At 65.2% G+C, this 56494-nt stretch carries 51 protein-coding genes and 1 riboswitch (1 of these 52 cut by a window edge); of the genes, 33 read left to right on the top strand and 18 right to left on the bottom strand.

Translation table 11 applies throughout. The features are described from left to right. Positions 1–43, bottom strand: the 5' end (the start) of a protein-coding gene (locus tag DY468_RS04540) for a DUF1674 domain-containing protein (RefSeq protein ID WP_164602790.1). Its footprint begins 176 nt before the window's first position; only the first 43 of its 219 coding nucleotides appear in the window; its start codon is at positions 41–43; its stop codon lies beyond the left edge, outside the window. Between the two features lie 156 nt (positions 44–199). Between DY468_RS04540 and DY468_RS04535 the strand changes: the two genes are divergently transcribed. From DY468_RS04535 to purH, 3 genes are all read left to right on the top strand, one after another. Further along, the gene (locus DY468_RS04535; RefSeq protein ID WP_164602788.1) at positions 200–1552 is read left to right on the top strand and encodes an RsmB/NOP family class I SAM-dependent RNA methyltransferase; all 1353 of its coding nucleotides are present in this window, start codon (positions 200–202) and stop codon (positions 1550–1552) included. A gap of 338 nt (positions 1553–1890) precedes the next feature. Continuing rightward, positions 1891–3606, top strand: coding sequence for a heparinase II/III family protein (locus tag DY468_RS04530; RefSeq protein WP_164602861.1), 1716 nt, complete (start codon positions 1891–1893; stop codon positions 3604–3606). A 142-nt stretch (positions 3607–3748) separates the two neighbouring features. Beyond that, a riboswitch (ZMP/ZTP riboswitch) is annotated at positions 3749–3830 on the top strand. 25 nt (positions 3831–3855) lie between these two features. Further along, entirely contained in the window at positions 3856–5445 is a 1590-nt protein-coding gene (purH, locus tag DY468_RS04525) for a bifunctional phosphoribosylaminoimidazolecarboxamide formyltransferase/IMP cyclohydrolase (RefSeq protein ID WP_164602786.1), read from the top strand. Between the two features lie 246 nt (positions 5446–5691). On the opposite strand, the gene DY468_RS04520 is transcribed toward purH, so the two are convergent. Beyond that, positions 5692–6780, bottom strand: a complete 1089-nt coding sequence (locus DY468_RS04520) for a 3-deoxy-7-phosphoheptulonate synthase (protein ID WP_164602784.1) — start codon at positions 6778–6780, stop codon at positions 5692–5694. A gap of 215 nt (positions 6781–6995) precedes the next feature. After that, a complete protein-coding gene (locus tag DY468_RS04515; RefSeq protein ID WP_164602782.1) occupies positions 6996–8393 on the bottom strand; it encodes an MFS transporter in 1398 nt (465 codons plus the stop codon). Between the two features lie 104 nt (positions 8394–8497). On the opposite strand from DY468_RS04515, the gene ggt reads away from it, so the two are divergent. Next, on the top strand, positions 8498–10231 hold the full coding sequence (gene ggt, locus DY468_RS04510; RefSeq protein ID WP_164602780.1) for a gamma-glutamyltransferase: 1734 nt from the start codon (positions 8498–8500) through the stop codon (positions 10229–10231). Between the two features lie 305 nt (positions 10232–10536). Then, the gene (locus DY468_RS04505; RefSeq protein ID WP_164602778.1) at positions 10537–11412 is read left to right on the top strand and encodes an SDR family oxidoreductase; all 876 of its coding nucleotides are present in this window, start codon (positions 10537–10539) and stop codon (positions 11410–11412) included. 113 nt (positions 11413–11525) lie between these two features. Here the strand turns inward: DY468_RS04505 and DY468_RS04500 are convergent, their stop codons facing one another. Further along, complete coding sequence (locus tag DY468_RS04500; protein WP_110786729.1) at positions 11526–12194, bottom strand: glutathione S-transferase; 669 nt, start codon at positions 12192–12194, stop codon at positions 11526–11528. A 215-nt stretch (positions 12195–12409) separates the two neighbouring features. Here DY468_RS04500 and DY468_RS04495 point away from each other — a divergent pair, with 215 nt between their 5' ends. The 18 genes from DY468_RS04495 to DY468_RS04410 all read left to right on the top strand — a co-directional run bounded on the left by DY468_RS04495 (position 12410) and on the right by DY468_RS04410 (position 29345). Continuing rightward, positions 12410–13012 (top strand): 2-hydroxychromene-2-carboxylate isomerase, encoded by a 603-nt coding sequence (locus tag DY468_RS04495; RefSeq protein ID WP_164602776.1) that lies wholly within the window; start codon positions 12410–12412, stop codon positions 13010–13012. A gap of 119 nt (positions 13013–13131) precedes the next feature. Beyond that, positions 13132–13869, top strand: a complete 738-nt coding sequence (locus tag DY468_RS04490) for an SDR family oxidoreductase (RefSeq protein ID WP_164602774.1) — start codon at positions 13132–13134, stop codon at positions 13867–13869. Between the two features lie 73 nt (positions 13870–13942). Further along, positions 13943–14875, top strand: coding sequence for a 2-dehydropantoate 2-reductase (gene panE / locus DY468_RS04485; RefSeq protein ID WP_164602772.1), 933 nt, complete (start codon positions 13943–13945; stop codon positions 14873–14875). Between the two features lie 300 nt (positions 14876–15175). Next, a complete protein-coding gene (gene ccoN / locus DY468_RS04480) occupies positions 15176–16822 on the top strand; it encodes a cytochrome-c oxidase, cbb3-type subunit I (protein WP_164602771.1) in 1647 nt (548 codons plus the stop codon). A 12-nt stretch (positions 16823–16834) separates the two neighbouring features. After that, the gene (gene ccoO, locus DY468_RS04475) at positions 16835–17569 is read left to right on the top strand and encodes a cytochrome-c oxidase, cbb3-type subunit II (protein ID WP_164602769.1); all 735 of its coding nucleotides are present in this window, start codon (positions 16835–16837) and stop codon (positions 17567–17569) included. Between the two features lie 9 nt (positions 17570–17578). Beyond that, positions 17579–17743: a cbb3-type cytochrome oxidase subunit 3 gene (locus DY468_RS04470; RefSeq protein ID WP_107353670.1), complete on the top strand. Its 165-nt coding sequence runs from the start codon at positions 17579–17581 to the stop codon at positions 17741–17743. A gap of 7 nt (positions 17744–17750) precedes the next feature. Then, positions 17751–18632, top strand: coding sequence for a cytochrome-c oxidase, cbb3-type subunit III (gene ccoP / locus DY468_RS04465; RefSeq protein ID WP_164602767.1), 882 nt, complete (start codon positions 17751–17753; stop codon positions 18630–18632). Positions 18633–18743: 111 nt separating this feature from the next. Next, positions 18744–20201: a cytochrome c oxidase accessory protein CcoG gene (gene ccoG, locus DY468_RS04460; protein ID WP_164602765.1), complete on the top strand. Its 1458-nt coding sequence runs from the start codon at positions 18744–18746 to the stop codon at positions 20199–20201. Between the two features lie 20 nt (positions 20202–20221). Continuing rightward, complete coding sequence (locus DY468_RS04455; protein WP_164602763.1) at positions 20222–20722, top strand: FixH family protein; 501 nt, start codon at positions 20222–20224, stop codon at positions 20720–20722. Between the two features lie 34 nt (positions 20723–20756). Beyond that, positions 20757–22955 (top strand): heavy metal translocating P-type ATPase, encoded by a 2199-nt coding sequence (locus DY468_RS04450; protein WP_164602761.1) that lies wholly within the window; start codon positions 20757–20759, stop codon positions 22953–22955. Next, entirely contained in the window at positions 22946–23131 is a 186-nt protein-coding gene (gene ccoS / locus DY468_RS04445; RefSeq protein WP_164602759.1) for a cbb3-type cytochrome oxidase assembly protein CcoS, read from the top strand. Before DY468_RS04450 ends, ccoS begins: the two co-directional genes overlap by 10 nt. Position 23132: 1 nt before the next feature. After that, positions 23133–23378 carry a hypothetical protein gene (locus tag DY468_RS04440; RefSeq protein WP_164602757.1) on the top strand — a complete coding sequence of 82 codons (246 nt, stop codon included), beginning with the start codon at positions 23133–23135 and terminating at the stop codon, positions 23376–23378. Positions 23379–23517: 139 nt separating this feature from the next. Next, a complete protein-coding gene (locus DY468_RS04435; protein WP_164602755.1) occupies positions 23518–23727 on the top strand; it encodes a hypothetical protein in 210 nt (69 codons plus the stop codon). Between the two features lie 144 nt (positions 23728–23871). Continuing rightward, a complete protein-coding gene (locus tag DY468_RS04430; protein WP_164602753.1) occupies positions 23872–24381 on the top strand; it encodes an Lrp/AsnC family transcriptional regulator in 510 nt (169 codons plus the stop codon). Between the two features lie 260 nt (positions 24382–24641). Further along, positions 24642–25721 carry a methyl-accepting chemotaxis protein gene (locus DY468_RS04425; protein WP_164602751.1) on the top strand — a complete coding sequence of 360 codons (1080 nt, stop codon included), beginning with the start codon at positions 24642–24644 and terminating at the stop codon, positions 25719–25721. A gap of 188 nt (positions 25722–25909) precedes the next feature. Further along, positions 25910–27601 (top strand): circadian clock protein KaiC, encoded by a 1692-nt coding sequence (kaiC, locus tag DY468_RS04420; RefSeq protein ID WP_164602748.1) that lies wholly within the window; start codon positions 25910–25912, stop codon positions 27599–27601. An 11-nt stretch (positions 27602–27612) separates the two neighbouring features. Further along, the gene (locus DY468_RS04415) at positions 27613–27897 is read left to right on the top strand and encodes a circadian clock KaiB family protein (protein ID WP_114356680.1); all 285 of its coding nucleotides are present in this window, start codon (positions 27613–27615) and stop codon (positions 27895–27897) included. After that, the gene (locus DY468_RS04410; protein WP_164602747.1) at positions 27894–29345 is read left to right on the top strand and encodes a sensor histidine kinase; all 1452 of its coding nucleotides are present in this window, start codon (positions 27894–27896) and stop codon (positions 29343–29345) included. Before DY468_RS04415 ends, DY468_RS04410 begins: the two co-directional genes overlap by 4 nt. A 44-nt stretch (positions 29346–29389) precedes the next feature. Here DY468_RS04410 and DY468_RS04405 read toward each other — a convergent pair whose 3' ends face one another. Beyond that, positions 29390–29869: an Lrp/AsnC family transcriptional regulator gene (locus DY468_RS04405; RefSeq protein ID WP_164602745.1), complete on the bottom strand. Its 480-nt coding sequence runs from the start codon at positions 29867–29869 to the stop codon at positions 29390–29392. 125 nt (positions 29870–29994) lie between these two features. Between DY468_RS04405 and hppD the strand changes: the two genes are divergently transcribed. After that, the gene (gene hppD, locus DY468_RS04400) at positions 29995–31113 is read left to right on the top strand and encodes a 4-hydroxyphenylpyruvate dioxygenase (protein ID WP_164602743.1); all 1119 of its coding nucleotides are present in this window, start codon (positions 29995–29997) and stop codon (positions 31111–31113) included. Between the two features lie 93 nt (positions 31114–31206). On the opposite strand, the gene DY468_RS04395 is transcribed toward hppD, so the two are convergent. From DY468_RS04395 to DY468_RS04385, 3 genes are read right to left on the bottom strand one after another with little or no spacing between them, the layout of a single operon-like run. Beyond that, positions 31207–31899 (bottom strand): TetR/AcrR family transcriptional regulator, encoded by a 693-nt coding sequence (locus DY468_RS04395; RefSeq protein WP_164602741.1) that lies wholly within the window; start codon positions 31897–31899, stop codon positions 31207–31209. Positions 31900–31908: 9 nt separating this feature from the next. Then, positions 31909–33099, bottom strand: a complete 1191-nt coding sequence (locus DY468_RS04390; RefSeq protein WP_164602739.1) for an amidase — start codon at positions 33097–33099, stop codon at positions 31909–31911. A 2-nt stretch (positions 33100–33101) separates the two neighbouring features. After that, complete coding sequence (locus tag DY468_RS04385) at positions 33102–33908, bottom strand: cysteine hydrolase family protein (protein WP_164602737.1); 807 nt, start codon at positions 33906–33908, stop codon at positions 33102–33104. 333 nt (positions 33909–34241) lie between these two features. Between DY468_RS04385 and DY468_RS04380 the strand changes: the two genes are divergently transcribed. Genes DY468_RS04380 through DY468_RS04365 form a run of 4 tightly spaced genes read left to right on the top strand, consistent with a single transcriptional unit; the run spans position 34242 to position 38798 of the window. Then, positions 34242–35210: a BMP family protein gene (locus tag DY468_RS04380; RefSeq protein ID WP_164602736.1), complete on the top strand. Its 969-nt coding sequence runs from the start codon at positions 34242–34244 to the stop codon at positions 35208–35210. A gap of 5 nt (positions 35211–35215) precedes the next feature. Next, on the top strand, positions 35216–36796 hold the full coding sequence (locus DY468_RS04375; RefSeq protein ID WP_164602734.1) for an ABC transporter ATP-binding protein: 1581 nt from the start codon (positions 35216–35218) through the stop codon (positions 36794–36796). After that, positions 36793–37884 carry an ABC transporter permease gene (locus DY468_RS04370; RefSeq protein ID WP_164602733.1) on the top strand — a complete coding sequence of 364 codons (1092 nt, stop codon included), beginning with the start codon at positions 36793–36795 and terminating at the stop codon, positions 37882–37884. The genes DY468_RS04375 and DY468_RS04370 overlap by 4 nt, the downstream gene beginning before the upstream one ends. Then, positions 37881–38798: an ABC transporter permease gene (locus DY468_RS04365; protein WP_164602731.1), complete on the top strand. Its 918-nt coding sequence runs from the start codon at positions 37881–37883 to the stop codon at positions 38796–38798. Before DY468_RS04370 ends, DY468_RS04365 begins: the two co-directional genes overlap by 4 nt. Before the next feature lie 88 nt (positions 38799–38886). On the opposite strand, the gene gyrB is transcribed toward DY468_RS04365, so the two are convergent. The 5 genes from gyrB to rpsT form a co-directional block, all read right to left on the bottom strand. Next, entirely contained in the window at positions 38887–41328 is a 2442-nt protein-coding gene (gyrB, locus tag DY468_RS04360; RefSeq protein WP_164602728.1) for a DNA topoisomerase (ATP-hydrolyzing) subunit B, read from the bottom strand. Positions 41329–41544: 216 nt separating this feature from the next. After that, a complete protein-coding gene (gene recF, locus DY468_RS04355; protein WP_164602726.1) occupies positions 41545–42684 on the bottom strand; it encodes a DNA replication/repair protein RecF in 1140 nt (379 codons plus the stop codon). 197 nt (positions 42685–42881) lie between these two features. Further along, on the bottom strand, positions 42882–44000 hold the full coding sequence (dnaN, locus tag DY468_RS04350) for a DNA polymerase III subunit beta (protein ID WP_164602724.1): 1119 nt from the start codon (positions 43998–44000) through the stop codon (positions 42882–42884). A gap of 242 nt (positions 44001–44242) precedes the next feature. Continuing rightward, the gene (dnaA, locus tag DY468_RS04345; RefSeq protein ID WP_164602722.1) at positions 44243–45661 is read right to left on the bottom strand and encodes a chromosomal replication initiator protein DnaA; all 1419 of its coding nucleotides are present in this window, start codon (positions 45659–45661) and stop codon (positions 44243–44245) included. A 1243-nt stretch (positions 45662–46904) separates the two neighbouring features. Further along, entirely contained in the window at positions 46905–47171 is a 267-nt protein-coding gene (gene rpsT / locus DY468_RS04340) for a 30S ribosomal protein S20 (protein ID WP_164602720.1), read from the bottom strand. 360 nt (positions 47172–47531) lie between these two features. Between rpsT and DY468_RS04335 the strand changes: the two genes are divergently transcribed. The 3 genes from DY468_RS04335 (at position 47532) to DY468_RS04325 (ending at position 49487) form a co-directional block, all read left to right on the top strand. After that, positions 47532–47849 carry a hypothetical protein gene (locus tag DY468_RS04335; protein WP_164602717.1) on the top strand — a complete coding sequence of 106 codons (318 nt, stop codon included), beginning with the start codon at positions 47532–47534 and terminating at the stop codon, positions 47847–47849. 173 nt (positions 47850–48022) lie between these two features. Next, positions 48023–48679 (top strand): peptide-methionine (S)-S-oxide reductase MsrA, encoded by a 657-nt coding sequence (msrA, locus tag DY468_RS04330; RefSeq protein ID WP_164602715.1) that lies wholly within the window; start codon positions 48023–48025, stop codon positions 48677–48679. 163 nt (positions 48680–48842) lie between these two features. After that, positions 48843–49487 (top strand): polysaccharide biosynthesis/export family protein, encoded by a 645-nt coding sequence (locus DY468_RS04325; RefSeq protein WP_164602713.1) that lies wholly within the window; start codon positions 48843–48845, stop codon positions 49485–49487. A 30-nt stretch (positions 49488–49517) separates the two neighbouring features. Here the strand turns inward: DY468_RS04325 and DY468_RS04320 are convergent, their stop codons facing one another. Both DY468_RS04320 and DY468_RS04315 read right to left on the bottom strand, forming a co-directional pair. Then, positions 49518–50189, bottom strand: coding sequence for a dienelactone hydrolase family protein (locus DY468_RS04320; RefSeq protein WP_164602711.1), 672 nt, complete (start codon positions 50187–50189; stop codon positions 49518–49520). A gap of 56 nt (positions 50190–50245) precedes the next feature. Beyond that, positions 50246–50611 (bottom strand): hypothetical protein, encoded by a 366-nt coding sequence (locus DY468_RS04315; protein ID WP_502706209.1) that lies wholly within the window; start codon positions 50609–50611, stop codon positions 50246–50248. Between the two features lie 216 nt (positions 50612–50827). Here DY468_RS04315 and DY468_RS04310 point away from each other — a divergent pair, with 216 nt between their 5' ends. Then, positions 50828–51931, top strand: coding sequence for an HD domain-containing phosphohydrolase (locus tag DY468_RS04310; protein WP_164602709.1), 1104 nt, complete (start codon positions 50828–50830; stop codon positions 51929–51931). A gap of 112 nt (positions 51932–52043) precedes the next feature. Here the strand turns inward: DY468_RS04310 and DY468_RS04305 are convergent, their stop codons facing one another. After that, the gene (locus tag DY468_RS04305) at positions 52044–53630 is read right to left on the bottom strand and encodes an AMP-binding protein (RefSeq protein ID WP_164602707.1); all 1587 of its coding nucleotides are present in this window, start codon (positions 53628–53630) and stop codon (positions 52044–52046) included. Between the two features lie 259 nt (positions 53631–53889). Here DY468_RS04305 and DY468_RS04300 point away from each other — a divergent pair, with 259 nt between their 5' ends. Further along, positions 53890–54168: a DUF3551 domain-containing protein gene (locus tag DY468_RS04300; protein ID WP_164602705.1), complete on the top strand. Its 279-nt coding sequence runs from the start codon at positions 53890–53892 to the stop codon at positions 54166–54168. A gap of 121 nt (positions 54169–54289) precedes the next feature. On the opposite strand, the gene DY468_RS04295 is transcribed toward DY468_RS04300, so the two are convergent. Together DY468_RS04295 and recQ are read right to left on the bottom strand one after the other, a co-directional pair. Further along, positions 54290–54517: an FmdB family zinc ribbon protein gene (locus DY468_RS04295; RefSeq protein ID WP_164602703.1), complete on the bottom strand. Its 228-nt coding sequence runs from the start codon at positions 54515–54517 to the stop codon at positions 54290–54292. Positions 54518–54597: 80 nt separating this feature from the next. After that, complete coding sequence (gene recQ, locus DY468_RS04290; RefSeq protein ID WP_164602701.1) at positions 54598–56454, bottom strand: DNA helicase RecQ; 1857 nt, start codon at positions 56452–56454, stop codon at positions 54598–54600. Between the last annotated feature and the right edge of the window lie 40 nt (positions 56455–56494).

The following is a 56494-nucleotide window of genomic DNA, read 5'->3' as shown; positions in this document are numbered from 1 at the left end:
GGGCGGCCGCCGGTGTCGCGGCATGCGGATCGGATTCGGTCATCGGCAGACGCCTTTCTGTTCACAGGGCAGACACGGATCACCGCTGTCGTGGAACGCGGCGGCGATTCTTACATTTGGCATATTCAACTGCCATTCACGGCAGACCGGCGCGCAGCATCGCGCGGCGCCTCTCCTCGTGCTGTGATACCCTCGATTCATGCCTGCTCCAAGATTCGCCCAAGCTTCCGAGGTGCCCGGCCTCGCCGCGCGCCGTATCGCCGCGGACATTCTGGACGGGGTGCTGCAAAAGCGCCGGATGCTCGACGACCAGCTCGAAGGTCCGGCCGCGCATCCGGGGCTGAAGACGCTGTCGGATCGCGATCGGGCGCTGATGCGCCGGCTGGTCGCGACGATCCTGCGCCGGCTTGGAACGCTGGAAGGACTGCTGGCAAGGCTGCTCGATCGCGGCGTGCCGACCGATGCGCCTCGCGCCAAGAGCGCGCTGTTGATCGGCACCGCGCAGATCCTGTGGATGGAGGTGCCGGACCACGCTGCAGTCGATCTGTCGGTGCGGCTGGTACAATCTGACCGCCGTGCTGCGAAATATGCCGGGCTCGTCAACGCGGTGCTGCGACGTTGCGCGCGCGAGGGTCTGCCGCTGGTCGAAGAACTCGCCGCTGCGACTCCAGATGTGCCGCAGTGGCTGCTGGCGCGCTGGAGCGCGCATTACGGGGAGGAGACGGCCCGCGCGATTGCGGTCGCGATCAGCCATGAGCCGTCGCTCGATCTCACGGTAAAGTCCGACGCGCCGCATTGGGCCGCGCGGCTGCACGGCGAAGTCTTGCCGACCGGCACCGTCCGCACGCTGCTGCAGGGTTCGGTGCGGATGCTGCCAGGCTTCACCGAGGGGCAATGGTGGGTTCAGGATGCGGCGGCGGCATTGCCGGTGCGTCTGTTCGGCGATCTTCAGGGCAAAGCCGTCGCCGATTTGTGTGCGGCGCCGGGCGGGAAGACCGCGCAGCTCGTGTCGGCCGGTGCGCGGGTCAGTGCGATCGATCGTTCGCCTGCGCGTGTGGCTAGGTTGCGTGAAAACCTTGCGCGGCTCTCGCTCGACGCCGAAACCGGCGTGGCCGATGCGGCGGAGTGGCGCAATGGCGCCGCAGCGGATTTCGACGCCGTGCTGATCGATGCGCCGTGCGCGTCGACCGGCACCATTCGTCGCCATCCCGACGTCGCTTGGCTGAAGCAGGAGAGCGACATCGGCGCGCTCGCTGCGGTGCAGGACCGACTGCTGAAGAAGGCGGTGTCTTTGCTGCGGCCCGGCGGCACGCTGGTGTACTGCACCTGCTCGCTCGAACCCGAGGAGGGCGAGCAGGCGATCGCGTCGCTGCTGGATGCGGAGCCGTCGATGCGCCGGGCCCCGGTCGATCCGGCCGAAGTGGCAGGACTCGCCGACATCGTGACCGCGGACGGCGCGCTCCGGACTCTGCCGTGCCATTTGCCGCACAGCGATCCACGGCTCGCCGGATTCGACGGCTTCTACGCGGCGCGACTGGTGAAGTCGCTGTAAAATCAGCCAATTGACCCGCTGCCAGGACGTGGCGCAGCAGCGCCTGTCCACATTCGTCTATCGCCAGGGTGTGTGGGGCGGGTTTCCAGATTAAAAGGATTCGCAACGAATTTTCGTTAATTCGAGGTTGCCTTGTTTCACAACGATCTTTCGTCTCCGCCGCACGCATGTCCGCAGAGCCGTTCCAATCGAAGCTGTACCGGACTGGACGCTTGTCCGACGTCCTGCGTGATCTGACATTCGCCGTCCGCAGAAGGCAGCAACGTGATGCGTATCAACGATTGGGGGCTCTAGCGCAGGTGTCGGTCGCACCCCGCAGACGAATTTCGACGCTGATCATGGGCCGCTTCGCGCGCACCGTGTGGGCGCGCACGTCGAGCGGCTCCGTCGCGGTCACGAGGCTGTGGCCTGGCCGCACCGACCGGCTGATCATCGCCCCGCACGATCTGCGCACTGCGGACGCGACCCGTGCTGCCGAGATCTATGCCGGCCGCTTCGTCTTCGCCGGCAAGATCGTCACCTGTCACGGCCGCTCGATCTTCGATCTCGAACCGCCTTCGGATGATTGGGAAGCCGCGCTGCTCGGCTTCGGCTGGCTGCGCCATCTGCGCGCCGCCGACACCGCGATCACCCGCGCCAATGCCCGCTCGCTGGTCGACGACTGGCTCAGCAACATGTCGCGCACCGGTCCGGTCGGGCGACGGCCGGACGTGCTGGCGCGGCGGGTGATCTCGCTGCTGTCGCAGGCGCCATTGGTGCTGTCCGACACCGACGGCAAGTTCTATCGCCGCTATCTGCGTGCCCTGACCCGCGAAATCCGGGCGCTGCGCTACGCGTTGGTCGATGTTCAGGACGGCGTGCCGCGGCTGCAGGTGACGATCGCGCTGTGCTACGCGTCGCTGTGCCTTGCGAACCAGGCACGCCAGATTCGCGGCGCCACCAAGCGGCTGTCCGACGAATTGCAGCGCCAGATCCTGCCGGATGGCGGCCACATCTCGCGCAATCCGGGCGCGCTGATCGAGCTGTTGATCGACCTGTTGCCGCTGCGGCAGACGTTTGCGGCCCGCAACATCGCGCCGCCGCCGGCGCTTCTCAACGCGATCGACCGGATGATGCCGATGCTGCGGTTCTTCCGCCACGGCGACGGCAATTTCGCGCTGTTCAACGGCATGAGCGCGACGCCGTCCGATCTGCTGGCGACGCTGCTCGCCTATGACGACAGCCAGGGCACGCCGCTCGCCAGCATGCCGCATTCCGGCTACCAGCGGATCGATGCCGGTGCGACGTTGGCGATCGTCGACGCCGGCGCGCCGCCGCCTTCCAATGTCAGCCAGGAAGCCCATGCCGGCTGCCTGTCGTTCGAATTGTCGTCCGGCTCGTGCCGGATCGTGATCAACAGCGGCATGCCGACCACCAACCGCGAGAGCTGGCGCGGCTTTGCCCGCTCGACGGTGGCGCATTCGACCGTCACCTGTCACGACACCTCGTCCTGCAGCTTCGTCGAGCGCTCGGCGATGAAGCGCTTCCTGCACGGCTCGCCGGTGGTTGGCGGACCGCGGCAGGTCGAAAACCGCCGCGAGGAAGTCGCCGGCGGCGTGTTGCTGACGACCGCACACGACGGCTATCGCGACAAGTTCGGCGTGCTGCATCGGCGGGTGCTGATGGTGAAGCACGATGGCAGCCGGATCGACGGCGAAGACAGCCTGACGCCGGTGCAGGGCGGCCGCCACCGTGCCGCCCAGGCCGACTACGCCGTGCGCTTTCACCTTCATCCGTCGGTCAAGGCCAGCCGGCTCCACGATGCCCGCGGAGTGATGCTGGTGCTGCCCAATCGCGAGGTCTGGACCTTCGAGGCGGCCGACGACAAGGTCGATCTCGAAGAGACCGTGTTCCTGGCCGGCAACGACGGGCCACGCCGCTCGACCCAGATCGTGATCCGGCAGAATTCGATCGAGGCGCCGAACGTGCGCTGGAGCTTCATCCGCTCCAATGCGTCGCCGCAGGCTACCAGCGCCCGTCGCGCCGCCCGTCGCGAGCCGGAGCTGCCGCTGTAGGTCGCTCCGATGGCCGAGCGCTCATCTCAGGCAGAACCTCATGGTGAGGAGGCACGAAGCGCCGTCCTCCTCAAGATGAGGACTGGGTGCACTTGAAACCTTGGTCGCCGTTGTCGCGGCCGGCGAAAACTGCTAATCCACGCTCGCCTCGCGCGACTGGCGACCTAGGATGGAGCACCATCGGGAAGCGCGGGACGTATCTGCCGCGCGCCTGGGCATTTGTTTCCTTCCATCAGAGGATCTTGCCCCATGACTGAGCCGCGCCGCGTCACCCGTGCCCTTCTGTCCGTATCCGATAAGACCGGCCTGATCGATTTCGCCAAGGCGCTCGTCGGCCACGGCGTCGAGCTGGTTTCGACCGGCGGCACCGCCAAGGCGATTGCAGCCGCCGGCCTGCCGGTGAAGGACGTCTCCGATCTCACCGGCTTCCCCGAAATGATGGACGGCCGGGTCAAGACCCTGCACCCCAAGGTGCATGGCGGCCTGCTGGCGATCCGCGACAATGCCGAGCACAAGAAGGCGATGGCCGATCACGGCATCGCGCAGATCGACCTGCTCGTCGTCAATCTGTATCCGTTCGAAGCGACCGTCGATAAGGGCGCATCTTACGAAGACTGCATCGAGAACATCGACATCGGCGGCCCGGCGATGATCCGCGCCGCGGCCAAGAACCACGACGATGTCGCCGTGGTGGTCGAGGCCAGCGATTATCAGGCGGTGCTCGACGAACTCGCGGCCAACAACGGCGCGACCACGCTCACCCTGCGCCGCCGCCTCGCCGCCAAGGCCTATGCGCGCACCGCCGCTTACGATGCGGCGATCTCCAACTGGTTCGCGCTGCAGCTCAAGACCGACGCGCCGGACTTCCGCGCGATCGGCGGTCGGCTGATCCAGAGCCTCCGATACGGCGAAAACCCGCACCAGACCGCGGCGTTCTACGCCACCCCGGAGAAGCGCCCAGGCGTCGCCACCGCGCGCCAGGTGCAGGGCAAGGAACTGTCCTACAACAACATCAACGACACCGATGCGGCCTATGAGTGCGTCGGCGAGTTCGACGCCGGGCGCACCGCGGCCTGCGTCATCGTCAAGCACGCCAACCCCTGCGGCGTCGCCGAGGGCGCAAGCCTGCTCGATGCGTATCGCAAGGCGCTGGCCTGCGACTCGGTGTCGGCGTTCGGCGGCATCGTGGCGCTCAACCGCACCCTCGATGCGGAAGCCGCGCGCGCCATCACCGAGATCTTCACCGAAGTGATCATCGCGCCCGACGCCACCGAGGAAGCGATCGCGATCGTCGCGGCGAAGAAGAATCTGCGGCTGCTGCTGGCGGGCGCGCTGCCCGATCCGCGTGCCAACGGCCTGACCTACAAGACTGTCGCCGGCGGCCTCTTGGTGCAGAGCCGCGACAATGCGGTGGTCGACGACATGGCGCTGAAGGTCGTTACCAAGCGGCAGCCGACCGAAGCCGAGCTGCGCGACCTGAAATTCGCGTTCCGCGTCGGCAAGCACGTCAAGTCCAACACCATCATCTACGCCAAGGACCTCGCCACGGTCGGTATCGGTGCCGGTCAGATGAGCCGCGTCGACTCTGCCCGCATCGCCGCCCGCAAGGCGCAGGATGCGGCGGCTGAGCTGAAGCTCGCGGCGCCGATGACCAAGGGCTCGGTGGTCGCGTCGGATGCGTTCTTCCCGTTCGCCGACGGCATGCTGGCCTGCATCGAGGCCGGCGCCACCGCGGTGATCCAGCCCGGCGGTTCGGTCCGCGACGACGAAGTGATCAAGGCCGCCGACGACGCCGGCATCGCCATGGTGTTCACCGGCACCCGGCACTTCCGGCACTAATCTTTGAACCCTCTCCCCTTGTGGGAGAGGGTGGCGAGCGCAGCGAGCCGGGTGAGGGGGACGCAGCCGAGGCTCAATGCCCGCCTCACCCCTCATCCGACGCGGACTGCGTCCACGCCACCTTCTCCCACAAGGGGAGAAGGGAAGAGGCGACGGCCTCAACCGTCATCGCCTTTGCAGCCGGGCGACGACCATTGTTTTGCGAAAAGCGGGGCGGCGACCCGAGGCCGCTGCCCCGCTCAGCGATCAAGCCGCAGCACCTTCTTGCTGAGCGCTACGCCGCGCAGCTCGCCGGTTCTCGACCGCGGCGGCCAGCTCGTGCAGCACCGTCTCGGTCGACTCCCAGTCGATACAGCCGTCGGTGATGCTCTGGCCGTAGCGCAGCGGCTGACCCGGCACGACGTCCTGCCGACCGGCAACTAGGTTGCTTTCGATCATCACGCCGAAGATGCGGCTCTCGCCCGCCGCCAACTGGCGCGCGATATCGGCCGTCACCTTCGGCTGGTTGTCCGGCTGCTTGCTGCTGTTGGCGTGGCTGGCGTCGATCATCAGCCGCGGCGCCAGGCCGATCTTGCCGAGCACCGCTGCGGCGGCTTCGACGCTTGCGGCGTCGTAGTTCGGCGCGACGCCGCCGCGTAGGATGACGTGGCAGTCGCTGTTACCAGTGGTGGCCGCGATCGCATTGCGCCCGCCCTTGGTCACCGCCATGAAATGATGCGGCTGCGCCGCGGATTTCACCGCCTCCGCGGCGATCCGGACGTTACCGTCGGTGCCGTTCTTGAACCCGATCGGGCAGGATAGCCCCGATGCCAGTTCGCGGTGGATCTGGCTCTCGGTGGTTCGCGCGCCGATCGCCCCCCAGGCGACCAGATCCGCGATGTATTGCGGCGTGATCAGATCCAGGAATTCGGTGGCGGCCGGCAGGCCGAGATTGTTCACCGCCGACAGCACGTCACGCGCCAGCCGCAATCCCTTGTCGATCCGGAAGCTGCCGTCGAGATCGGGATCGTTGATCAACCCCTTCCAACCCACCGTGGTCCGCGGCTTTTCGAAATACACCCGCATCACGATCTCGAGCCGGTCGGCCAGGGTCTCGCGCAGCGCCGCCAGACGATTGGCGTAGTCCATGGCCGCGGCCGGATCGTGAATCGAACACGGGCCGACGACGACGAGCAGCCGGTCGTCGGCTCCGGTCAGGATGGCGTGAATCGCGCTACGGCTTGCCGCGACGGTGCGTGTCGCGGTCAGTGTGCGCGGAATCTCGCCCATCACTTCGGCGGGCGTACTCAGTTCGGTGATTTTCTGAAGGCGAAGGTCGTCTGTGGTGGTCAACACGGCAGTTTGCTCCTGTTCAGGAGACCTGCCGGCTCAAACAAAAAAGCCGCCAGGTCTGGCGGCTTGTCGGATCTCTATGCTGCAATCTTCAGATCGCGCGAAATCCTCCCGCCGCCAGCGAGCTGCTAAAATAAAAGTACCAGTACGAGGCGGTCAGGTGGATCATGCCCGCTCATATAGACCAGGTCGGTGCGTTTGTCCACGCACCGGCGCGATCACTCCGCCGAGCGCCGAACCTGGGTCAGCAGCGCCAATCCGGCGACGAAGAACAGCACCAGCACGGCCATGCCGGCTTTCTGGCTGCTGGCCAGCGCCGTGACGGTCGCGATCAGCAGCGGGCCGATGAACGACGTCACTTTGCCGGTGAGGGCGAACAGGCCGAAATACTGAGCGATCCGGTCCCGTGGGGCGATCCTGATCAGCAGCGTGCGGGATGCGGCCTGCAGCGGTCCGCCGGCGATGCCGATCAGGCAGCCGAGCAGCAGATAAGCGCGCTCCGCCGGTGACGCGAACAATGCGCCTCCCGGCTGCGGCGGCGTCACTTCGATCAACAGCACATGGCTGGGATCGATCAGCAGGATGCCGGCGATTGCGACCAGCAGGAGGAGCAGCGAGCCGGCAATCACCCGTTTGGAACCGAACGCATCGTCGAGCCTGCCGCCGACGAACGCACCGATGGTGGCGGCGATCGCCAGGATGATGCCGAAGGTGCCGATCTGGATCGTGCTCCAGCCGAAGGTGCCGGTGGCGTAGATGCCGCCGAACGCGAACAGCGACACCAGCCCGTCGGTGTAGATCATGTTGGCGAGCAGAAAGATCGCGAGCGAACGACGACGCGGCAGATCGCGCAGCGTCTCGCGGAGCTCGCGCAATCCCTCGCGGATTGCGGCGCGCGGCGCCAGCTTGGCCGGGAAGTCCGGCGTCAGCAGAAACATCGGCAGCACGAACACCACGAACCACACCGCTGTGAGCGGGCCGCTGATCCGATCGCCTTCGTGCTGCGCCGGATCGAGTCCGAACCACGGCGCGATGCCGAGCAGCGTCTTGCCGGTGTCCGGGCTGGCGGCGAGGAAGCCGAGCACCAGGACGAGTGACAGGATGCCGCCGACATAGCCGGTCGCCCAGCCGGTGCCGGACAGGCGGCCGATCTTCTCCGGCGGCACCAGGTTGGGCATCATCGCGTTATTGAACACGGTGGCGAATTCGACCCCGATAGTGGCGACCGCGTAGGCGATCAGCAGCGGCAGGATCGTATGTGGCTCGCCCGGTTTGCCGAACCACATCAGCATCGATCCGATCACCAGCATGGCGCCGAACAGCGCGATCCACGGCTTGCGCCGGCCGCTGGCATCCGCGATCGCACCGAGCACCGGCGATGCCAACGCAATGATGAAACCGCTCGCCGCGGTGGCGAACCCCCACAGCGATTGGCCGGTCGCCGGATCCGGCGCCACGTAGGTGGCGAAATAGGGCGCGAAGATAAAGGTGGTGATCAGCGTGAAGTATGGCTGCGCCGCCCAATCGAACAGGATCCAGCCGATGACGGCGCCCTGCGACGGATAGCGGATCGGTTCACGAGGTTGCGCCATGCCTTCCGCGACAGATGACGACATCTTGTTCCTTCCGCGCGTCGGCCCTGTTTTGCCTCGCGGCGTCGATTGCCTATAGGATTCGCCTGCCGCGTGGCAGCCTGCGCCGCATAAATCGGAGCCACTCGATGACGACACTGCGCGTCCCGCAACGCATTTTGATGACGCTGGCCGCGCTGGTGCTGGTGGTGCGCCCGCTTCCCGCGCCGGCGCAGGACATGCGGGGCGGCACGGCGCGCGAGCCGGCCCAAGCCGTGGTCGCCAAACACGGCATGGTAGTGGCGCAGGAACGGCTGGCTGCGGAAATCGGGGCGAGCTTTCTGGCCCGCGGCGGCAACGCGATCGATGCGGCGGTGGCGACCGGCTTTGCCATGGCGGTGACCTATCCGCGCGCCGGCAATCTCGGCGGCGGCGGCTTCATGGTGATTCATTCCGCGACGAAGAATGAGGACGTGGCGATCGATTATCGCGAAACCGCGCCGCAGGCCGCCACACAGGACATGTTTCTGACGGACGGCAAACCCGACCCGGACAAATCGCGCAAATCGGCGCTCGGCATCGGCGTGCCCGGCACCGTGGCCGGGTTGGCGCTGGCGCTGGACAAATACGGCTCCGGCAAGTTCAAGCTCGCGGACGTGATCGCGCCGGCGATCGCGCTGGCACGGGACGGCATCGAAGTTGCCGACGACACCGCCGATACGCTGCCGGATTGGCACCGCTGGCTGTCGCGCTGGCCTTCAACCCGTAAGGTGTTCGCCCGTCCCGACGGATCGCCGCTGCAGGCGGGCGACAGGCTGCTGCAGCCCGATCTGGCCGCGACGCTCGAAGCCATCGCCCAGCAGGGGCCGGATGGATTCTATCGCGGCCCGGTCGCCGAGAAGCTGTCGCGCGGCATTCGCGACGCCGGCGGGCTGATCACCCCCGAGGATCTCGCCGGCTATCGGCCGGTGCTGCGCGCGCCGCTGCGCGGCACCTATCGCGGCTACGACATCGTGGCGATGCCGCAGCCGTCGTCCGGCGGCGTGGTGCTGATCGAAAGCCTGAACATCCTCGAAGGCTACGCGATGCGCGATCTCGGGCAGGGCACGCCGCCGTCGTTGCATTTGCTGATCGAAGCGATGAAGCGCGCCTATGCGGACCGTGCCCGCTATCTCGGCGATCCGGCGTTCAGCTCGGCGCCGGTGGCGAAGCTGCTATCGAAGGACTACGCGGCGAGCCTTCGCGCCGGCATCGATCCGCAGCGGGCGACGCCGGTCGCTGAGCCGCTGCCGCAGCCGCGGGAGGGCCAGAACACCACGCACTTTTCTGTTGCCGATGCCGACGGCAATGCGGTCAGCAACACCTACACGCTCAACTTCTCTTACGGCGTCGGGCTGGTGGCCGACGGCACCGGCGTTTTGCTCAACAACGAGCTCGACGATTTCACCGCCGCGCCCGGCGCATCCAACGCCTACGGACTGGTCGGGTTCGCGGCCAATCTGCCGGCGCCCGGCAAACGCCCGTTGTCGTCGATGTCGCCGACGATTCTGCTCATGGACGGCAAGCCGGTGCTGGTCACAGGTTCGCCCGGCGGCAGCCGCATCATTTCGGCGGTGCTGCAGGTGATCGCCAATGTGATCGATTACCGGATGAACGTCGCCGACGCCGTGGCGGCGCCGCGTCTGCATCACCAATGGATGCCGGACGAGGTCCGGGTCGAGCACGGATTTCCGGACGCGACGCTGGACGCACTCCGCGCCATGGGCCACCGCGTCGTCACTCCGCTCGGCCAGACCTCGGCAAATTCGATCTTCATCGACAGCGCCGGCTTCCATGGCGCGCCGGACCCGCGAACACGGGGGGCGACGGCGGCGGGATATTAGCGATCCAGCTGTTGAGTTTGCCGCAAGCACAGCGCGCTCCCTCTCCCGCTTGCGGGAGAGGGCCGGGGTGAGGGCGCCCCAGGCAGTGAACTAACGACTTGCTCAATCCAGGATCGAGGCGCGCGCTGCGACTCGCGGCTGCCCTCACCCCAACCCTCCCCCGCCAGCGGGGGAGGGAGCTCGCCGCGTGTGCGGCGAAGGCCTCGGCTTGCACGGGTGTTTCAACGTCTCGCCGCAAGCAGATGCAGCGGCGCCCTGCTAATCTGTTCGGCCAATCGATTTGGGCGACCAGGAGGCTGCATCAGATGGCATCACTGCAAGGCAAGACGCTGTTCATCACCGGGGCGAGCCGGGGCATTGGGCTTGCGATCGCGCTGCGGGCGGCGCGGGACGGCGCCAATGTGGCAATCGCCGCCAAAACCACCGAGCCGCACCCGAAGCTGAAGGGGACGATCTACACCGCAGCCGAGGAGATCGTCGCGGCCGGCGGCAAGGCGCTGCCGCTGGTCTGCGACATCCGCGACGAGGCGCAGGTGATCGACGCGATCGGCAAGACGGTGGCGGAGTTCGGCGGCATCGACATCTGCGTCAACAATGCCAGCGCGATCAGCCTGACGAATTCGCAGGCCACCGACATGAAGCGCTACGACCTGATGATGGGGATCAACAGTCGCGGCACCTTCATGGTGTCGAAATATTGCATCCCGCATCTGAAGAAGGCGGCCAATCCGCACATCCTGATGCTGTCGCCGCCGCTCGACATGAAGGCGAAGTGGTTCGCGGCGTCGACCGCCTACACCATGGCGAAGTTCGGCATGAGCATGGTGGCGCTCGGCCTGTCTGGCGAGCTGAAGCACGCCGGCGTTGCGGTGAATGCGCTATGGCCCCGCACCACGATCGCCACGGCGGCGGTCGGCAATCTGCTCGGCGGCGACGCGATGATCCGCGCCAGCCGCACGCCGGAGATCATGGGCGATGCCGCCCACGCGATCCTGACCAAGCCGTCGCGCGACTTCACCGGCCAGTTCTGCATCGACGACAGGGTGTTGTACGAGTCCGGCGTCACCGATTTCGAACGCTACCGCGTCGACCCGACCGCGCAACTGATGTCCGACTTCTTCGTCCCCGACGACGACGTTCCCCCGCCCGGTGTGACCGTCACGCCGCTGCCGATGGGGTGACCGAATAAGACCGGATCGTCATTGCGAGGAGGCGAAGCCGACGGAGCAATCCAGAGCCGAGCACGGGACTGGATTGCTTCGCTTCGCTCGCAATGACGGAGAGAGGTCGCCGTTTACGCCTTGCCGATCTCGTAGGGCCCGCCTTTTTCAAGCGCGCGGTTGTAGGCGGGGCGGGCGTGGATGCGGTCGAGCCAGGCCAGCGCCTTTGGGTAGCGCTGGTCGAGACCGCCGCGTGAGGCGGCGGCTTCCAGCGGGAAACTCATCTGGATGTCGGCGGCGGTGAATTCGTCGCCCGCGAAATACGCGGCCTTGCCGAGTTCGCTCTCCCAATAGTCCATGTGCAGCTTGAGCTGCGGATCGACGAAGCCGGTCAGCGCGCCGGACGCCACCATCTTCACCAGCGGCCGCACCAGCGCCGGGGCGCGCTTCGGCATCATCGAGAACAGCAACTTCAGCAGCAAGGGCGGCATCGCCGAGCCCTCGGCGTAATGCAGCCAATAGGTGTAGCGCAGCCGCTCCGGGGTGTTCGGCGGCGGGATCAGCCGGCCGTCCCCGTAGGTGCCGACGATGTATTCGATGATGGCGCCGGACTCGGCGATGGTGTTGCCGTTGTCGGTAATCACCGGGGATTTGCCGAGCGGATGCACGGCGCGCAGCTCCTTCGGCGCCATCATGTCCGGCTGCCGCTGATAGCGCTTGATCTCGTAAGGGGTGCCGAGCTCCTCCAGGAGCCACAGCACGCGTTGCGAGCGGGAATTGTTGAGGTGATGGACGGTCAGCATGTCGCGAAGATCCCGGATGTCTGTCAGTGATTGAAGCGGCACCAGGCGTGAGAACGCGCTCCGCCTTAGCAAAGTTTCCGCGGCGCGGGACATCACAGTTCCGAAGGTCGCCAGCCTCGCTTCCGACCCGGTTGATCGGTCGCGGCAGACGCGCTACGGTCTTCGTAGAATGACGATAATCATATAAGGCGACCCTGCCGCTGCCGGAGGAAACCATGACCCAGCCCGCCCCGCAATTCCTGTTCGACTTCGGCAGTCCCAACGCCTTCCTGGCCCACGAGGCGATCCCGGCGATCGAGCGGCGGATCGGCGTCAAATTCGACTACGTGCCGGTGCTGCTCGGCGGCATCTTCAAGGCCACCAACAACAAATCCCCGGCGGAGACGCTGGCCGGCATCAAGAACAAGCGCGAATTCCACGCGCTCGAAACCGAGCGCTTCCTGAAGCGCTATGCGGTCAAGCCGTATGTCTGGAATCCGAATTTCCCGGTCAACACCCTCAACCTGATGCGGGCCGCGGTCGCGGCGCAGCTCGACGGCGTCTTCGACAAATACGTCGAGGCCGCGTTTCACCATATGTGGGTCGAGCCCAAGAAGATGGACGATCTCGAAGTCGCCGCCGCGGCGCTGTCGTCGTCCGGCCTCGACGGCAAGGCCCTGCTGACCAGTGCGCAGGAGCCGGAGGTAAAGGCGAAGCTGATCGCCAACACCGAAGACGCCGTCCAGCGCGGCGCGTTCGGCTCGCCGACCTTCTTCGTCGGCAAGGAGATGTTCTTCGGCAAGGAACAGCTTCGCGACGTCGAAGAGATGTACGGCTAGCTTCAATCGATCTCTCCCGTCATTGCGAGGAGCGAAGCGACGACGCAATCCAGTCGCTCCGTGCTGAGAACGTGGATTGCTTCGCTTCGCTCGCAATGACGAGCTTGAGGGAGACGCCCGTGCAGCCACGCAACGCAACCGTCGCGGTGATCGGAGCCGGCGATTACATCGGTGCGGAGATCGCCAAGAAGTTTGCCGCCGAGGGCTTCACCGTGTTCGCCGGCCGTCGCAACGGCGACAAGCTGGCGCCGCTGGTGGCGGAGATCGAGGCCGCCGGCGGCAAGATCGTCGCGCGGTCTCTGGATGCCCGCAAAGAGGACGAGGTGACGGCGTTCCTGAACGACGCCGACGCCCACGCGCCCCTGGAAGTGACGATCTTCAACGTCGGCGCCAACGTCAATTTCCCGATCCTGGACACCACCGATCGGGTGTTCCGCAAGGTCTGGGAAATGGCGTGCTGGGCCGGCTTCGTGTCGGGTCGGGAGTCGGCGCGGCTGATGCTGGCGCGCGGGCAGGGCAAGATCTTCTTCACCGGCGCGACAGCGTCCTTGCGCGGCGGCTCGGGGTTCGCGGCGTTCGCCTCGGCCAAGTTCGGCCTGCGTGCGGTGGCGCAGTCGATGGCGCGCGAACTGATGCCGAAGAACATCCACGTTGCGCATCTGATCATCGACTCCGGGGTCGACACCGCCTGGGTGCGCGAGCGCCGCGAGCAGGTGTTCGGCAAGGATGCGCTCGCCAATCCCGATCTGCTGATGCCGCCCGCAGCCGTGGCCGGGGCCTACTGGCAGCTCTACCAGCAGCCCAAGAGCGCCTGGACCTTCGAGATGGAGATCCGCCCCTACGGCGAGAAGTGGTGAGAGGTATGTCGTTACGCCGCTCGCGGCTGCGGCGCGATCCGGCTAAGACACGCAAAAATGCCATGAGGACGCGATGCGGGTTTTGATCGTTGGTGCCGGCGCGATCGGCGGCTATTTCGGCGGGCGCCTGCTGCAGGCCGGCCGTGATGTCACGTTCCTGGTGCGGCCCGGCCGGGCGGCGGAACTCGCGCGCGACGGGCTGGTAATCCGGAGTCCGCACGGGGATGCGACGATTCCCAATCCGCCCGCCGTGCAGGCTGCGGCGCTGAAGCCCGACTACGACCTTGTGGTGCTGAGCTGCAAGGCGTTCGACCTCGACGACGCGATCACGTCGTTCCGCCCCGGCGTCGGTCCTCGCACCACGATCCTGCCGCTGCTCAACGGCATGAAGCATCTCGACGTGCTGGATGCCGCGTTCGGCCGCGACCGGGTGCTCGGCGGCCAATGCGTCATCGCGGCGACCCTCGATGCAAAGCGCCACGTCGTGCAGCTCGCGCCGATGAGCGCGATCACCTTCGGCGAGCGTGACGGCGCGATGTCGGAGCGGGTGACGCAAATTGCTGCGGCGCTCGGTGGCTGCGATTTCGGCGTCAACGCCTCGCCGGTGATTGTGCAGGAAATGTGGGAAAAATGGGTGTTTCTTGCGACGCTGGCGGGGTCGACATCGCTGATGCGGGGCGCGGTCGGTGACATCCTGGCGGCGCCCGGCGGTGCCGGTTTCATGCTCGGGGTGCTCGACGAGATCGCCAAAATTGCAGCCGCGGCCGGTCACCCGCCGCGCCAGGCCGCCGTCGATCGCACCCGTTCCATGCTGCTCGCGGAAGGCTCCAAGCTGACCGCCTCGATGTTCCGTGACATCCAGGCCGGCGCCAGGATCGAGGCCGATCATGTCGTTGGCGATCTGATTGCGCGCGGTGAGGCCGGCGACGTCCGGACGCCCCTGCTGCGGGTCGTCTACACCCACCTCAAGACCTACGAACGGCAGCGCGAAATCGTGTCCGTGTGAGGGCGTTCAGCCCTGGGTTGCGCGACTGAAAATCATTCGCTGATTTCAGCCTCATTCTTTCGTCGAACGGCTGTCTCGGTCCATCGACCGGGACTCGTAAGCGGCCGAGGACGGGTGCGACAAGTCACGATGGTTCTTGCAATTTCGAGGCATTTCATCGAAAAGCACGAGGTGTCGATCGCACCGCACAAAACGCCCGCCACAGTGGCGCAAATTTGGGCATTTTGATTTCGATCAAATGTGCGGTCCCGAAACCGGGGATGGTGCAGCTACCTGCCCGCCGAAGAAAAGATTGATCAGATGAATCAAGCCCTGAATTCGAAGCGGATCACCCTTGGCGAGGGTGGTCTCACGATCGTGTTCATATTGACCACGATCCTGTCCATCTATGCGGCGATCTACGCCCATGATGCTCCCTTCGCATTTCACGCCTCGCTCGCGGCCGCGTTCAGCGCCTGGGCGGTGTTCGCGATTATCGTCCGGCATCGCAGCCGGTCGGGCCTGCCGCCGCAGGAGATCAACGGCGCTCCGAACTACAATTTGGGGCCGATCAAGTTCATGTCCTTCATGGCCATGTTCTGGGGCATCGCCGGCTTCAGCGCCGGCCTCTATATCGCCCTGGAGCTGGCGTATCCCGGTCTCAATATCGCCCAATGGGTGAATTTTGGCCGTCTGCGACCGCTGCACACCTCCGCGGTGATCTTCGCCTTCGGTGGCAACGTGCTGCTGGCGACGTCGTTCTACGTCGTCCAGAAGACGACGCGGGCGCGCCTCGCCGGTGACCTCGCCCCCTGGTTCGTGGCGATCGGCTACAACTTCTTCATCGTGATCGCAGGCACGGGCTACCTGCTCGGCGTCACCCAGTCGAAGGAATACGCCGAGCCGGAATGGTACGCCGACCTGTGGCTGACCATCGTCTGGGTCACCTACCTGCTGGTGTTCCTGGCGACCCTGATGAAGCGCAAAGAGCCGCACATCTACGTCGCCAACTGGTTCTATCTCGCCTTCATCATCACCATCGCGGTGCTGCATCTCGGCAACAATCCGACGCTGCCGGTCAGCTTCCTCGGTTCCAAGTCCTACATCGTCTGGTCGGGCGTGCAGGACGCGATGTTCCAGTGGTGGTACGGCCACAACGCGGTCGGCTTCTTCCTCACCGCCGGCTTCCTCGGCATCATGTACTACTTCATCCCGAAGCGGGCGGAGCGGCCGGTCTATTCGTATCGGCTGTCGATCATCCACTTCTGGGCGCTGATCTTCCTGTACATCTGGGCCGGTCCGCACCATCTGCACTACACCGCACTGCCTGACTGGACGCAGACGCTCGGCATGACGTTCTCGATCATGCTGTGGATGCCGTCCTGGGGTGGCATGATCAACGGCCTGATGACGCTGTCGGGCGCGTGGGACAAGCTCCGCACCGATCCGGTGCTGCGCATGATGGTGGTGTCGGTCGCCTTCTACGGCATGTCGACCTTCGAAGGTCCGATGATGGCCATCAAGGCGGTCAACTCGCTCAGCCACTACACCGACTGGACCATCGGCCACGTTCACTCCGGCGCGCTCGGCTGGGTCGGCTTCGTGTCCTTCGGCGCGCTGTACTGCCTGGTGCCGTGGGTGTGGGGCCGTAAGCAGCTCTACAGCATCCGCCTGGTCAACTGGCACTTCTGGATCGCGACCCTCGGCATCGTCCTCTACATCTCGGCGATGTGGGTGTCGGGCATCCTGCAGGGTCTGATGTGGCGTGCCTACACCTCGCTCGGCTTCCTCGAATACTCGTTCATCGAGTCGGTCGAAGCGATGCATCCCTTCTATGTCATTCGTGCCGCCGGCGGCGGGTTGTTCCTGATCGGCGCGCTGATCATGGCCTACAATCTCTGGATGACGGTTCGCGTCGGCGAACGGTCCGAGGCGCAGCCTCAAGCTGCCCTGCAGCCCGCCGAGTAAGGAGAGCAACAAATGTCAATCTGGGCTCGGCACAAAATCTTCGAGACCAACTCCGTCATCCTGATCGTCGGCATCTTGATCGTCATCGCGATCGGAGGCCTGGTCGAGATCACGCCGCTGTTCTACCTGAAGAGCACGATCGAAAAGGTGGATGGGATGCGTCCCTACACCCCGCTCGAACTCGCGGGTCGCAACGTCTACATCCGCGAGGGCTGTTATCTCTGCCACTCGCAGATGATCCGTCCGCTGCGCGACGAAATCGAACGCTACGGCCACTACTCGCTGGCCGCGGAGTCGATGTACGACCATCCGTTCCAGTGGGGCTCCAAGCGAACCGGTCCCGACCTCGCGCGGGTCGGCGGCAAGTATTCCGACGATTGGCACGTCGCCCATCTGAAGAATCCGCGTTCGATCGTGCCGCAGTCGGTGATGCCGAACTACGCGTTCCTCGCCGACAACAAGGTCGATCTCGCCAGCCTGTCCGCGCATCTGAAGACCAACCGCGAACTCGGCGTTCCTTACAGCGACGAGGACATCGCCAAGGCTGCGGCCGACGCCAAGGCGCAGGTCGATCCGGACGGCGCCGACGCGGCCGATCTGCTGAAGCGCTATCCCAAGGCGGTGGTGCGCAATTTCGATGGCCAGGGCGGCGATCCGACCGAGCTCGATGCGCTGGTCTCGTACCTGCAGATGCTCGGCACCCTGGTCGACTTCAAACTGTACGACGAAAAAGCGAACCTTCGCTGAGGCGGCGACATGAAAGCGATCATCTACTTCGACAACATCGCGTCCAGTCTCGTCACGACATGGTGGACGCCGCTGTTCATGGCCATTTTCGTCGCCATCGTGGTGTATGCGCTCTGGCCGAAAAACAAACAGGCGTTCGACGAGGCCGCCCAGATGCCGCTTCGAGAGGACTGAGACGACCATGGCTGACCATGCACATCACGGCGAAATCGACAAAGTCACCGGCACGGCCACGACCGGCCACGAGTGGGACGGCATCCAGGAACTGAACACGCCGCTGCCGCGGTGGTGGATCTGGACCTTCTACGCCACCATCATCTGGGCGATCGGCTACTTCATCGTCTACCCGGCCTGGCCGTTGATGAACGGCTACACCCACGGCCTGTTCGGCTACTCGTCGCGTGCCGAACTCGACGTCGATCTCGCCAAGCTCAATCAGATTCGCGGCGAGAAGATGCAGGCGCTGGCGAACGCCTCGCTCGAAGAGATCGAGAAGAATCCGGCGCTGCTCGCGCTGGCTCGCGCCAAGGGCAAGGTGGTGTTCGGCGACAACTGCGCCGCGTGCCACGGCTCCGGTGCGGCCGGCGGCAAGGGCTTCCCGAACCTCAACGACGACGATTGGCTGTGGGGCGGCACCCTGGAGCAGATCGAAAAGACCATCAAGTACGGTGCGCGCTCCGGTAACGACGACGGCCACATGGGCAACATGCTGGCGTTCGGCAAGGACGGCGTGCTGACCAAGGAGCAGATCGTTCAGGTCGCGAACTTCGTTCGTTCGCTGTCGGGTCAATCGACCCGGCCGGGCGTCGATCTGGCGGCCGGCAAGCAGATCTTCGCGGAGAACTGCGTCGCCTGTCACGGTGAAGACGCCAAGGGCAATCCCGAACTTGGTGCGCCCAACCTGACCGATAAGATCTGGCTGTACGGTGGTGACGAAGCCACCATCATCGAGACGATCACCAACGGTCGCGGCGGCGTGATGCCGGCGTGGATCGGTCGCCTCGATCCGACCACCATCAAGGCGATGGCGGTGTACGTCCACTCGCTCGGCGGCGGCAAATAGCCGCCGCTTGCGGGCGCGCAGGATCCGCGTGTTGGGGGACACGCGAGGCTATGATCCGCGCGCCCGGAATTGAACTTGCGTTCGACGTTGGAAGGGAAAAGAACCCCCGCTATGAACAAGCCCCTGCGCGCGACCGAATTGCAGCCGGACGACGACGGCCCGCTGTACCTCGCCCAAAAGAAAATCTATCCGCAAAGCGTCTCCGGTCCGTTCCGGCGCATCAAATGGATCCTGATGGCCGTGTGCCTCGGGATCTATTACTTCTTGCCGTTCGTTCGCTGGAACCGCGGTCTCGGCGCCCCCGATCAGGCGGTGCTGATCGACCTCGCGAATAACCGGTTCTACTTCTTCGCCATCGAGCTGTGGCCGCAGGAAATCTATTATTTCACCGGCCTGTTGATCGTCGCCGCCATCGTGCTGTTCCTGATGAACTCGCTCGGCGGCCGGGTGTGGTGCGGCTATCTGTGCCCGCAGACGGTCTGGACCGATCTGTTCTACGCGGTCGAGCGGTTCGTCGAGGGCGATCGCCGCGAGCGGATGCGCAAGGCCGGCGAAGGCTTCAAGATGCAGCGCGCCGCGGAACTCGCGCTCAAGCATTCGATCTGGCTGATGATCGCGTGGTGGACCGGCGGCGCCTGGGTGCTGTACTTCGCCGACGCTCCGACCCTGATCAAGGAGCTGGTCACCTTCGACGCCCCGATGGTGGCGTACATCTGGATCGGCATTCTCACTTTCACCACCTACACGCTGGCCGGCTTCATGCGCGAGCAGGTCTGCGTCTATATGTGCCCGTGGCCGCGAATTCAGGCGGCGCTGACCGACGAGTGGGCGCTCAACGTCACCTACAAGTACGACCGCGGCGAGAAGCGCTCGTCGCTCAAGAAAGCGGCGCAGCTCCGTGCCATCGGTGAGCCGGTCGGCGACTGCGTCGACTGCAACCAATGCGTGGCTGTCTGTCCGACCGGCATCGACATCCGCAACGGGCCTCAGCTCGACTGCATCCAGTGCGGTCTGTGCATCGATGCCTGCGACAACGTGATGACGAAGATCGGTCGGCCGACCCGGCTGATCGGCTACGACAACGACATCAACATCCATCGCCGGATGGAGGGCAAGCCGGAGATCTTCAAGCCGATCCGGGCCCGAACGGTGATCTACACGCTGATCATCGTCGCGATCGGCGGCGCGATGATCTACAAGCTGGCGAACCGGACCCTGCTCGACATCAACGTGCTGCACGACCGCAACCCGGTCGCGGTGCGCTTGTCCGACGGCTCGGTCCGGAACGGTTACACCATCCGCTTCCTCAACAAGCGCGGCTTCGACCGGGTCGTCGCCGTCGACGTCGATGGGCCGCCGAATGCGGTGATTCATGTGGTCGGTGCGGATTCGATCACGCCGGCCAGGCCGATGATCATTTTGGGGCGCGATACCACCACCGAATTGCGTGTTCTGGTCGACTCCAATTCCAGCGACGACGTGCCGAGCTCGGTGCCGGTGACGTTCCATGTCACCGATATCGGTCTCGGCGAGGTCGCCTCCACCAAGGACGTCTTCGTCACGCCCTGATCCGAACCGGAGCCTGAATCATGAGCCGTTCGAAATCATCGCCGCGTCCGCTCACCGGCAAAGTCGTCCTCGCCATCCTGGTGGCCTTCTTCGGCATCGTGTTCGGAGTCAACGGGCTGATGATGACGCTGGCGATCAAGACTTTGCCGGGCACCGAGGTCGACAGCGCGTATGCGGCAAGTCTTGCTTACGAGCGAGAGATTGCCGCTGCGCGCGATCAGGACCAGCGTGGCTGGAAGGTCGACGCCAAAGTCGAGCGCAAGCCCGACGGAGCTGCAGTGTTGCGGGTCGAAGCCCGCGACAAAGCCGGGCTGCCGATCGAGGGCCTGAACTTCTTCGGTCGGCTCGAGCGTCCTTCGGACAAGCAGTTCGATCGCGAAGTGACGCTGGCGGAAGTTAGCACCGGCGTCTACCGCGGCGGTGCGGACGGGGTGCTGCCCGGCCGCTGGGATCTGGTCCTGGAAGGCGACAAGGGCGGCGTTCGCCTGTTCCTGTCCAGGAACAAACTGATGTTGAACTGAACGCCGAGCCGGCGGGCGTGACGAGGATCGCCGAATGCTGCAGACGCGGGATTTCTCACACTACGTCAAAGACGTCGACGGCCGGGTCGCTCACCTCGACCTCGCCGTCGAAGGCGTCCATTGTGCGAGCTGCATGGCCAAGATCGAACGTGGCCTGCAGTCGATTCCGGATGTGACGCTGGCGCGCGTCAACCTCACCGATCGCCGGCTCGCGGTGGAGTGGACCAAGGACAGCACGCTGGAGCCCGGCCAGTTCATCGATCGGCTCGCCGAGCTGGGCTACAAGGCCTATCCTTACGAGCCGGTGCGGGCCGAAGTCGAAGAGGCCGAGCGCAGCAAGTATCTGCTGCGCTGCCTCGGCGTCGCCGTCTTCGCCACCATGAACGTGATGATGCTGTCGGTGCCGGTGTGGTACGGCGGCGATCTCAGCCCCGAGGCGCGCGACTTCTTCCATTGGCTCTCTGCGCTGGTGGCGCTGCCGTGCGCCGCCTATGCGGGGCAGCCGTTCTTCCAGTCGGCGTTTCGTGCGCTGAAGGCGAAAAGCGTCAATATGGACGTGCCGATCACGATCGGCATCGCGCTGGCGCTCGGCATGTCGCTGGTCGAGACCATCAACCACGCCGAGCACGCCTATTTCGACGCCGCCGTGATGCTGATCGCCTTTCTGCTGGCGGGGCGCTTCCTCGACCAGAAGATGCGGCAGAAGACCCGCGCCGTCGCCGGCAACCTCGCGGCGCTGAAGGCGGAAACCGCGACCAAGTTCGTCGGTCCCGACGAGATCGCCGAGGTGCCGATCGCGGCCGTGCGATCCGGCGACATCGTGCTGTTGCGGCCCGGCGAGCGCTGTGCCGTCGACGGCACCGTGGTGGATGGGCGGTCCGAGATCGACCAGAGCCTGATCACCGGTGAAACGCTGCATGTGCCGGCCGAACGCGGCACGCAGGTCTACGCCGGCACCCTCAATATTTCCGGAACGCTGCGGGTCCGGGTGGCGGCCGCAGCCGAAGGCACGCTGCTGTCCGAGATCACACGGCTGCTCGATCATGCGCTGCAGGCGCGCTCGCACTATGTGCAGCTCGCCGATCGTGCTTCGCGTCTGTATGCGCCGGTGGTCCATGCTGCCGCGCTGCTCACCATCATCGGTTGGGTGTTGGCCGGCGCGAGCTGGCACGATGCCATCGTGATCGGCATCGCGGTGCTGATCATCACCTGCCCCTGTGCGCTCGGTCTGGCGATCCCGGCGGTGCAGACGGTCGCCTCCGGGGCGATGTTCCGGGCTGGCGTTCTGCTCAACGCCGGCGATGCGATCGAGCGGGCCGCGGCTGTCGATACCGTCGTGTTCGACAAAACCGGGACGCTGACGCTTCCCGAGCTCGATGTCGTCAATGCCGGCAGCGTGCCGCCTGATGTGTTCGAACTCGCCGGCCGTCTGGCGCTCGCCAGCCATCATCCGGTCGCTGCGGCGGTGGCCCGTGCGGCGCAGGCCAAATCGCCGCTGCAAGGCGTGGTCGAAGAACCCGGGCGCGGCGTTCGTGCCGAATTCGGCGGCGAAGAACTGCGCCTCGGCAGCCCTGAATTCTGCGGTGCCGATGCCGAAGCCAATCAGATCCTCAGTGAAGATCCCGAAGTCTCCGTCGTTGCGTTCAGCCGCGGCGAGCAGCGGGTCGTGTTCGCGGTTCGGCAGTTGCTGCGGCCGGATGCGGCCAAGACGATCGATGCGCTTCGTAACCGCGGTATCGCCGTGGAATTGTTGTCGGGAGACCGTGAACCCGCGGTCCGCCATGCCGCCGACGCGCTCGGCGTCGGTGTCTGGCGTGCGGCCGTCACGCCTTCGGAGAAAATCGCGCATATCGAGGCGCTCAAGAAGCAGGGGCGCACCGTGATGATGGTCGGTGACGGTATGAACGACGCCCCGTCGCTCGCCGCCGCTCACGTCTCGATGTCGCCGATCAGCGCCACGCATCTCAGCCAGGCCACCGCCGATCTGGTGTTCCTGGGCAAGGAGCTGGCGCCTGTGCTGGCTGCCGTGGATTATTCGCGCAAGGCGATGGCTGTGATGCGCGAGAATCTCGGCCTGGCCGTCGGCTACAACATGCTGGCGGTCCCGATCGCGATCTCCGGCTATGCCACGCCGTTGATCGCAGCTCTTGCAATGTCCGGCTCGTCGCTTCTGGTGATGCTGAACGCGATGCGGGCGCGCCGCGTCCGCCGGGGAGGCGCCCGATGGAAGTGATGGTCATTCTCGTGCCGTTGGCACTCGGGCTCGGCTTGCTCGGGCTGGGCGCGTTTCTGTGGTCGCTGAAGAGCGGTCAATACGAAGATCTTGACGGAGCCGCCTGGCGAGCGATCGCCGACGACGATCCGCCTTTGCCACCGCCGGCCAAGTCGCCGGCAGACCAGCGAGGCTGACATGGCGATGCTCACTTACGACGACCGGCCGCGGATCGCGGCTGCGTTCGAGGCGCCGGCGAAGCCCGCGGCGCCTGCCACCGAGGCCCCCCCCGCGACCGACGAGGCCGGGGCGCCGATCGAGCCCGATGACGACGTGCAGGAGCGCTGGCTGCAAGCCCAGCCCTGGCCGCGCCGCTGGTTCGCGCGGTTCTATCGGGCGCTGCGTAAGCTGCAGCCGGCGTTTCCGCCGATGTCCTGCTGCTGATCGGTCGATGCTCCGTCAGGCTCCGTAGATCGACGTAAGATCAAAGATTTAAGCGCTCTTCATCTGCCTGATACAGTGCGCGGCTATCAGGCCGGCGTGCCGCTCGACCGAGCGAGTCGCCGACCAGAGAAGTGCCGCCATGTCCCATGCCTTCATCATCGAAGTCGATTCACGCGCCGCAGGAATCGTGGTGCGCGACGGCCGCAGCTTCCGCTTCCATTCCGCCTGCGCGGATTTCTCAGGGCTCGAAGGTCAGGGGTTCCGCTCCCCCGGCGACGCGCAGAAGGCGGCGGCACGCCATCTCGAGAGCTGCTCCAGTGGCCGCGGCGCCAAACTGCGGGTCGCCTGAGCCTCCACTGGCGGCGAATCTGCAGCCGCTGGTCGAACGCGGCCCTCCGGCGGGCAGACCGATCGTGCGGAACTTCGGCTTGCGAGAAATTTCATTCCAAGTAAGATGACGTTTAACGTCATTATTGGAAGAAAGTTCTCTGACATGGCCGATATCGAGACCGCAGCCGCCGAGCCCAGCCGGCGGCTCGACGCCATCGACCGAAAGATTCTCACCGTGCTCCAGCAGGATGCTTCGCTGTCGGTCGCCGAGATCGGAGACCGGGTCGGGCTGTCCTCGACGCCGTGCTGGAAGAGGATTCAGCGCCTCGAGGCCGATGGGGTGATCACCAAGCGGGTCGCTCTGGTCGATCAGGACAAGATCGGGCTGGGATTGTCGGTCTTCGTCTCGATCGAGAGCGGCGATCACTCCGATGCGTGGCTGACGACCTTCGCCGATGCGGTCAGCGCGATGCCGGAAGTGATCGAGTTCTATCGGATGGCGGGAGATGTCGACTACATGCTGCGGGTCGTGGTCGCCGACATGCGCGCCTATGACCAATTCTACAAGAAGCTGATCGGCACCGTGCCGTTGAAGAACGTGACCTCACGCTTTGCGATGGAGAAGATCAAGTCGGTGACGGCGCTGCCGGTGCCGGCGATGTCTGTACTCTGATGGAGTAATTTGTTCGCTTGATAAGTATCAGGCGTTCAAGCCGATGACTCGTGCTGAGCGCCGCGGCGGCTGTGAACTTTCGAAGGTTGGTCGTTTCAGTTTGGTGATGCGGTGTTAGTTGCCGGTTGTCGGCGGATTTCCGCGGAATAAGAGTTTTTGCTTTACAAGATGTGTGTCGAACGTCCTCAGATTTAGTAATCATTAGGGCAATTTGATCACCTTTGCTCCCGGCGCTGCGTCGCGCCCGGGGGAGGGGATATATGTGCGCTGCAGCGGTTCGCAGGGTCGATGCCGTCGCTGAGTCCGGTGCGGATGATCGGGTGGATGTCTCCGCGCTCGTTGTCAGGCTGACCTCGGAAGTCGACGAGGTTGCCCGTGGTAAGACCCGGGAAATCCAGAAAATTACCAGTCAGATGAAAATTCTGGCGCTCAATGCGCTGATCGAAAGTGCGCGGGCCGGCAAGCAGGGCGCGGGCTTTGCAGTCGTGGCCCAGGAAGTTCGTGCCGTCGGTGCACAAATCGAGCAGATCGCGCGGGATCTCGAGGTGCAGCTCACCAAACGGACCGGCGAACTGATCGATTCGATCGGCAACATGACCGAGCGTTCGCGGGGCGACCGGCTGGTCGATCTGGCGCTCAATGCCGTCGAACTGATCGATCGGAATCTCTACGAGCGGACCTGCGATGTGCGCTGGTGGGCGACCGATTCGGCTGTGGTCGATTGTGCGTCCGGGTCGTCGCCTCGAGCTGTCGCCCATGCGTCCCAGCGGTTGGGCGTGATCCTGTCTGCCTATACGGTCTATCTCGATCTGTGGCTGTGCGGTCTCGACGGCACCATCCTGGCCAATGGGCGACCGGACCGCTTTACCGTTGCAGGCCAGAACGTCGCCGGTCAGGACTGGTTCAAGCAGGCGCTGCGGCTGCACAGCGGCGACGACTACGTGGCCGGTAACATCAGACGGCAGCCGTTGCTGGCCGATGCTCAGGTGGCGACTTATTGCGCCAGCATTCGCTCCGAAGGGCGCAGCGACGGCGCCCCGCTCGGCGTTCTGGCGATTCACTTCGATTGGGAGCCGCAGGCAAAAGCCATCGTGCAGGGCGTTCGGGTCGATGATCCAAACCGCTCACGTGTGTTGCTGCTCGATGCCGATCGGCGGGTCATCGCCGCCTCGGACGGGCGGGGCTGCCTGGATGAGCGCTTTCCGCTGCAAACCGCCCATCCGCGCAACGGGACCTACCGGGACAGCAGCGGCGCCCTCATAGGCTTCCACCTAACACCCGGCTACGAGACGTATCGCGGCCTCGGCTGGTACGGGGTGATCGTTAGTCGGGGGGACTGAAGCGCCCGAGGCTATGGGGCGCGGAGGCGGGACGATCGTCAAGTGGGTTTGACAGTCGGGGCGAATTAGTCGCGCGGAACGCGGAACGTCGGAATTGGTTCCTGCACCCGGATGAGGGTTTTTCGCGTACCGTCCTCTAGGCAGAGACTTGCCGTTCTCCTACAAATCGCAAAACGATTTGTGGTCCGATGACTGACGGCATTACTAAAGCCCCGACGGGTATTGAAGGCTTCGACGATCTGACCCTCGGCGGTCTGCCCTCCGGGCGTCCGAGTTTGGTCTGCGGCTCGGCGGGCTGCGGCAAGACGCTGTTCGCATCGACCTTCCTGATCAACGGTGCACGGCTCTACGGCGAACCGGGCGTGTTCGTGACGTTCGAAGAGCGTCCGGGCGACATCGTCGATAACGTTGCCTCGCTCGGCTTCGATCTGCAGGGCCTGATCGAGCAGGAACGGATTCTGATCGAGCACATCGCGATCGATCCGACCGAGGTCGCCGAGGTCGGCGATTACGATCTGGAAGCGCTGTTTTTGCGGTTGGAGTTCGCCGTCGATCAGATCGGCGCCAAGCGCATCGTCCTCGACACCATCGAGAGCCTGTTTTCGGCGTTTCAGAACCCCGCCGTGCTGCGCGCCGAGATCCGGCGGCTGTTCGACTGGCTGAAGCAGAAGGGACTGACCGCGGTTATCACCGGCGAGCGCGGCGACGGCACGCTGACCCGGCAGGGCCTCGAAGAATATGTTTCGGACTGCGTGATCCTGCTCGATCATCGCGTCGACAATCAGATTTCCACCCGTCGGCTCCGGATCGTCAAGTATCGCGGTACCGCGCACGGCACGAACGAGTATCCATTCCTGATCGACGAAGACGGCTTCAGCGTGCTGCCGGTGTCGTCGCTCGGGCTGTCGCACAAAGTCTATCAGGATCGGATTTCGACCGGCGTCGACGACCTCGATGCGATGCTGTCCGGGGGCGGCTTCTTTCGCGGCACCAGCGTGCTGATCAGCGGCGTGGCGGGTTCGGGCAAAAGCTCGCTGGCCTGCATGATGGTGGACGCCGCCTGTCGCCGGGGCGGCAAGGCGCTGTATCTGTCGTTCGAGGAATCCGAAGCCCAGACCGTCCGCAACATGCGGTCGGTCGGCACCGATCTGGAGCGTTGGCTGACCAGCAGCCAGCTTCGCTACATCGCGGCCCGGCCGACCTTCTACAGCCTGGAGATGCATCTGGCCGTGATGCTGCGCGAGGTCGCGCGTTTCAAGCCCGACCTCGTTGTTCTCGACCCTATCTCGGCCTTCACCGAAAGCGGTCAGGCCGGCGAAGTGCAATCGATGCTGCTCCGCATCGTCGACTATCTGAAGTCCAACGGCATCACCGGCGTGTTCACGCATCTCTCCCATGGCGTGAGCACCGAGACCGACGGCGGTCTGTCGTCGCTGATGGATGCCTGGATTCTGCTGCTCAATCGCGAGGCGCACGGTGAATTCAACCGCGAGCTTTATTTGTTGAAGGCGCGCGGCATCGCGCACTCCAATCAGGTGCGCGAGTTTGTGATGTCGAACGACGGTATTCATCTGCTGCCGCCGTATCTCGGCGACGGCGGCGCGGTGACCGGATCGGCACGCAGGGCCGAAGAGGCCAAGGCGCGACGTCTCGAGCACGAGCGGCGCACCGAGATGGCGCGGCTGCAGGACCAGATCGAGCAGCGTCGCAAGCGCGCGCTCGCCCAGATCGATGCGTTGCAGGCGGATCTTGCGGTCGATGAAGCCGAGCTGCAGCGTCTGATGCAGGTGGAAGCCAGCTATCGGGCGCAGACCGAACGCGACGCGAACGATATGGCGCGGAGCCGGGGCGTTGCCGGCCCGGCCGTTGGCACGAAGTAAGGACGCGACCAATGGCCGATCCGATCAAGCTGGTACTCTATGTCGCCGGAGAAACCCCAAAGTCGCTGGCGGCGATCCGTAATCTCGAGAAGATCTGTGCGGAGCATTTGGCCGGCAAGTACAGGGTCGAGGTGATCGATCTGAAGAAGTCGCCTCAGCTCGCGCGCGAGCACGGCATCGTGGCGATCCCGACCCTGGTCAAGGAACTGCCGGTGCCGATCCGCAAGATCATCGGCGATCTGTCCGACACCCCGAAAGTCCTGGTGCATCTGGCGGTGGAGGAGTCGTCGTCGTGACGTCGGCGGTCTCGGCGCTGAGCAGGGCGGAGCTGGAAGCCCGGCTGGAGGAGGCCGAAGAGACGCTGCGGGCGATTCGTGAGGGGGAAATCGACGCCCTCGTTGTGCGAGGTGCCGACGCCGAGCAGGTGTTCACGCTCGAAGGCGGCGGACAATCCTATCGCACCTTCATGGAGGCGATGGATGTCGGCGCCGCCGCGTTCGATCACGACGGCCAGCTGCTCTACGCCAATCAGGCGCTGTGCACGCTGCTCGATTGTCCCCATGGCTCGTTGACCGCACCGGCGCTGATCGCCTTGCTCGATCCGGTCAATCAGGCGGCCTTTCAAAGCCTGCTGGCGCAGGCGCAACAGGAACGGCAGTCGGCCGAGATCCATCTGCGGGTCGGCAACGCCGAGCGCAGCATGCTGCTGACCGGGACGCCGCTGGAGTTCGGCATCGTTCAGGGCGCTGCCGTCACCTTCACCGACATCAGCGAGCGCGAGCAGGCCGCGGCGGCCCGCGAGTCCGAGCGGCTCGCGCGTGCCATCCTGGCTTCGGCCAACGAGGCGGTGATCGTCTGCGATCGGGCCGGCCACGTCACCCATCTCAACGGCGCGGCGATGCGGATCTGCGCCGAGGCTCCGGTCGGCAAGACTTTCGCCGAGGCGATTGCGCTCGGCTTCCCCGAAGCCTCCGAACTGATGAGCAGTGACGACATCGTCACGATGGCGACCGCCGGCCTTCCGGTGCAGGGGCTGGAGGCCGCGGTGCGCACGCCGTCGGCCGCGATCACCGACGTGATGATCAGCGCCGCGCCGCTGGTGGTCTCGGGCGAGCGAACCCAGGGCTGCGTCGTGACGCTGGTCGATCTGTCGCAGCGCAAGGCGGCCGAACGGCACCAGTCGCTGCTGATGGGGGAACTCGACCATCGGGTGAAGAATACGCTGACCATGGTGATGGCGATCTGCGCCCGGACCGCCGCGCACGAGCGCACCATCGAAGAGTTTCAGAAGTCGTTCACCGGCCGGATTCAGGCATTGGCGGCGACCCATACGCTGCTGTCCAACGCCTCGTGGCAAAACTTGCAGATCCGCGACGTGCTTGCCGCCGAACTGGCGCCGTTCGCGTCGCTGTCCAGCGGCCGCATCCTGACCGAGGGTCTCGATATCGCGGTGGAAGCCAAGATGGCGGTGTCGCTCGGTCTGGTGTTTCACGAACTCACCACCAATGCGGTGAAATACGGCGCGCTCTCGATCCCGGCCGGCAGGATCTCGGTGCGCCGGATCGCTGACGGCGACGAGGCGCTCACGATCGAATGGCGCGAGCACGACGGCCCGCCGGTGACCCCGCCGCAAAGCTCTGGTTTCGGCCAGACGCTGATTTCGCGCAGCCTCGGCAGCGGCGGGGCGAAGCTGGAATTTTCTCCTGCCGGCGTGGTTTGTCAGATTTCGATTCCGAAGAGTTGACCCGACCGAGGTCGGACCCTCGTCCGATCACGGACGCCCGGCGATCAGCCGGTCGCGAGTTGCTTCAGCGGCAGCCTCGCGCTTTCCTTGAGGCGATCGAGCACGATCGAGGATCGCACATGCGCGACGCTCTGGTGCGGCATCAGCACGTTGTTGACCAGGTCGGACAGGCCTTTGAGATCGCGCAGGACGGCCTTGAGCACATAGTCCGCGTCGCCGGTCAGCGAATAGGCTTCCTGCACTTCGTCGATCCGGCCGACCAGTGATCGAAACTTCTCGGCGTTGCCCGGCGAGTGCGTCGCCAGCGTGATCTGGATGAAGGCGACGACGCCGAACCCGAGCGCGTCGCCGGCGAGTTCGGCCCGATAGCCGGTGATGATGTTGTCCTGCTCCAGCCGCATCCGCCGCCGCGAGCACTGCGACGGCGACAATTGCACCCGATCCGCCAGCTCCTGATTGGTGAGGCGGCCATCGTCCTGCAGCGCGCTCAGGATCTTCAGGTCGAAAGCATCGACGGACATCATGCGCGAAAGCCACCATTCATGCACGGATCGTGCACAGATTAGCGCGAGCGGCTCGCATTTGCACGCCCCTTGCGCGGCGACGGGTCGATGATGGCGCAAAGCCAAATCTTGAGGAGGAGCCGCCGATGGGACCATTTCCGCACAATGCGCAGCCGGCGACGATCACTGCCGACAATCCGATGGGCACTGACGGCTTCGAGTTCGTCGAATTCGCCCATCCCGATCCGGCGCAGCTTCACAGCCTGTTCAAGCTGATGGGCTTCAGCCTGGTTGCGACGCATCGCACCAAGGCGATCTCGGTCTATCGCCAGGGCGACGTCAACTATCTGGTCAACGAGCAGCCCGGCACCCACGGCACCGACTTCGTCGCTGCCCATGGCCCGTGCGCGCCGTCGATGGCGTTTCGCGTGGTCGATGCCAAACAGGCCTATGAGCGTGCGGTCGCGCTGGGCGCCGAACCAGCCGGCGTCACGGCCGCGCAGGCGACGCTCGACGTTCCGGCGATCAAGGGCATCGGCGGAAGCCTGCTGTATTTCGTCGATCGCTACGGCGCGAAGGGCTCAGCTTACGACGCTGAATTCGAGTGGGTCGGGGCCCGTGACGCCCGGCCCGTCGGCACCGGCCTCTACTACATCGATCACCTGACCCACAACGTTCATCGCGGCCGGATGGATGTGTGGACAGGCTTCTACGCCAAGCTGTTCAATTTCCGGCAGATCCGTTTCTTCGACATCGAGGGCCGCGCCTCCGGCCTGTTCTCCCGTGCGCTGACCAGTCCCGACGGCAAGATCCGGATTCCGATCAACGAGGACGCCGGCGATTCCGGTCAGATCGAAGAATATCTCAACCTGTATCGCGGCGAGGGCATTCAGCACATCGCCTGCGGTTGCCGCGACATCTACGCGACGGTCGAAGATTTGCGCGCGAGCGGCCTGCCGTTCATGCCGTCGCCGCCCGAGACGTATTTCGAGCGTGTCGATGCCCGATTGCCGAAGCACGGCGAAGATCTCGCCCGGCTGCAGCGGAACGGCATCCTGATCGACGGTGAAGGCGTCGTCGACGGCGGCCAGACCAAGGTGCTGCTGCAGATCTTCTCGGCCAATGCGATCGGCCCGATCTTCTTCGAATTCATCCAGCGCAAGGGCGACGACGGATTCGGCGAAGGCAACTTCAAGGCGCTGTTCGAGTCGATCGAAGAAGACCAGATCCGCCGCGGTGTGCTGAAGGCGGAGCGCGCGGCGTAGCGCTTTACACCACCGCCTGCGTAATGGCCGGGAGCTTGTCCCGGCCATTACAGGTCGAGATCATCGTCCCTTTTGGTCGACGCGGATTCCTGGTCAGCTCTTGCCGACCTCGTCGCGGCCACGGGTCAGATATGCCGCCAGCATCTTGCGGGCGTCGTCGCGGCGCTGCGCCCGCCATTCGGACTTACTCAGGTCGGTCTCGAACATCGACGACAGCGTGTGCACGTTGGCGCAGTGAAACTGGCTGAGCGCTGCAATCATCACATAGAGCCGCAAGGGATCGATGTCGGACGCGAGTCGGCCCTCGGCGACGCCGCGGGCCAGCAGGCGTGTGGTCATTCCGAGCACCGGCGACGACATCTGCTGGATTCGCGCCGACTTCTTCATATGGCGCGCCTTCATCATGTTTTCGCTGCGCAGCAGGCTGACGAGATGGCTGTTGCGTTCGAAATGCCCGCTCATGAAGTCGAGCAGTTTCAGCAGTCCGTCGAGCGGATCGAGGTGCATCAGATCAAGCGTCAGCTCTTCGGTCCGGAGCGCGCCGAGCGCACTCTCCAGGGTCGCGACGTACAGTTCGGACTTGCTGCCGAACAGTTCGTAGATCATCCGCGGATTGGAGCCGGCCTTGGTGACGATCCGGGTGATGCGTGCGCCGGCATAGCCGTGGGTGGCGAATTCGGCGGTCGCTGCTTTCAAAATCGCGGCACGGTTCTGATCGGCGTTGCGGCGCGGCCGGCGGCGTGGCTTGGCGTCGAGGGTGTCGAGGTCGGCAATGCGGTCGGTCATGTCGAAAGCCTAGTCGTTGAGGCGTGCGCTCAATCGGCATGCTGCGTCCAGCACTGCGCGATCGGCGCCGGCACCGCCGATCAGCGACAGTCCGACCGGGCAGCCGTCGACGGTGGCCACTGGGAGGTTGACTTGAGGCAGCCCGGCGTGGCCGGCGATCGACGTCAGCGTCAGCGCGCGCGTGTAGAACGGGCCGTGCTGCTCGCCGGGTTCGGGGCTGTGCTTCGGCAGAGCGATGCAAGGCGCGGTCGGGATCAGCCAACCGATGCCGCCGGCAAGCTGCGTGCGCAGCCGGCTGCGGATCGCGTCGCGAAGCGGCTGCCATCGCGCGACATCGTCCGCAGTGATGTCCGCGGTTCTGGCAAAACGCGGCGCGATCGCGTCGCCGAAGCTCGGTCGCGTCGTGCTGATCCAGCCGCCGAGCTCACGCCAGTTCTCGGTGCCCTGGAGCACTTGATAGGCCTCGAACCATTCGGCCTTCGCGCCGTCGAACACGGTGATTTCGTCGCGGGCATCGAGCTTCGCACAGATCGCGCGGAGGGCGATGGCCACATCGTCATCCGCGATCTCGAACGCGTCGCGCACGATCAGCAACCTGCGGATCGGTTCAGGCTCGGCTTTGGGAAGGACGACGTCACCGACGCGCGCCAGCATTTCCGCATCCCGTGCGAACCAGCCGACCGTGTCGTAGCTCGGCGCGAAAGGCATCACACCGTCGAGCGGGATCGCGTCGTGGGTGGGCCGGATGCCGTAAATGCCACAGAAACTCGCTGGCACCCGCACTGAGCCGCCGGTATCGGTGCCGAGTGCGAAATCGACCAGCCCGGCCGCAACGGCCGAAGCCGAGCCCGACGACGAGCCGCCTGGAATGCGATCGGGGCAGGCCGGGTTCAGCGGCGTGCCGTAATGCGCGTTGATGCCTTCGAGGCTGAAAGCGAGTTCGTCGGTGATGGTCTTGCCGTGCACGCTGGCACCGGCCGAGAGCAGCCGTTCGACCACCGGCGCCGAGCGCGCGGCAGGCTCGTGCGTGCGTAGCCAGTCCGGATTGCCGCCGCCGGTGACAGTGCCGGCGATGTCAATCAGATCCTTCACCGCGAAGCTCAGCCCGTCGAGCGGCCCGCATGCGGTCGCCGCCAGATGCAGCAACGGGCCGGGGATGAATGCGCTGCCGGCGGGCGGCGTCTGTATCGGATCGATCATGTTCATCCAACCGGCTTGCCCATCGAGGTCATGATCGACGTCGAGTCGGTGACGAAGCCGAAGCACTTTTTCACGTTCCAGATCGTCGCCTCGGTGCAGAACTCCGGCGACGAGGTCGCGCAGCAATCTTGCACCAGGATGCAGCCATAGCCCAGGAAATTGGCGTCGGTCAGCGAGTGCAGGACGCATTGATCGGTGTTGACGCCGGAAAACAGCAGCGACTTGACGCCGAGATTGCGCAGAATGCTGTCGAGCGGCGTGTCCCAGAAGCCGCTGATCCGATACTTGTCGACCTTGATGTCCTCGGGCTGTTGCGGCAACTCGTCGACCACCGCGGCGGCCCAGGAGTCTTTCTCCAGCACATGCGCGCCGCTGCCCGGCAATGGATCGCCGAGGCCGGTGCCTTTGCCTTGCGGTTTGTACAAATGAATCTGGTTCGGCGGCATATTGGCGAGGTCCGGCCGATTGCCCCAGTTCACCCAGATCACCGGTACGCCGGCGTTGCGTAGCATCGGCAGCAGCTTTTGGAGTGGTTCGATCGGCTTGCGGTCGGGCCGATAGTCACCGCCGATGTGATCGACCCAGCCTCCGGCGGTGCAGAAATCGTTCTGCATGTCGATCACGATCATCGCCGTGCGGTTGAGATCGACGGTGACGTTCTGCGGCGCGCAGGGAAGCGTGATCGGTCGCGGTGCAGGTTGCGGCATCGCCATGTCGACCGTGGTTTCATCCGCCCACCATGCGTATTGCCGGCCGATGCCGAGCTGGCCGCCGCCGATTGGTTGCGTGCGCGGCTCACTTGCTGTCATGCGACACTCCCGTTGCGTGCTCTGTTTCGAGCGCGAGACATGCGAGGCGATGATCTCTTGCCCCTACGTCCGCGGATCATGCTTTCGGCAGTTTGCAAGTTCGCTGCCAAAGGAGATTTGCCAGCCGATTCAATGCGCGTCGCACCTTCGTCGCGTGCCGCTGCCCAGGATTTCGACAAACGGCGCCCAGCTCTGGATAAAAAGTAAGCATTTGTTTGTTTAGGTCGGCGTTTTCGGAATTTATTTGCTTACAAATCAACATGATATGGCCTTGGCACGCTGCTTGCTGCGGGATGAAGCCGGACGTTCTTCACCACCGCAACGAGGGTCTTCATGAGGTCACGCCGTTCCGTTCTCCAGGCTGCGCTGCTCGGCGGCGCGCTGGCGCTCTCCGCAAGCCTTGCTCACGCCGACCCACTCAAGGTCGGAATCCTGATCCCCGGCTCGAAGTCCGACAAGGGTTGGATGGAATCGTCCTACGACGGGCTGATGGCCGCCGAGAAGAAATACGGCGACAAGATCAAGGTACAGATGATCGAGAACATCAACTACGCCGACATGGACCAAGCGCTGACTAATCTCGCCAGCAAGAACACGCTGGTGATCGGAGTCGGCGGCCAGACCCAGGCGTCGGTGTACAAGATCGCCAAGCGCTTCCCGAAGGTGCACTTCTCGATCGTCGGCGGCAACGACGGCGAAAGCGCGCCGAACGTCGCGGGATACGACGTCAAGCAGGCGGAGATCGCTTATGCGGCGGGTGCCGCTGCGGCGATGCTGTCGAAGACGGGCGTGGTCAGCTACGTCGGAGGGCTCGAGATTCCGTCGATCGTCAACGCCGGCAAGGAGTTCGGCAACGGCGCCAAGGCGATCAACCCGAACATCAAATACATCGAAAACTTCACCGGCGATTTCGACGACGTCGCCAAGGCCAAGGAGGCGACGCTGGCGGCGATCGCTCAAGGCGCCGACATCCACTACCACATCCTCAATCTCGGGCTGCGCGGCATGGAGCAGGCCGCCAAGGAAAAGGGGACGCACATCATCGGCAGCTACACCGATCGCTGCGGCACCGATCCGCTCTACGTCGCCTATTCGGTCACCGGCACCGGCTTCCAGGTCCAATATGCGATCGACGAGGCGGTCAAAGGTAGCTGGAAGCCGGGTTACAAAGAGTTCGGCCTGAAGATGGGGCCGGAAGCGTCGAACATGGTGATTTGCGGCGCGACCCCGGAGCAGAAGGCCAAGCTCGATGCGATCATGAAGGATCTGCGCGACGGCAAGATCAAGGTGCTGAAGGGCTGATCGCGATGCGCAGCGCCTCGCTCGCGAACGTCGTGGATGTCGCTGCCGCGCCGCTTCTCAGCCTGTCAGAGGTGACGAAGCGGTTCGGCGGCTTCACCGCGTTGTCGGAGGTCTCACTCGATCTGCGGCCGGGCGAGGTGCACTGCATCCTGGGGGAAAACGGCGCCGGCAAGTCGACGCTGTGTAACGTGATATTCGGCGTGTACCAGCCGGACGGCGGCGCGATGACGTATCGCGGCGCGCCGTATCAACCGTCGGGTCCTGCGGATGCGCTGGCGCAGGGCATCGCGATGGTGCACCAGCATTTCAGTCTGGTCGGCGACATGACCGTGGTCGACAACGTGCTGCTCGGCCGCGGTCGTGGTGTGCTGAACCGAAAAGAATGCGCGCGCCAGCTCGCCCGGCTCGGCGAGGATTACGGCCTGCCGCTCGATCCGTTCGCGAAGATCGACGACCTTTCGGTCGGAGAGCGGCAACGCGTCGAGATCGTCAAATGTCTGATTCGCGATCCGCAGCTGTTCGTGCTCGACGAGCCGACCGCGGTGCTGCTGCCGGACGAGATCGCCTCGCTGTTGGCTGTGTGCCGACGCGTCGCAGCCAGCGGCCGCGCTGTGGTGCTGGTGACGCACAAGCTCGCCGAGATCAAGGAGGTGGCCGACCGCGTCACCGTGCTACGCGGCGGCCGCACCGTGGTGACATCGGATGCGCCGACGCGGGACATCGATATGCTGGTGCGCGCGATGATTCACGGCGACGTTGCCGAGCTCGACGGCGCGGCGGCTTCCACGCTCGGTCTCGGCAATGTCGAACCTGTCGGTCGTCAGCCGCCGCGTAGCAAGGTCGAGGCGCTGCAGATCGACGGGTTGACGGTGAGGGACCGCCAGGGCGTGACGCGCCTCGACAATTTCACCCTGACAGTCGACCGCGGCGAGATCGTCGGCGTCGCCGGTGTCGAGGGCAATGGCCAGAGCGAACTCGCGGCGGTGCTTGCCGGCATGGTGACGCCGACCTCAGGCCGCTACTATCTGGGTGAGACGGATCTCACCGGGCGTTCGCCGAAGGAGATCACCGCCGCCGGCGTCGGTATCGTCTCGGAAGATCGTCATGCGGTCGGCTGCGTGCTGGGCATGAGTCTGGCCGAAAATATCTATCTCAATCGACTCGATGAGTTCACGCGGTTCGGTTTCCTCAATCGCACCGCCCTGCAGCGGGAAGCGACGACCCTAATGCAACGCTTCGACGTTCGCGCCCGCGGCCCTGGAGCGCCGTTCTCCAGCCTGTCCGGCGGTAATCAGCAAAAGGCGGTGCTGGCGCGCGAGATCACGCTGCCGAACCTGTCCTGCCTGGTGGCGTCGCAGCCGACCCGCGGCCTCGATGTCGGTGCGGTCGCGGCTGTGTATGGCCACATTCGCGACGCTTGCAGCCGTGGCATCGCGGTGCTGCTGGTGTCGTCGGAGCTGGACGAGCTGCTCAGCGTCGCCGATCGTATCGTGGTGCTGTACCGCGGCCGGATCATGGGCACCTGCGCGGCCGATGTATCGCGCAAGGCGGAGATCGGCGCGATGATGGCGGGGCAGGCGCAATGACGGCCGTCGACGACAAGCCGTCCGCCGTCGCTGCGCCGCGCTTCGGGCTGCGGCCGAGCCTGCTGATTCCACTCGCCGCGGTGGCGTTCGCGGCGGCGGTGGGGTTGGCGTTGATCGCGGTGATCGGCGTGCCGGTCGCGGATGCGATCGCGGCGTTCGTCGATGGCACGATCGGCTCGCCCTACGCGCTCGCCGCCTCGCTCAATCGAGCCTGCGTGTTCGCGCTGGTCGGCTTCGGCTTCGTCCTGGCCAACCGAGCCAATCTCACCAATGTCGGCGGTGAAGGCCAGATCGCTGTCGGCGGCATCGCCGCGACGGCCGTGGCGCTGTACGGCCACGTCGCCGGCTTGCCGCTCGGCCTTGCCTTCATCCTGCCGACGCTGGCGGCGGTGATCGCCGGCGCGTTGTGGGGCGGGATCGCCGCGGTGCTGAAGGTCAGGTCGGGCACCAACGAGGTGATCTCGACGCTGTTGCTGTCGTTCATCGGCGTGTGGCTGCTGTACTGGTGCGTGCAGTCGCCGGCACTGCTGCGCAAGCCGATGACCAGCTCGGCGACGCTGCCGGAATCGCTGGAGATTCCGGACGCCGCCAAGCTGCCGCTGCTGACTGGCGATTATGGTTTCCCGGTGCATCTCGGGCTGCCGCTGACGCTGATCCTGGCGGTCGTGGTCGGCGTGATCCTGGCCAGGACCTTGTTCGGCGTGCGGCTGCGTGCCGTCGGGCTCAATCCGGTGGCGGCGTATCGCGCCGGCATTTCGACCACGCGCACGATCGTCGTCGCGCTGTCGGCCGCCGGCGCGCTCGGCGGGCTCGCCGGGGCGCTGATGCTGCTGGGCGAGCAGTACACGCTGAAGGACGGCTTCTCGTCCGGCTACGGCTTCGACGGCTTGGTCGCCGGGCTGCTGTCACGCGGCTCGATCCCCGGCGTGATCGCCGCCTCGCTGCTGTTCGGATTTTTACGGTCCGGCGGCATCAACATGGAGATGACTGCGGCTGTGCCGACCGCGTTGGTGGTGGTGATCCAGGGGCTGATCGTGATCACGCTGGCCGGCGCAGCTTTGTTCATCGAAAAGTGGGAGCGCCGATGAGCTGGGAGCTGTTTGCTGTGTTCATCGGCTCGTCGATTCGTCTCGCAGCGCCGCTGCTGCTGGCCGGCATCGGTGAGATGGTCAGCGAGCGCGCCGGCGTGCTCAACATGAGCATCGAGGGCATGATGCTGATGTCGGCCTTCGCTTCCGCCGTCGGCGCCTGGGCGACTGGTGATCCGTTGCTCGGGCTACTGATCGGCATTTTGTCGGTGGTGCCGGTGGCGCTGTTGCAGGCGTTTCTGTCGAATACGCTGCGCGCCAACCAGATCGTATCCGGCATCGGTATCAACATCCTGGTGCTCGGCGCGACGACGCTGGCGCATCGGGAAATCTTCGGCGCGCGGTCGCGCGCGGAGATCCCCGGCCTCGCCAAGATCAAGCTGCCGCTGCTCGGAGATATCCCGATCATCGGGCCGGCGGTGTTCGAGCAGGTCTGGCTGCTCTACGCCGGCATCGTGCTGATCGTGATCACCGCGCTGGTGCTGCGCTACACTTCGCTCGGCCTCGCGATTCACGCCGCCGGCGCCGAGCCGAAGGCGGTCGACAAATCGGGCCTGTCGGTGACGTTCGTGCGCTACGGCGTGGTGCTGTTGGCCGGCCTGATGGCCGCGCTGGCTGGCGCGTTCCTGTCGATCGGCGACATCCACACGTTCACCGAGGGCATGACCCGTGGCGCCGGCTATCTGGCGATCGCCTCGGTGATCTTCGGCAAATGGCGGATCGGCGGCACCACGCTGGCCTGCCTGCTGTTCGGCGCCGCCACCGCGCTGCAATTCCAGCTCCCCGCGCTCGGCATCGGCGTGCCCAACGCGCTGCTGATCATGCTGCCTTATCTCATGGCGCTGCTCGCCGTCGGCGGATTAGTGGGGCGCCAAATGGCGCCCGCCACGCTCGGTGAGCCGTATCGACGGTGAACGCCCCGAAAGCGAGGCGGAAGGCACGCCTCGTCATAGGTGGGGGGACGCCGGCGGAGCGTGTCCTGCTGCGGATCGCGACGGTTCGCTACACGTCCACGGTCGCGTGCAGCGAGTTCTCCTGGATGAATTCGCGGCGCGGTTCGACGACGTCGCCCATCAGCTTGGTGAAGATGTCGTCGGCCTCGTCGACCTCGCGCACCTTCACCTGCAGCAGCGAGCGGGCGTTGGTGTCGAGCGTGGTCTCCCAGAGCTGGCCCGGGTTCATCTCGCCGAGGCCTTTGTAGCGCTGCAGCGCCACGCCCTTGCGGCCGGCATCGGTCACCGCATCGAACAGGCTGATCGGGCCGTGGATCGCGGTTTCGGCATCCTTCCGCCGCAGCACGCCGGGACGCGGATACACCTCCTGGAGGACGGCCGCGTATTCGTCGAGCTTGCGCGCGTCCGCCGAGCCGAGCAGCGCATCGTCGATCGTCGCGACCTCCTTGACGCCGCGCACGGTGCGTTCGAACGCGAAGCCCTCGCCCTCGATGAAACGGCCGATCCAGCCGCGTTCGACTTCGTCCGCCAGCGCGTCGAGCCTGCGGGCGATGTAGGCGGCAGCCTCGTTGGCGGTCGCCACGTCTGAAGTGACGCGCGGGCTGAGCACACCGGCGATCGCCGCCTGCTCGACCACGGTGCGATTGTAGCGGCTGTGCAGATTGTGCAGCGTGGAGCGGATGACACGGGCATCTTCGACCAGATCGAGCAGGTCGCGGCGACCGCGCTCCTCGCCGGTCGCCAGCTTGAACACGCAATCGTCGAGGCCGGTCGCGATGAGATAGTCTTCCAGTGCGCGTTCGTCCTTCAGATACTGCTCGGACTTGCCGCGCGTCACTTTGTAGAGCGGCGGCTGCGCGATGTAGAGATAGCCGCCCTCGATCAGCGCCGGCATCTGCCGGAAGAAGAACGTCAGCAGCAGCGTGCGGATGTGCGCGCCGTCGACGTCGGCGTCGGTCATCAGGATGATCTTGTGGTAGCGCAGCTTCGACAGGTCGAAGTCTTCGCGGCCGATGCCGGTGCCGAGCGCGGTGATCAGCGTGCCGATCTGCTCGGAACTCAGCATCTTGTCGAAGCGGGCGCGCTCGACGTTGAGGATCTTGCCGCGCAGCGGCAGCACGGCCTGAAATTCGCGGTTGCGGCCCTGCTTGGCGGAGCCGCCTGCCGAGTCGCCCTCGACGATGAACAGTTCGGATTTGGCCGGATCGCGCTCCTGGCAGTCGGCGAGCTTGCCGGGCAGGGAGGCGATATCGAGTGCGCCCTTGCGCCGGGTCAGTTCGCGCGCCTTGCGGGCGGCTTCGCGCGCGGCGGCGGCTTCGACCACCTTGCCGATCACGGTCTTGGCTTCGGACGGATGTTCTTCCAGCCAGGCCGCGAGCGCCTCGTTGATGACGTTTTCGACCACGGGGCGCACTTCCGAGGACACCAGCTTGTCCTTGGTCTGCGACGAGAACTTCGGATCGGGCACCTTCACCGACAGCACGGCGGTGAGACCCTCGCGGCAGTCGTCGCCGGTCAGCGCCACCTTCTCCTTCTTGGAGCCGGCCTCGGCATAGCCGGTGATCTGCCGCGTCAGCGCGGCGCGGAAGCCGGCCAGATGGGTGCCGCCGTCGCGCTGCGGGATGTTGTTGGTGAAGCACAGCACGTTCTCATGATACGTGTCGTTCCACCACAGCGCGGCTTCGACCGTGATGCCGTTCAGCTCGGCGCCGATCACCACCGGAATCGGCACGATCGGTTTCTTGTTGCGGTCGAGGTACTTCACGAATTCGGTGACGCCGCCTTCGTAGCGCATCTCTTCGCGCTTCTCGACCGCGTGGCGCATGTCGGACAGCACGATGTAGACGCCGGAATTGAGGAAGGCGAGTTCGCGCAGCCGGTGCTCCAGCGTGGCGAAGTTATATTCGATGTGCGTGAACGTCTCGGCCGATGCGTAGAACGTCACCTCGGTGCCGCGCTTGCCATTGGCGTCGCCCACCACCTTCAGCGGCGCCACGGCGTCGCCATGGGCGAATTCGATGTAGTGCTCCTTGTCGTTGCGCCACACCCGCAGCATCAGCTTGCTCGACAGCGCGTTGACCACCGAGACGCCGACGCCGTGCAGGCCGCCCGATACCTTGTAGGAGTTCTGGTCGAATTTTCCGCCGGCATGCAGCTGGGTCATGATGACCTCGGCGGCCGACACGCCTTCGCCTTTGTGGATGTCGACCGGGATGCCGCGGCCGTCGTCCCGCACCGTCACCGAACCGTCGGCGTTGAGGATCACCTCGACGCGGCTGGCATGGCCGGCCAACGCTTCGTCGATGGCGTTGTCGACGACTTCGTACACCATGTGGTGCAGGCCCGAGCCGTCGTCGGTGTCGCCGATATACATGCCCGGCCGCTTGCGAACGGCATCGAGGCCCTTCAGCACCCGGATCGATTCCGCGCCATATTCGGCCGGCGCGGGATGCACGGATTCGGCAGAGGGCTGCCGGGCAGGTTCAGTCATGCAGGGACCTTCAGGATTGCGATCGAATCGGCGTGCGCCATTCGTAGCGAAGCGCTCTTTTGTGCCATGAAAGGAGGGGCGTCACCAGCGCAAAGTCGCGCCGTTCAACCCGTTGAAGAAATAGAGATTTTAGCCGCATCTGCAAGCCTCGCGAAGGCCGTTTCGGCGGTTGCTGCGAAGAACCGCGAAGCAGACGGTTTTGGGCGCGTCAGCACCTCATCCGCGCGGGCTGATTCGGCCGTTCTCGACGTCGAAAATCGCCGCCGCCGGACCGATCTCGGCGAACGCCAGAGGGTCCGCTCCGGTCATCCAGACCTGGGCGCCGAGCTTGGCGAGTTCGGCGAACAGCGCTCCGCGGCGGCCGGGGTCGAGATGCGCCACCACCTCGTCGAGCAGCAACAGCGGCGTGATCGAAGTGGTCTCGGCGACGAGCTGCGCGTGCGCCAGCACGAGACCGATCAGCAGCGCTTTCTGCTCGCCGGTGGAGGCGTCCCGCGCCGGCATCGCTTTGGGCGCGTAGATCACCTCCAGATCGGTGAGGTGCGGGCCGTCGAGGGTGCGGCCGGCCGCGGCGTCGCGGCTGCGGTTGCCGCGCAGGATGGCGCGGTAGCGGTCTTCGACGACGGTCGCAGGCTCGGAATTCAGCGCGTTCTCCATCCAGCCATCGAGCATGATCCTGGCCGAGGGAAAGGCGGAAATTGCGCCGCGCGCATCGAGCATCGCGGCCAGCTTGAGCGCGGTCTGGCCACGCTGCGCCGCGACGGCAATGGCGAGCTCCGCTGTTTCCCGCTCGATCGCGTCGAGCCAGTGCGAGTCGGCGTTGCGATGATCTTCGAGCAGGCGATTGCGCGATCGCAGGCTGCGGTCGAGGGCAGAGACGCGGGCCGAATGCCCGCTGTCGATCGCCAGCACCAGGCGGTCGAAGAAACGCCGGCGCTCCGAGGCTGCGCCCATGAACAGCCCGTCCATCGCCGGCGTCAGCCACACCATGCGCAGATGATCGCCGAACGCCGCCGCGGAGCCGACCGGTTCGCGGTCGATGCGGCAGCGCCGTGTCGTCGCCACCTCGCCGCGCGGCGGCTCGATCCCGGTCCCGAGGGTCGCCAGACCGAGCGCGCCTTCGACCTCCGCCGACACCGCCCAGGATCCGTCGCCTTCATGGCCGCCGACGTCTTCCAGCCTCGCCCGACGCAGGCCCCGGCCCGGCGACAGAAACGAGATCGCCTCCAGGCAGTTGGTCTTGCCGGCTCCGTTCGGGCCGACCAGCACGACCTGATCGGCGGTCGTGGTCAGCGACGCCCCGCGATAATTCCGAAAATGCGTCAGCGTCAGGCGTGTGATGCGGGCGGCGGTCATGATGAGGGTGTCATTGCCGGGCTCGACCCGGCAATCCAGCGTCCGCGCTAGCGGACAAAATTATCGTCGAGATCCTGCGACGTCTCGCCGGCCGCAACGCTTGGGTCACACGAAGAAGATGGATTGCCGGGCAAGCCCGGCAATGACGCATTCGGCTCCAACGGGGCGATGACGATGGTGCTGTTGAAGCGACCCGCCTACACCCGCATCGGCATCAGGACATACAGCGCGCTCTTGGAATCGCGGTCCTGAATCAGGGTCGGCGAACCGGGATCGGCGAGCTTCAGCACCGCGACCTCGCCTTCGATCTGCGCGGCGATATCGAGCAGATAGCGCGAGTTGAAGCCGATATCGAGCGGATCGGAGGCGTACTCGACCTCGAGTTCTTCGGTCGCACTGCCGGAATCCGGATTGGTCACCGACAGCACCAGCTTGCCGGCACTCAGCGCCAGCTTCACGGCGCGGCCGCGCTCGGAGGAGATCGTCGAGACGCGGTCGACCGCGGCTTCGAAGTCCTTCTTGTCGACCAGCAGTTCCTTGTCGTTGTTCTGCGGGATCACTCGTCCGTAATCGGGGAAGGTGCCGTCGATCAGCTTGGAGGTCAGCACGACGTTGCCGAGCGTGAAACGGATCTTGCCGGTCGACAATTCGAGGCCGATCTCAGCCTCGGTGTCTTCGATCAGCCGTTGCACTTCGCTGACGGTCTTGCGCGGCACGATCACGCCGGGCATGCCGTCGGCGCCGCTCGGCAGCGTCAGGTCGAGCTGGGCCAGTCGGTGGCCGTCGGTGGCGACCGCGCGAAGCGACGGAGTGGTCGCGTTCGCGGCGGTGTGCAGATAGATGCCGTTCAGATAATAGCGGGTCTCTTCGGTCGAGATCGCGAACTGGGTGCGATCGATCAGCCGCTTGACGTCGGATGCCGGCAGCTTGAACGCGTGGCTCATCTCACCGGCGGCAAGATCGGGGAAATCGCTTTCCGGCAAGGTCTGCAGGGTGAAGCGTGAGCGCCCGGCGCGGATCGCCAGCACCGAACGGTCGCCGTCGCTTTCCAGCACGATCTGCGAACCGTCCGGCAGCTTGCGGACGATGTCGTAGAACATGTGGGCCGGTACGGTGGTGGATCCTGCGGTCGCGGTTTCGGCCGGCAGCGTCTCGGTGACTTCGAGGTCGAGGTCGGTCGCCTTCAGCGCAAGCTGCGCGTTCTCGGCGCGAACCAGCACGTTGCCGAGGATCGGAATGGTGTTACGGCGCTCGACCACACGATGGACGTGGCCCAGCGACTTGAGCAGTTGCGCGCGTTCGACCGTGACCTTCATTGCAAAACCCGCCTGATCCGCGCCCGCATCGTGTGATGAGGCTGCCGGCTATATTGGAGAGGCCCGGCGGCCTGATGCGGCGCCGTGGCAATTTGGCACCCGCAAGGTCACCCGGACCCGCGCGGGGGGCGCAGGTTGGCGTGGTTAGGCGGCGGACGCAAGGGTGAGCGGCCGCCGTCAGCTCAATTTCCCCGATATTCGGGCCGAAAAATCGTGCCGGAAGTGGTCGGCCGGCGCACGGCCTATTCCTGAAGCTGGCGCTTCAGCGTTTCGACCTCGTCCGACAGCGTGGTGTCCTTGGACACCAGCCCTTCGATCTTGCGGACGGCGTGCAGCACCGTGGTGTGGTCGCGTCCGCCGAAGCGCCGGCCGATCTCCGGCAGCGACCGCAGCGTCAGGGTCTTGGCCAGATACATCGCGACCTGGCGCGGCCGCACCACGTTGGCGGTCCGGCGCGACGACAGCAGGTCGGAGCGGCTGACATTGTACTGCCGCGCGACGATGCGCTGGATGTCTTCGATCTTGATCCGTTTCGGCTCGGAGGGACGGATCAGGTCGCGCACTTCGTGCTCGGCCATCTCCAGCGTCACCGGCTGATTGTTCAGCTTGGAATGGGCCAGCAGGCGGTTGATGGCGCCTTCGAGATCGCGGCCGTTATGCGTGATGGTGCGGGCGAGATATTCGAGCACCGGCTGCGGCACGTCGAAGCTGACATGATGAGCGCGAGCCGCGACCACGCGCGAGCGCAGGATGCCGAGGCGGAGATCTTCGCCGAGCGGCGCCATTTCCACCACGAGGCCGCCGGCGAGGCGCGAGCGCACCCGCTCGTCGAGGCTCTCGAGGTCTGACGGCGGGCGGTCGGCGGCGACGACGACCTGTCGGCCGGCGTCGATCAGCGCGTTCAGCGTATGACAGAACTCGGCCTGGGTGGTCTTGCCCTGCAGGAACTGCAGGTCGTCGATCACCAGCACGTCGATGCCGCGCAGCGCTTCTTTGAAGGCCAGCGAGGTCTGCGTCTTCAGCGCGGCGACGAAGCCGTACATGAACTTCTCGGCGGTGAGATACAGCACCTTGCGCTCGTTGCCGGCATTGCCTGCCCAGGTCACGGCCTGCAGCAGATGCGTCTTGCCGAGGCCGACGCCGGAATGGATGTACAGCGGATTGAACATCACCGGGTCGCCGCGGCGGCCTTCGGCCACCTGCTTGGCGGCGGCGTGCGCCAGCGTGTTGGAGCGGCCGACCACAAAGCTCGCAAACGTCAGACGCGGATCGAGCGGCGAGCCGCCGAGCGCATCGTGACTGGCCGAGACCGGCACTGCGCCGTTGCTGCGCTCGGCAGTCGGGCGCTGCTCGTCGCGGCGGCTTTCGACCGGTGCCGGGACGTCCTTGGCGGGCGCTGCGCAACGCACCGGCGAGCGCACGGTGAGGTCGATGCGGCTGACCTCCGGCAGTTCGGCTTGCCAGCACGACAGTACCTTGTCGGAGTAGTGCGTCTGAATCCAGCTCTTCAGGAACCGGGTCGGCACCGACAGGTGCACGCTCTCGTCTTGAACGCTTTCGAGGTCCATTCGCGCGAACCAGCTCGAATACACGTCCTCGCCGACGCTCGAGCGCAAACGGCCCTTCACGCGAGACCAGCGATCCTGTTCCATGTTCGACATTTCAGCAGCTTTTCAATTCCAGAGTGACGGGCCATCGCAGCGGCGAGCCATGACGGCTCACGCCGTCGCCGCGACCAGCGAGACGATTTCGGCCAATGGTCTTCCGTTTCGGCTGAAGCAGCCGACGTCAGATCAGGGCCGAGGACAGATGGGAGTACGAGGTCAGCTCAGCGGAGGACTCGACGGATAGACCGGAGCGTGAGCGCAGCAACGACCATTAAAAAACGAATGTCCCGCGATGGCGGAGAATTCGATCGGAAGATCGGCAGGTTCGAATGATACGTCGGATGCGGTGCTCATGAAACCTCCCCCTCTCGCCGCGCTCGCGCGCGGCCAGACGTCGCCAAAACCAAAACCGCGTCGGATGCTATCCGAGACCGTGTCGGCCCGCTGCTGGATCGTCGATGTCGTCGTTCGCCTGGAAGCCATTCGCATCACGAAGGCATCCACAAGAATTCAGACACGGCTTCGCCAGCCTCATATTGCTATGAGTTGCAGTTCGACCGTCATTTGGAAAAGCCACCAACATGCATACCGCCGCCGATTTGCATGTCCGCCCTTGGTTCTCAAACCGCTCTGATCTGAAGAGCCGTGGGCGTCGCGGGTGGACTATGAAAACCACGACGGCTCCTCCGCTGCAATGGATATGATTCCGAGGGGAGGGTGAAGATTTCGCCTCGAGCGCGGATGAAACAGGCAACTAATCAATTCCGCTTCGGCAAGATTTTGAATCTGTGCACAGATTCGATGTGTGCTCGGTGCGTGACATTTCGGCCGCGTACCAAAAAGAATTTCATGAATCCTTTACCTTTGGCCGCCGGGTGAGCGCGTTTTCCAAACGGTCGTCTGCGCTTTGCCGATAAGTGGTTCGCTCGCCGCAGATTTTCGTGTGCGCTCGGACAGGGTAACCCTTGTCACAAACGACTGCGTAGTTGCACGGGGAAGCGCGCGTCGAAAGTCAAGCGAGTCGCGCAAGTGCCAAAGTTCCTGCTGTGCCGCAGCGGTTTTTCGAGCTGCGCGTCAAGTCGAGTTGACGCTCGTCGGCGCGATGTTTCGGAACGAGGCAGGTGGAGTGGTCGTGCGCGGGATTCGGTTCAAGTTTTGAGCGAGCGCGCCTCGCAATTGCTCGGCAATTACTCCGGAGGCGGGAGAGCGCGGGTAGCCGCGCGGCACGAGCGATCGCCCAAAAAGAAAATGCCCGGCGAAAGCCGGGCATTGAAACCATCGAAGATGATGGTGAGAATTACTTCGCCAGCTTGGCGATGCTGTGCGTCAGACGCGACACCTTTCGGCTCGCGGCGTTCTTGTGAATGATGTTGCGCTGCGCTGCGCGCATCAGTTCCGGCTCGGCGCGGGCCATCGCCTTCAGGGCGGCCTCGCGGTCGCCGCTGGCGATCGCCTGCTCGACGGTCCGGACCGACCCGCGCATCTGAGTCCGACGCGACTTGTTCACCGCGGTGCGCCGGGCGATCTTGCGGGTCGCTTTCTTGGCGGAAGACGTATTAGCCATGATCTCTCAAATCCTGCAGCGGCCTCTGTTCGAGCGGCCGGGGCTGATTGGCGGAGCCGCTCGAATGCGACACGCCGTGTGTTCCGGATGTTGCTGAAGATGCTCCCGGAGCCGACACGGCCACAATTCGCGGCGCCGCCCAAAGAACAGCGGCGGCAGGATCGCCCCCACCGCCATCGGGCGCGTTATACTGGCAGTGCTATCCAGCGTCAACGGGGACGCGCTGCCGAGTGCCGGCCCCTTCTAGAGGGGGAACCCGGAACCGTCGCCATCGCACGCCGCCCGGGGCCTAGTGAGGTTGAATTCCGGCGTTCCGCCCGGTAAGCCCGGCTCGGGGCAGAGGCAATCGGGGTAGTTGAGATGATCCGCGGCTTATTTCGGCTGATCGGCCTGCTGTTTCTGACCGGAGGTTTCATCTTCCTGGTCTATGACGGCGCGCGGTCGGTTGCCGACAATTCGGTGCAACTGACCAAGCTCGGGGATTTCTGGAACGACATCCATCAGGCCAGCCAGCAATCGTTCCGAGACTGGCTCGAGCAGACCGCTCCCTGGGTTTGGGATCATGTCGCCAAATTTGTGCTGACGCAGCCGACCTTCGCGGTGCTGGGCGTGATCGGGCTGGCGCTGATGCTGCTGTTCCGCCCGCGCAAGCCGTTGATCGGCTATGCCCGCGACTGACGGGCCGGCCGCGGCGTAACAATCTCGCCGCCGCTGCGAAGACGCCTATATCTATCCTGAAATTGAGTTGAGAGCCGATTGCATCAGCGCCACGCTGGGGCCGGCTGTCGCCATCATGGATGCGCAGACCATGCGGCAACCCGCCGCTTGCGTCCGCGCCGGGAGGGTCTTCGATGTTCTTCATGCGCAAATCGACCGCGATGCCGAGTGCCGCCGAGGCGTTGCCGGGTCGGCCGACGCCGATCCCGACGGCGCGCACGCATTTCGTCAATGGCCACCGGCTGCAGCCGCCGTTCCCCGAAGGCCTGCAGCAGGCGGTGTTCGGACTCGGCTGCTTCTGGGGCGCCGAGCGCAAGTTCTGGCAGCTCGGCGACGGCGTCTACACCACTGCGGTCGGCTACGCCGGCGGCTTCACGCCCAATCCGACCTACGAGGAGGTCTGCTCGGGGCGGACCGGCCACACCGAAGTGGTGCTGGTGGCGTTCGATCCCGCCAAGATCTCTTACGACACGCTGCTGAAGACCTTCTGGGAAAGCCACGACCCGACCCAGGGGATGCGGCAGGGCAACGACGTCGGGTCGCAATATCGCTCGGCGATCTACACCTTTGGGGACGATCAGGACCGGGCTGCCAAAGCCTCGCGTGAGTCTTATGCGGCGGCGCTGAAGTCGAAGGGCTACGGTCCGATCACCACCGAGATCGCGCCGTCAGGTCCGTTCTATTACGCCGAGGACTACCACCAGCAGTATCTCGCCAAGAATCCCGGCGGCTATTGCGGTCTCGGCGGCACAGGCGTGTCGTGCCCGGTCGGGGTCGGCGTCGCGGTCTAAGTCGACGGAAAACCAGACCCGTCTGCCGCCGCACGGTCTGCGGCGGCACACGGGGCTGGGATGTCGCCTCCACCGGACGAGCGGGACGCGCTTCCCGGCCCAAACCGTTTGTTAACCCTAACGGGTCATAAACAAAGCCGTCTCGTGACGAGGGATGGCTCCAGTGCGTGTAGTAGGCGCGTTTCAAGTATCGATGATCATCGTGGCGACCGCGCTGGCGCTCGGCGGCTGCATGCGTCGCTCGGGCCCGGTCGTCATGGTGCAGCCGCAGAACACACTCGATACCATCGCCTATGGCGGACGCGTTCCGCCGATGGCCACGGCCTATGCGGCGCCCAATGGTCCGGAGCCGGCTTACCGGCTCGACGCCGGCGATCGGCTGCGCGTCGTGGTCTACGGCCAGGAAGGGCTGACCAACACCTATTCGATCGACGCGGCCGGCGCGATCACGATGCCGCTGATCGGCTCGGTGCCGGCGCGCGGTCGCACGCCCGCAGGTCTTGCCGCCGAGATCACCTCGCGGCTGCGCCGCGGCTTCATTCGCGAGCCCTCGGTGGCGGTCGAAGTGGAATCGTATCGGCCGTTCTTTATCCTCGGTGAGGTGACGGCGCCGGGTCAGTATCCGTATGTGCCGCATATGAGCGTCGAAAGCGCCGTCGCGATTGCCGGTGGCTTCACCCCGCGGGCGCAGCGCGATCATGTAACGGTGACGCATCCCGAAGGCGGCGCGACGGTGCGCGAAGTGGTGCCGCTCGGCACCCCGCTCAGCCCCGGCGACACGGTCTATGTCGGTGAGCGCTGGTTCTGACCGGCGCCCCGAAGCCGACTTCGACCACAGTCACTTCAGATGTGATGCGAAGAACGCCAGGCTGCGCTGCCAGGCGAGATCAGAGCTCGGCTTGTCGTAGCTTGCCCGTTCGTCGCAGCCGAAGCCGTGCTGCGCGCCCGGATACACCAGGATCTCGACCTCTGGTCGCTTCGACCGGATGGCTTCGACGTCGCTGAGCGGAATTCCGGAATCCTTCTCACCGAAATGCAATTGCGTCGGCACCGATGGCTTGTCATCGGCGAAACGCACGATGGCGCCGCCGTAGTAGCCGACCGCGGCCTTCAGCCCCTGCAGCTTGGTGGCCGCCGCATAGGCGACGCTGCCGCCGAGACAAAAGCCGATGATGCCGACAGGGCCGACAGCCCGCACCGCGTCGATCGCCGCCTGGGTGTCGCGCAGCATCGCGGGCCAATCCGGATTGGCGACGAATTTGCGTGCCACCGCGATCTCTTCGGGCGAATAGCCGCTCTGGAAGTTGGGTTCCGTGCGATCGAAGATCGACGGCGCAATCGCCACGTAGCCTTGCGCGGCGAGGCGGTCGCAGACGTTGCGGATGTGATGATTGACCCCGAAGATTTCCTGAATCACGACGATCGCGGCTTTCGGAGTGCCGGCCGAATCGGCCCGATAACCGCCGAATTCGAAATCGTCGGCGGCCTTCAGCGTGATGTCGTGTCCCACGGGCGATCCTCTGCGTTGTGATGACGATGGATTCGATCGAGACGGGCGGACCGGCGCTATCGCCACATCCAGTTGCGGCCCCAGTCCCCCTTCCAGCCGGCCAGCCGGCCGTGGCGGAATTGCAGATACAGCCGGTCCTTGCGGTCGAAGAATCCGGTGCCGCCCTGGGTGCGGATCACCAAATAGGTTTCGTTGCCGGGGCCGCCGCCGACATAATTGAGCGGCATGCCGAGGGCGCTCGCGGCCTCGTTGGCGTCCATGCCGAACACGAGCGGCGTGGTATTGGACAGCGTCGCCGTGAACGGCGGCGGGGCGATCTGCGCGGGTTGTTGAGCGAAGGCCGGTGCGACCGATAGCAGCGCGCCGGCGACGATCGTTACGGCGCAGAGCAAACGAACCATCGCGGGCGGTATCACGGTCATCTGTCTCCGTTCCGTCTTAGTCGAAAGAGCCATCTGATGCGCATCATACCGATGCGTCTTCCGAGCGCGACCCCTCGCATAATCACGGTTTTGACATTGTATCAAATGCACGCCGCGACGGTCACGCCTCGTTAACAACGCCCGTTAATCTCAGGGAACGAGTTTCTCCTTAGTGTATGACCATTGCCTGCCCAAAGCATCGATCCGGTGATCTGTATGAATGCGTTAGCCCGACAACCCGCGACCAATCCTGCGCCGCGACGGCGACTGCTGCTGGCGTCCGATCGCCGCGATCGAAGTGTCGATATTGCGGGCATTTTGGCGAGCGTGGCGGAGGTCGAGACCGTGCCGACCGCGCAGTTGCCGGATGCGCCGTCGCGCGATCTGTCCGGCATCGTGGTCGACATCAATCTGCGTTCCGCGGACAGCGTGCAATTGGTTCGGCGCAAGCTGCTCGGCGGTGCCTATCAGCCGATGCCTCGGTTGTTCGTGCTCGCCGATGAGCTGCATCACGGCTCGATGCAGGCGTGGGCGCTCGGCGCCACCGACACCATCGCGCGTCCGTTCGATCCCCGCGACCTGCTGCAGCGGATCCGCGCGGCGTTTCCGGACCCTTCCGAGGACACCGCGACCGCGCGCGCCGAAGCGCTGAGCGACGGCGTCACCGCCGCCCACAAGGTGCTGGTGAAGATGTTCGAGCGGCTGCACGGTAAGCCGCTGACGTTTCAGGACGTGATGCAGGCGGAAGGTCCTATTCTCAGGGCGATCAAGCGGTCGTCGCTGCGCGAATGGCTCGCCACCGTCGGCCGCCATCACGATGAAAGCTATCGGCTCTGCCTGTTCGCGACCGGCTTTGCGGTCGCGTTCGCGCAATATCTCGGGATGCGCGAGGAGGATCAGCGCCGCCTGACCCGTGCGGCGCTGCTGTACGACGTCGGCAAAGCCTATGTGGACGTGTCGGCGCTGGACAACCTCGACAATCTGAACGGCGACTCCTTGCGCAAATTCCGCGAGCATCCGCGGCGCGGCTACGAGGCGCTGGTCGCCGAAGGCAGCTTCCCGCGCGAGACGCTCGACGTGGTGTTGCACCATCACGAGCTGCTCGACGGCTCGGGGTATCCGGATGGGCTGCACGGCGATCAGATCGCCGACATCGTCCGCATCACCACCATCGTCGACATCTTCGCTTCCCTCGTGGCACCGCGTAAGAATCACACGCCGAAGACGCCGTTGCAGGCGTTTATCGCGATGGAAAACATGGGCGGCAAAATCGACCAGCGCCTGCTGCAGGCGTTCCGTCCGGTGGCGATGGGCGGCTGATCGGGGCCTGCCATTCTGGGACGCGCGAAGCGCACCCGGAACTGCTTCGTCCTGAACCTCGAGATTCCGGGTTCGCGCCTCGCGGCGCGCCCCGGAATGACGTGAGGAATGATTACTCTGCTAGCATCTTGCGGAGTTCGGCTTTCGCGACCTTCTCCAGCGTCGATCGCGGCATGTCGTCGACCAGGCGGATTTCGCGCGGGCGCTTGAAGTCGGCGAGCGCGGCGGCGCAGGCCGCGGTGATGCGATCGGCAAAATCCGGAGGCGCCGCGGCGACGCCGCCTTGCGGAATCACGAAGACCACCGGCACTTCGTCGAGCATCGGGTGCTTCTTGGCCACTACCGCGGCTTCGCGCACGCCCGGCACGGTGATCACCACCTGCTCGATCTCGGATGCCGCGACATTCTCGCCGCCGACCTTCAGCATATCCTTGGCGCGGTCGCCGAACCGAATTGCGCCGTGTTCGAGCCGCGTCACGCGGTCGCCGGTGATGAAGTAACCGAACTCATCGAAACTGTCGCGCGTCGCCGTCTCGTTGTGCAGATACTCCTTGAACAGCGACAGTCCCGGCACGCCCTTGATCAGCAGATTGCCGGTGTCGCCGACGCGTGTCGGGGCGCCGTCGTCGCCGACGATGCGGATCGCGTATTCGGGCGCAGCGCGGCCGATCGACATCGGCGTGTTGGGCTGATCGGCTTCGGCGATGATGCCGTGGGTGATGGTCTCGGTCATGCCCCACCAGCCGATGATCTTGATGCCGAACGAGGCGAACGGCGGCGGTTCGGCCACTGCGGTGCCCCACAGCCGGAAGCGATGCGCCTTCGGGACCTCGTGCTCGAGCAGCGCCTTCATGCAGAACGGGATCGTCGACAGCCAAGTGCAGCCATGCTCCAGCGAGACCTTCCAGAAGCGGCTTGCCGAGAACCGCGGCTGCACCACGACAGTGCCGCCGACCCACAGCGTCGACAGCATCGAATAGGCCAGCGCATTGGTGTGGAACAACGGCAGATACAACAGATGCACGTCGTCGGCGCGCAGCGTCTGGTGTGCCGCGTTGATCTTGGCGCCCCACAACGCGTTGGCGTGAGTCCACAGCACCGCCTTCGGGCGCGACGTGGTGCCCGAGGTGTACTGCACGCTGCACGGCGCCAGCGGATCGGTCGGTCGGCGCGGCCGGTCGGCGCTGTCGCCGAACAGACTGTCGAACGAATCGCCCTTCGCGACCGGCTGCGCGGCGACTGCCGCGCCGGGATCGTGTCCGATCACCGCCATCCATTTCAGCTTCTTGCAGTTGGCGGCGACCAGATCGGCATAGGCCGGCTGGGTGATGGCGGCGACCGCGCCGCAATGCTCCGCGAAGTACTCGATTTCTGCGGCGGCCGAGCGGGTGTTGGTGGTCACCGCGATCGCGCCGAGTTCGGTGCAGGCGAACCAGGCGAGCAGGAATTCGACGCAATTGTCGAGATGGATCAGCAGGTAGTCGCCCGGCTTGATGCCGCGCCTAGCGAGGCCGGCGGCGAGCGCACCGACGCGGTCGTGGAATTCGCCGTAGCTCCAGCTCCGCGACGGGCCGTCGAACGGCGCCCAGATCACGAACGGATGCGCGCGCCGCGCTTCGGCGTGCAGCTTCAAAAGCCACGGCACATCCATTCCGTCGAACGGAGTCACCACTCCCGGCGCCTCGATCGCTTGCGGCATCGCTTCTCTCCCGAAAGGTGCGGATTCCCCCGCACTCGTTGATTTTTCGCACGGTGGCAATTGACCGCCGTGCGCACGCATTTCTCGTCTGCTTCGACCCGAGCTTGTGCCATCGCCAGGACCCAGGCGCAATTCGACGGATCCGAATGCGGGCATGCGACAACGCGGCACCGGCCGGGCGCTGGAACGTTGGTTGCGGTGTGTCGTTGGCAACTCATGACGGCACGGTGACGTGCCCCGCAACACAGGAGACATCACGATGAAAGCTCTGGCCTTGACCGCGATGGCGCTCGGCGCAGTGGGTGCCGCGCAACTGATGACTGCCAAGCCCGCGATGGCGCAGGTGGAGTATCCGTACTGCAAGCAGGGCGCGCAGCAGGGATATCCCGGCAACTGCAGTTTCGTCAGCTTCGAAGCCTGCCGCTACGCAGCGCAGGGCGCGGGCGGCAACTGCGTGGCGAATCCTCGCTACAGCGCCTGGAGCGCTGGCTACCGCGCATACGACTATAATGACGCCTATGGCTATGACGCCGACTGATCGCAGGCGTGTGCGGGCCCGGTTCGCTCTGTGCGACCGGGCTCAGTGCGTCTGATCAAGGGTCGTCGTCTGATTCAGTCTGTTGATCCGACCGGTCACCCGTGCCCGACTCGAACCCAGATCAGCCGCGACGCTCGTTACGGCTGTAGTTCGAGAAGTGCCCCTCGCGTGCCGCTTGGGCGCGTGCGGCTTTGATCAGACTCTTGCTCTTGCCGGGCGCTGCCGGGCGCGACACCAGTCGCTCCATCCGCCGGCTGCCGCAGGCCGGGCAGGGCGGCTTGTCGTCGAAACCGACCAGCAATTCGCTGTCCTTGTCGCATTGCTTACAATGGAAACCGTAAAGCGGCATCGCGACACCTCCTGAAGTCCGTCGGGAGATCCTTTGCAGGATCTGGACCAGGCAGCAGGATCTGGAGCAGTCCCTCGCCGCTACGACTGGCGCCGTTCGCCGATAACTGCCAGTAGCGCGGCGCCGTAATGCTCGAGCTTTTTGTCGCCAATGCCCGGAATGCCCCGCATCTCGTCCAGCGTTCGCGGCTTTGCCGCGGCCAGTCCATCGATAGTGGCATCGTGCAGCACCACATAGGCCGGCACGCCGCGCGCCTTGGCCACTTCAGATCGCCACGCTTTCAGCGCGGCAAACAGCTCTGGATCGCCGCTGGTCTCGCGCGACGCGCCGCCGGCCAGATCGCCGCGGCGGGATTTTGCTCGCGGCGGCCGGCCGGTCTGTTCGCGCAGCATCACCTGGGTTTCCCCCTTGAGCACCGCCCGGGAGGTCTCGGTCAGCTTCAAGGCGCCGAACGCCTCGCTGTCCGGTGCCAGATGGCCGAGCGACACCAGTTGGCGGATCACCGCGCGCCATTGTTTCTCGCCAAACTCGCCGCCGATGCCGAACACCGACAGCTTGTCGTGGCCGAATTGAGTGACGCGATCGGTCAGCCGCCCGAGCAGCACGTCGATCAGGTGCTGGGCGCCGAACCGCTGCCCGGTGCGATAGGCGCAGGACAGCAGCTTCTGTGCCGGCACGGTGCCGTCGATCACCTTCGGCGGGGTGAGGCAGTTGTCGCAATTGCCGCAGCTCTCGTGCTGCGCCGTCTCGCCGAAATAGCCGAGCAGTCGGGTGCGGCGACAGCCGGTGGATTCGCAAAGGCCCACCAGCGCATCCAGCTTGCCCATCGAAACCCGCTTGAAGGCGTCGGAGCCGCTGCTCTCGTCGATCATCCGGCGCTGCTGGACGATGTCGCTGAGCCCGTAGGCCATCCACGCCTCGGACGGCTTGCCGTCGCGGCCGGCGCGTCCGGTCTCCTGGTAATAGGCCTCGATGCTCTTGGGCAGATCGAGATGCGCGACGAACCGCACGTCCGGCTTGTCGATGCCCATGCCGAACGCGATGGTGGCGACGATCACGATACCGTCTTCGTTGAGGAAGCGATCCTGATTGCGCGCGCGCACCTCCGGCGGCAGGCCGGCGTGATACGGCAGCGCGGTGAGGCCGGATTTGCTCAGCGTCTCGGCGATGTCCTCGACCTTGGCGCGCGACAGGCAATACACCACGCCGGAATGGCCGCGGTGGCGATCGTCGATGAAGGCCTTGAGCTGCGCCGGCGCGTTCTGCTTGTCGACGATGCTGTAGCGGATGTTGGGCCGGTCGAAGCTCGACACGAAGCACGGTGCGTCCGTCAGCACCAGCCGCTCGGCGATCTCGCGGCGGGTCAGCGCATCGGCGGTCGCGGTCAGCGCGATCCGCGGCACGTTCGGAAACTTCTCGGCGATCGCCGACAGGCCGACATATTCGGGCCGGAAGTCGTGGCCCCATTGCGAGACGCAATGCGCCTCGTCGATCGCGAACAGCGCGATCTTCGCCCGCGCCAACAGGCCGAGGCAGCGAGGTGTCAGCAATCGCTCCGGCGCGACATAGAGCAGATCGAGCTCGCCCTTCAGCAGTTGTTGCTCGATTGCGTTCGCCTCGTCGTAAGACAAGGTCGAATTCAGCGCCGCGGCGCGCACGCCGCTTTCCAGCAGCCCTGCCACCTGGTCGCGCATCAGCGCGATCAGCGGCGACACCACCACGCCGCAGCCGTCGCGCAGCAGCGCCGGCAGTTGGTAGCACAGCGACTTGCCGCCGCCGGTCGGCATCAGCACCAACGCATCGCCGCCATCGGCGACATGCCGCACGATCGCTTCCTGCTGGCCGCGGAACGACGACAGGCCGAACACATGATTCAACGTCGACAGCATCCGCGCGTCGAGTTCGTCGTCGGTTTCGCGGGGCGCGGTGCGGGTCATCGGAGCGGGCGGGGGAGCGGGGACATGCGATGCGTATACC

This window comes from Rhodopseudomonas sp. BR0M22 (assembly GCF_010907035.1).
Lineage (GTDB): Bacteria > Pseudomonadota > Alphaproteobacteria > Rhizobiales > Xanthobacteraceae > Rhodopseudomonas.
The sequence above is the reverse complement of the archived record's forward strand: the minus strand, read 5'-3'. Positions and strand labels throughout refer to the sequence as shown.

What these genes read in the sequence shown, in the direction of transcription:
- dnaA (WP_164602722.1), bottom strand. Translation starts at nt 45,661, where the DNA reads ATGTCGAACATGGAACAGGATCGCTGGTCTCGCGTGAAGGGCCGTTTG.
- gyrB (WP_164602728.1), bottom strand. Translation starts at nt 41,328, where the DNA reads ATGACTGAACCTGCCCGGCAGCCCTCTGCCGAATCCGTGCATCCCGCG.
- ccoG (WP_164602765.1), top strand. Translation starts at nt 18,744, where the DNA reads ATGAACAAGCCCCTGCGCGCGACCGAATTGCAGCCGGACGACGACGGC.
- DY468_RS04305 (WP_164602707.1), bottom strand. Translation starts at nt 53,630, where the DNA reads ATGCCGCAAGCGATCGAGGCGCCGGGAGTGGTGACTCCGTTCGACGGA.
- hppD (WP_164602743.1), top strand. Translation starts at nt 29,995, where the DNA reads ATGGGACCATTTCCGCACAATGCGCAGCCGGCGACGATCACTGCCGAC.
- DY468_RS04530 (WP_164602861.1), top strand. Translation starts at nt 1,891, where the DNA reads ATGGGCCGCTTCGCGCGCACCGTGTGGGCGCGCACGTCGAGCGGCTCC.
- DY468_RS04295 (WP_164602703.1), bottom strand. Translation starts at nt 54,517, where the DNA reads ATGCCGCTTTACGGTTTCCATTGTAAGCAATGCGACAAGGACAGCGAA.
- DY468_RS04405 (WP_164602745.1), bottom strand. Translation starts at nt 29,869, where the DNA reads ATGATGTCCGTCGATGCTTTCGACCTGAAGATCCTGAGCGCGCTGCAG.
- DY468_RS04375 (WP_164602734.1), top strand. Translation starts at nt 35,216, where the DNA reads ATGCGCAGCGCCTCGCTCGCGAACGTCGTGGATGTCGCTGCCGCGCCG.
- DY468_RS04515 (WP_164602782.1), bottom strand. Translation starts at nt 8,393, where the DNA reads ATGTCGTCATCTGTCGCGGAAGGCATGGCGCAACCTCGTGAACCGATC.
- DY468_RS04505 (WP_164602778.1), top strand. Translation starts at nt 10,537, where the DNA reads ATGGCATCACTGCAAGGCAAGACGCTGTTCATCACCGGGGCGAGCCGG.
- recQ (WP_164602701.1), bottom strand. Translation starts at nt 56,454, where the DNA reads ATGACCCGCACCGCGCCCCGCGAAACCGACGACGAACTCGACGCGCGG.
- DY468_RS04390 (WP_164602739.1), bottom strand. Translation starts at nt 33,099, where the DNA reads ATGATCGATCCGATACAGACGCCGCCCGCCGGCAGCGCATTCATCCCC.
- DY468_RS04395 (WP_164602741.1), bottom strand. Translation starts at nt 31,899, where the DNA reads ATGACCGACCGCATTGCCGACCTCGACACCCTCGACGCCAAGCCACGC.
- DY468_RS04310 (WP_164602709.1), top strand. Translation starts at nt 50,828, where the DNA reads ATGAATGCGTTAGCCCGACAACCCGCGACCAATCCTGCGCCGCGACGG.
- DY468_RS04365 (WP_164602731.1), top strand. Translation starts at nt 37,881, where the DNA reads ATGAGCTGGGAGCTGTTTGCTGTGTTCATCGGCTCGTCGATTCGTCTC.
- DY468_RS04380 (WP_164602736.1), top strand. Translation starts at nt 34,242, where the DNA reads ATGAGGTCACGCCGTTCCGTTCTCCAGGCTGCGCTGCTCGGCGGCGCG.
- recF (WP_164602726.1), bottom strand. Translation starts at nt 42,684, where the DNA reads ATGACCGCCGCCCGCATCACACGCCTGACGCTGACGCATTTTCGGAAT.
- DY468_RS04535 (WP_164602788.1), top strand. Translation starts at nt 200, where the DNA reads ATGCCTGCTCCAAGATTCGCCCAAGCTTCCGAGGTGCCCGGCCTCGCC.
- DY468_RS04370 (WP_164602733.1), top strand. Translation starts at nt 36,793, where the DNA reads ATGACGGCCGTCGACGACAAGCCGTCCGCCGTCGCTGCGCCGCGCTTC.
- DY468_RS04470 (WP_107353670.1), top strand. Translation starts at nt 17,579, where the DNA reads ATGAAAGCGATCATCTACTTCGACAACATCGCGTCCAGTCTCGTCACG.
- ccoP (WP_164602767.1), top strand. Translation starts at nt 17,751, where the DNA reads ATGGCTGACCATGCACATCACGGCGAAATCGACAAAGTCACCGGCACG.
- msrA (WP_164602715.1), top strand. Translation starts at nt 48,023, where the DNA reads ATGTTCTTCATGCGCAAATCGACCGCGATGCCGAGTGCCGCCGAGGCG.
- DY468_RS04450 (WP_164602761.1), top strand. Translation starts at nt 20,757, where the DNA reads ATGCTGCAGACGCGGGATTTCTCACACTACGTCAAAGACGTCGACGGC.
- DY468_RS04425 (WP_164602751.1), top strand. Translation starts at nt 24,642, where the DNA reads ATGTGCGCTGCAGCGGTTCGCAGGGTCGATGCCGTCGCTGAGTCCGGT.
- DY468_RS04315 (WP_502706209.1), bottom strand. Translation starts at nt 50,611, where the DNA reads ATGACCGTGATACCGCCCGCGATGGTTCGTTTGCTCTGCGCCGTAACG.
- DY468_RS04455 (WP_164602763.1), top strand. Translation starts at nt 20,222, where the DNA reads ATGAGCCGTTCGAAATCATCGCCGCGTCCGCTCACCGGCAAAGTCGTC.
- ggt (WP_164602780.1), top strand. Translation starts at nt 8,498, where the DNA reads ATGACGACACTGCGCGTCCCGCAACGCATTTTGATGACGCTGGCCGCG.
- DY468_RS04500 (WP_110786729.1), bottom strand. Translation starts at nt 12,194, where the DNA reads ATGCTGACCGTCCATCACCTCAACAATTCCCGCTCGCAACGCGTGCTG.
- ccoN (WP_164602771.1), top strand. Translation starts at nt 15,176, where the DNA reads ATGAATCAAGCCCTGAATTCGAAGCGGATCACCCTTGGCGAGGGTGGT.
- DY468_RS04440 (WP_164602757.1), top strand. Translation starts at nt 23,133, where the DNA reads ATGGCGATGCTCACTTACGACGACCGGCCGCGGATCGCGGCTGCGTTC.
- purH (WP_164602786.1), top strand. Translation starts at nt 3,856, where the DNA reads ATGACTGAGCCGCGCCGCGTCACCCGTGCCCTTCTGTCCGTATCCGAT.
- DY468_RS04430 (WP_164602753.1), top strand. Translation starts at nt 23,872, where the DNA reads ATGGCCGATATCGAGACCGCAGCCGCCGAGCCCAGCCGGCGGCTCGAC.
- DY468_RS04495 (WP_164602776.1), top strand. Translation starts at nt 12,410, where the DNA reads ATGACCCAGCCCGCCCCGCAATTCCTGTTCGACTTCGGCAGTCCCAAC.
- rpsT (WP_164602720.1), bottom strand. Translation starts at nt 47,171, where the DNA reads ATGGCTAATACGTCTTCCGCCAAGAAAGCGACCCGCAAGATCGCCCGG.
- DY468_RS04335 (WP_164602717.1), top strand. Translation starts at nt 47,532, where the DNA reads ATGATCCGCGGCTTATTTCGGCTGATCGGCCTGCTGTTTCTGACCGGA.
- DY468_RS04415 (WP_114356680.1), top strand. Translation starts at nt 27,613, where the DNA reads ATGGCCGATCCGATCAAGCTGGTACTCTATGTCGCCGGAGAAACCCCA.
- ccoO (WP_164602769.1), top strand. Translation starts at nt 16,835, where the DNA reads ATGTCAATCTGGGCTCGGCACAAAATCTTCGAGACCAACTCCGTCATC.
- DY468_RS04435 (WP_164602755.1), top strand. Translation starts at nt 23,518, where the DNA reads ATGTCCCATGCCTTCATCATCGAAGTCGATTCACGCGCCGCAGGAATC.
- panE (WP_164602772.1), top strand. Translation starts at nt 13,943, where the DNA reads ATGCGGGTTTTGATCGTTGGTGCCGGCGCGATCGGCGGCTATTTCGGC.
- DY468_RS04300 (WP_164602705.1), top strand. Translation starts at nt 53,890, where the DNA reads ATGAAAGCTCTGGCCTTGACCGCGATGGCGCTCGGCGCAGTGGGTGCC.
- DY468_RS04385 (WP_164602737.1), bottom strand. Translation starts at nt 33,908, where the DNA reads ATGACAGCAAGTGAGCCGCGCACGCAACCAATCGGCGGCGGCCAGCTC.
- ccoS (WP_164602759.1), top strand. Translation starts at nt 22,946, where the DNA reads ATGGAAGTGATGGTCATTCTCGTGCCGTTGGCACTCGGGCTCGGCTTG.
- kaiC (WP_164602748.1), top strand. Translation starts at nt 25,910, where the DNA reads ATGACTGACGGCATTACTAAAGCCCCGACGGGTATTGAAGGCTTCGAC.
- dnaN (WP_164602724.1), bottom strand. Translation starts at nt 44,000, where the DNA reads ATGAAGGTCACGGTCGAACGCGCGCAACTGCTCAAGTCGCTGGGCCAC.